General features: G+C 71.1%; 46 protein-coding genes (1 of these 46 running past the window's edge). 12 read left to right on the forward strand and 34 right to left on the reverse strand.

All coding sequences use genetic code 11. The features are described 5' to 3' along the window. Window positions 1-1450: purple acid phosphatase family protein (locus DY218_RS02515; protein ID WP_147336116.1), on the forward strand; the 1450-nt coding region annotated here is incomplete at its 5' end. A gap of 25 nt (window positions 1451-1475) precedes the next feature. Here DY218_RS02515 and DY218_RS35560 read toward each other — a convergent pair. After that, window positions 1476-1610: a hypothetical protein gene (locus tag DY218_RS35560; protein ID WP_267899356.1), complete on the reverse strand. Its 135-nt coding sequence runs from the start codon at window positions 1608-1610 to the stop codon at window positions 1476-1478. 331 nt (window positions 1611-1941) lie between these two features. Between DY218_RS35560 and DY218_RS02520 the strand changes: the two genes are divergently transcribed. Continuing rightward, window positions 1942-2511 carry a TetR/AcrR family transcriptional regulator gene (locus DY218_RS02520; RefSeq protein ID WP_128554300.1) on the forward strand — a complete coding sequence of 190 codons (570 nt, stop codon included), beginning with the start codon at window positions 1942-1944 and terminating at the stop codon, window positions 2509-2511. A gap of 72 nt (window positions 2512-2583) precedes the next feature. After that, window positions 2584-3753, forward strand: a complete 1170-nt coding sequence (locus tag DY218_RS02525) for an SGNH/GDSL hydrolase family protein (protein ID WP_128554218.1) — start codon at window positions 2584-2586, stop codon at window positions 3751-3753. An 87-nt stretch (window positions 3754-3840) separates the two neighbouring features. On the opposite strand, the gene pruA is transcribed toward DY218_RS02525, so the two are convergent. Together pruA and DY218_RS02535 are read right to left on the reverse strand one after the other, a co-directional pair. After that, window positions 3841-5472, reverse strand: coding sequence for an L-glutamate gamma-semialdehyde dehydrogenase (gene pruA / locus DY218_RS02530; RefSeq protein WP_128554219.1), 1632 nt, complete (start codon window positions 5470-5472; stop codon window positions 3841-3843). Window positions 5473-5540: 68 nt separating this feature from the next. Further along, on the reverse strand, window positions 5541-6467 hold the full coding sequence (locus DY218_RS02535; protein WP_128554220.1) for a proline dehydrogenase family protein: 927 nt from the start codon (window positions 6465-6467) through the stop codon (window positions 5541-5543). A gap of 138 nt (window positions 6468-6605) precedes the next feature. Between DY218_RS02535 and DY218_RS02540 the strand changes: the two genes are divergently transcribed. Next, window positions 6606-7793: a PucR family transcriptional regulator gene (locus tag DY218_RS02540; RefSeq protein ID WP_128554221.1), complete on the forward strand. Its 1188-nt coding sequence runs from the start codon at window positions 6606-6608 to the stop codon at window positions 7791-7793. A gap of 72 nt (window positions 7794-7865) precedes the next feature. Here the strand turns inward: DY218_RS02540 and DY218_RS02545 are convergent, their stop codons facing one another. Both DY218_RS02545 and DY218_RS02550 read right to left on the reverse strand, forming a co-directional pair. Continuing rightward, window positions 7866-8630, reverse strand: a complete 765-nt coding sequence (locus DY218_RS02545; protein ID WP_128554222.1) for a glucose 1-dehydrogenase — start codon at window positions 8628-8630, stop codon at window positions 7866-7868. Next, window positions 8627-9277: a TetR/AcrR family transcriptional regulator gene (locus DY218_RS02550; RefSeq protein WP_233521319.1), complete on the reverse strand. Its 651-nt coding sequence runs from the start codon at window positions 9275-9277 to the stop codon at window positions 8627-8629. The genes DY218_RS02545 and DY218_RS02550 overlap by 4 nt, the downstream gene beginning before the upstream one ends. Before the next feature lie 250 nt (window positions 9278-9527). On the opposite strand from DY218_RS02550, the gene DY218_RS02555 reads away from it, so the two are divergent. Continuing rightward, a complete protein-coding gene (locus tag DY218_RS02555) occupies window positions 9528-10682 on the forward strand; it encodes an extracellular solute-binding protein (RefSeq protein WP_233521320.1) in 1155 nt (384 codons plus the stop codon). A gap of 28 nt (window positions 10683-10710) precedes the next feature. On the opposite strand, the gene DY218_RS02560 is transcribed toward DY218_RS02555, so the two are convergent. Further along, window positions 10711-11304, reverse strand: a complete 594-nt coding sequence (locus DY218_RS02560) for a TetR/AcrR family transcriptional regulator (RefSeq protein ID WP_128554225.1) — start codon at window positions 11302-11304, stop codon at window positions 10711-10713. A gap of 96 nt (window positions 11305-11400) precedes the next feature. Here DY218_RS02560 and DY218_RS02565 point away from each other — a divergent pair, with 96 nt between their 5' ends. Next, window positions 11401-12990 (forward strand): MFS transporter, encoded by a 1590-nt coding sequence (locus tag DY218_RS02565; protein WP_128554226.1) that lies wholly within the window; start codon window positions 11401-11403, stop codon window positions 12988-12990. A gap of 119 nt (window positions 12991-13109) precedes the next feature. On the opposite strand, the gene serA is transcribed toward DY218_RS02565, so the two are convergent. From serA to DY218_RS02595, 6 genes are all read right to left on the reverse strand, one after another. Continuing rightward, window positions 13110-14732, reverse strand: coding sequence for a phosphoglycerate dehydrogenase (gene serA, locus DY218_RS02570; protein WP_128554227.1), 1623 nt, complete (start codon window positions 14730-14732; stop codon window positions 13110-13112). A 265-nt stretch (window positions 14733-14997) separates the two neighbouring features. Further along, window positions 14998-15996 (reverse strand): ketol-acid reductoisomerase, encoded by a 999-nt coding sequence (gene ilvC, locus DY218_RS02575; RefSeq protein ID WP_128554228.1) that lies wholly within the window; start codon window positions 15994-15996, stop codon window positions 14998-15000. Window positions 15997-16146: 150 nt separating this feature from the next. Beyond that, on the reverse strand, window positions 16147-16671 hold the full coding sequence (gene ilvN / locus DY218_RS02580) for an acetolactate synthase small subunit (protein ID WP_128554229.1): 525 nt from the start codon (window positions 16669-16671) through the stop codon (window positions 16147-16149). A 23-nt stretch (window positions 16672-16694) separates the two neighbouring features. Further along, entirely contained in the window at window positions 16695-18593 is a 1899-nt protein-coding gene (locus DY218_RS02585; protein WP_128554230.1) for an acetolactate synthase large subunit, read from the reverse strand. Window positions 18594-18797: 204 nt separating this feature from the next. After that, on the reverse strand, window positions 18798-21725 hold the full coding sequence (locus DY218_RS02590; RefSeq protein WP_128554231.1) for a putative bifunctional diguanylate cyclase/phosphodiesterase: 2928 nt from the start codon (window positions 21723-21725) through the stop codon (window positions 18798-18800). Window positions 21726-21953: 228 nt separating this feature from the next. Then, a complete protein-coding gene (locus DY218_RS02595; protein WP_128554232.1) occupies window positions 21954-22892 on the reverse strand; it encodes a 2-hydroxyacid dehydrogenase in 939 nt (312 codons plus the stop codon). Between the two features lie 129 nt (window positions 22893-23021). Here DY218_RS02595 and DY218_RS02600 point away from each other — a divergent pair, with 129 nt between their 5' ends. The 3 genes from DY218_RS02600 (at window position 23022) to DY218_RS02610 (ending at window position 25763) form a co-directional block, all read left to right on the forward strand. Then, a complete protein-coding gene (locus tag DY218_RS02600; protein WP_128554233.1) occupies window positions 23022-24020 on the forward strand; it encodes an aldo/keto reductase in 999 nt (332 codons plus the stop codon). Window positions 24021-24116: 96 nt separating this feature from the next. Next, window positions 24117-25322, forward strand: a complete 1206-nt coding sequence (locus DY218_RS02605) for a PQQ-dependent sugar dehydrogenase (protein ID WP_128554234.1) — start codon at window positions 24117-24119, stop codon at window positions 25320-25322. A gap of 171 nt (window positions 25323-25493) precedes the next feature. After that, window positions 25494-25763 (forward strand): DUF6191 domain-containing protein, encoded by a 270-nt coding sequence (locus DY218_RS02610; protein WP_128554235.1) that lies wholly within the window; start codon window positions 25494-25496, stop codon window positions 25761-25763. A 27-nt stretch (window positions 25764-25790) separates the two neighbouring features. Here the strand turns inward: DY218_RS02610 and DY218_RS02615 are convergent, their stop codons facing one another. The 14 genes from DY218_RS02615 to DY218_RS02675 all read right to left on the reverse strand — a co-directional run bounded on the left by DY218_RS02615 (window position 25791) and on the right by DY218_RS02675 (window position 45717). Then, a complete protein-coding gene (locus tag DY218_RS02615) occupies window positions 25791-28946 on the reverse strand; it encodes a helix-turn-helix transcriptional regulator (RefSeq protein ID WP_128554301.1) in 3156 nt (1051 codons plus the stop codon). A 155-nt stretch (window positions 28947-29101) separates the two neighbouring features. Then, a complete protein-coding gene (locus DY218_RS34420; protein WP_199566599.1) occupies window positions 29102-29272 on the reverse strand; it encodes a hypothetical protein in 171 nt (56 codons plus the stop codon). 250 nt (window positions 29273-29522) lie between these two features. Next, complete coding sequence (locus DY218_RS02620) at window positions 29523-30221, reverse strand: hypothetical protein (RefSeq protein WP_128554236.1); 699 nt, start codon at window positions 30219-30221, stop codon at window positions 29523-29525. 35 nt (window positions 30222-30256) lie between these two features. After that, window positions 30257-32485, reverse strand: a complete 2229-nt coding sequence (locus tag DY218_RS02625; RefSeq protein WP_128554237.1) for an MMPL family transporter — start codon at window positions 32483-32485, stop codon at window positions 30257-30259. A 234-nt stretch (window positions 32486-32719) separates the two neighbouring features. Further along, window positions 32720-34819, reverse strand: coding sequence for a phosphocholine-specific phospholipase C (locus DY218_RS02630; RefSeq protein WP_128554238.1), 2100 nt, complete (start codon window positions 34817-34819; stop codon window positions 32720-32722). 226 nt (window positions 34820-35045) lie between these two features. Then, window positions 35046-36554 (reverse strand): Asp-tRNA(Asn)/Glu-tRNA(Gln) amidotransferase subunit GatB, encoded by a 1509-nt coding sequence (gene gatB / locus DY218_RS02635; protein ID WP_128554239.1) that lies wholly within the window; start codon window positions 36552-36554, stop codon window positions 35046-35048. A gap of 16 nt (window positions 36555-36570) precedes the next feature. Continuing rightward, entirely contained in the window at window positions 36571-36804 is a 234-nt protein-coding gene (locus DY218_RS02640; RefSeq protein WP_128554302.1) for a hypothetical protein, read from the reverse strand. A gap of 5 nt (window positions 36805-36809) precedes the next feature. Continuing rightward, window positions 36810-38306: an Asp-tRNA(Asn)/Glu-tRNA(Gln) amidotransferase subunit GatA gene (gene gatA / locus DY218_RS02645; RefSeq protein ID WP_128554240.1), complete on the reverse strand. Its 1497-nt coding sequence runs from the start codon at window positions 38304-38306 to the stop codon at window positions 36810-36812. A 5-nt stretch (window positions 38307-38311) separates the two neighbouring features. Further along, window positions 38312-38608, reverse strand: a complete 297-nt coding sequence (gatC, locus tag DY218_RS02650; protein ID WP_128554241.1) for an Asp-tRNA(Asn)/Glu-tRNA(Gln) amidotransferase subunit GatC — start codon at window positions 38606-38608, stop codon at window positions 38312-38314. 111 nt (window positions 38609-38719) lie between these two features. Continuing rightward, a complete protein-coding gene (locus DY218_RS02655; protein ID WP_128554242.1) occupies window positions 38720-40981 on the reverse strand; it encodes a putative bifunctional diguanylate cyclase/phosphodiesterase in 2262 nt (753 codons plus the stop codon). A gap of 265 nt (window positions 40982-41246) precedes the next feature. Further along, complete coding sequence (gene ligA / locus DY218_RS02660; protein ID WP_128554243.1) at window positions 41247-43436, reverse strand: NAD-dependent DNA ligase LigA; 2190 nt, start codon at window positions 43434-43436, stop codon at window positions 41247-41249. Between the two features lie 17 nt (window positions 43437-43453). Beyond that, the gene (locus DY218_RS02665) at window positions 43454-44440 is read right to left on the reverse strand and encodes a methionine synthase (protein WP_267899357.1); all 987 of its coding nucleotides are present in this window, start codon (window positions 44438-44440) and stop codon (window positions 43454-43456) included. After that, complete coding sequence (locus tag DY218_RS02670) at window positions 44437-45144, reverse strand: SDR family oxidoreductase (RefSeq protein ID WP_128554244.1); 708 nt, start codon at window positions 45142-45144, stop codon at window positions 44437-44439. The genes DY218_RS02665 and DY218_RS02670 overlap by 4 nt, the downstream gene beginning before the upstream one ends. Before the next feature lie 33 nt (window positions 45145-45177). After that, a complete protein-coding gene (locus DY218_RS02675; RefSeq protein ID WP_199566600.1) occupies window positions 45178-45717 on the reverse strand; it encodes an LOG family protein in 540 nt (179 codons plus the stop codon). A gap of 159 nt (window positions 45718-45876) precedes the next feature. On the opposite strand from DY218_RS02675, the gene DY218_RS02680 reads away from it, so the two are divergent. Together DY218_RS02680 and DY218_RS02685 are read left to right on the forward strand one after the other, a co-directional pair. Beyond that, window positions 45877-46254 carry a DUF427 domain-containing protein gene (locus DY218_RS02680; RefSeq protein WP_128554246.1) on the forward strand — a complete coding sequence of 126 codons (378 nt, stop codon included), beginning with the start codon at window positions 45877-45879 and terminating at the stop codon, window positions 46252-46254. A gap of 57 nt (window positions 46255-46311) precedes the next feature. After that, complete coding sequence (locus DY218_RS02685) at window positions 46312-47100, forward strand: alpha/beta fold hydrolase (RefSeq protein ID WP_128554247.1); 789 nt, start codon at window positions 46312-46314, stop codon at window positions 47098-47100. Between the two features lie 35 nt (window positions 47101-47135). Here the strand turns inward: DY218_RS02685 and mnmA are convergent, their stop codons facing one another. Continuing rightward, window positions 47136-48263: a tRNA 2-thiouridine(34) synthase MnmA gene (mnmA, locus tag DY218_RS02690; RefSeq protein WP_128554248.1), complete on the reverse strand. Its 1128-nt coding sequence runs from the start codon at window positions 48261-48263 to the stop codon at window positions 47136-47138. A gap of 111 nt (window positions 48264-48374) precedes the next feature. On the opposite strand from mnmA, the gene DY218_RS02695 reads away from it, so the two are divergent. Then, window positions 48375-49025, forward strand: coding sequence for an N-acetylmuramoyl-L-alanine amidase (locus tag DY218_RS02695; protein WP_128554249.1), 651 nt, complete (start codon window positions 48375-48377; stop codon window positions 49023-49025). A gap of 15 nt (window positions 49026-49040) precedes the next feature. Here DY218_RS02695 and DY218_RS02700 read toward each other — a convergent pair whose 3' ends face one another. From DY218_RS02700 to DY218_RS02730, 7 genes are all read right to left on the reverse strand, one after another. Further along, window positions 49041-50228 carry a cysteine desulfurase family protein gene (locus DY218_RS02700; RefSeq protein ID WP_128554250.1) on the reverse strand — a complete coding sequence of 396 codons (1188 nt, stop codon included), beginning with the start codon at window positions 50226-50228 and terminating at the stop codon, window positions 49041-49043. A 123-nt stretch (window positions 50229-50351) separates the two neighbouring features. Then, window positions 50352-51212, reverse strand: coding sequence for a thioesterase family protein (locus DY218_RS02705; RefSeq protein WP_128554251.1), 861 nt, complete (start codon window positions 51210-51212; stop codon window positions 50352-50354). Between the two features lie 67 nt (window positions 51213-51279). Beyond that, complete coding sequence (locus DY218_RS02710) at window positions 51280-51939, reverse strand: trimeric intracellular cation channel family protein (protein ID WP_128554252.1); 660 nt, start codon at window positions 51937-51939, stop codon at window positions 51280-51282. A gap of 153 nt (window positions 51940-52092) precedes the next feature. Beyond that, entirely contained in the window at window positions 52093-55092 is a 3000-nt protein-coding gene (locus DY218_RS02715; RefSeq protein ID WP_128554253.1) for a family 16 glycoside hydrolase, read from the reverse strand. Between the two features lie 223 nt (window positions 55093-55315). Beyond that, window positions 55316-56521 carry an ABC transporter ATP-binding protein gene (locus DY218_RS02720; protein ID WP_233521322.1) on the reverse strand — a complete coding sequence of 402 codons (1206 nt, stop codon included), beginning with the start codon at window positions 56519-56521 and terminating at the stop codon, window positions 55316-55318. Window positions 56522-56535: 14 nt separating this feature from the next. Further along, a complete protein-coding gene (locus DY218_RS02725; protein ID WP_199566601.1) occupies window positions 56536-57633 on the reverse strand; it encodes an ABC transporter ATP-binding protein in 1098 nt (365 codons plus the stop codon). Then, window positions 57630-57671, reverse strand: partial view of an ABC transporter permease gene (locus DY218_RS02730; RefSeq protein WP_128554255.1) — the end only. The gene runs 969 nt beyond the window's last position; the window shows 42 of its 1011 coding nt (coding positions 970-1011); its start codon lies beyond the right edge, outside the window; the stop codon is at window positions 57630-57632. The genes DY218_RS02725 and DY218_RS02730 overlap by 4 nt, the downstream gene beginning before the upstream one ends.

Raw genomic sequence — 57671 nt, forward strand, 5'->3', positions numbered from 1 at the left:
CGCGGGCGGCGCAGGGCTGCTGATCGGCGGCGCGGACAGCGCGGGCGCGGCGGGTCCCGGCGCCGCACCGGCCGCAGCAGGGGTCGGGGTCGACGGCTCGCTCGTGGCGCCGTACGGCCGCCATCTCGCCTTCGGCGCCGACCCGAAGACCCAGATGCGGATCTCCTGGCAGGTGCCCTTCGCGGTGCGGCGTCCGTACGTACGGATCGGCCTGAAGCCCTGGGACCTGAGCCGCCGCATCGACGCCGAGGTCCGCGCCCTGCACACGCCCTCGCTCTCGAAGAAGCTGCCGGCGGTGGACCAGCTGTATCTGCACGTCGGTCTCGACGGCCTGAAGCCCGGCACCACGTACTACTACGGCGTCGGGCACGACGGCTTCGACCCGGCCTCGCCCGAGCGGCTCGGCACGCTCGGCACCTTCCGGACGGCGCCCGCCCGTCCGGAGAAGTTCGTCTTCACCGCCTTCGGCGACCAGGGCGTGAGCTACCACGCGCTGGCCAACGACCAGTTGATCCTGGGCCAGAACCCGTCGTTCCATCTGCACGCGGGAGACATCTGCTACGCGGACTCCAGCGGGGCGGGCAAGGAGTCGGACACCTACGACGCGCGGGTGTGGGACCAGTTCCTCGCGCAGACCGAGAGTGTCGCCTCCCGGGTCCCGTGGATGGTGACGACCGGCAATCACGACATGGAGGCCTGGTACTCGCCGAACGGGTACGGCGGCCAGTCGGCCCGCTGGTCCCTGCCGGACAACGGCTTCGACCCGAAGTCCTCCCCCGGCGTCTACTCCTTCACGTACGGCAATGTCGGCGTGGTCGCCCTCGACGCCAACGACGTCTCGTACGAGATCCCCGCCAACCAGGGCTACTCGGACGGGAAGCAGACCGCCTGGCTGGACGAGCGGCTCGGCGAGCTGCGGCGCGACCGGCACGTGGACTTCATCGTGGTCTTCTTCCACCACTGCATGTACTCCACCACGTCCGCGCACGCCTCCGACGGCGGTGTCCGGGACGCCTGGCTGCCGCTGTTCACGAAGCATCAGGTCGATCTGGTGATCAACGGACACAACCATGTGTACGAGCGCACCGACGCGATCCGGGACGGCGAGGTCGGCAGGCCCGTGCCCATCGGCGAGAGCACCGACCCGACCCGCGACGGCATCGTCCACGTCACCGCGGGCGGCGCCGGCAAGGGGCTCTACAGCTTCCCGGAGGGCGTGCAGGACAGCTTCGAGGGCTCGGTGCACGACCGCGATTCCGTCCCGACGTACCACTGGACGAAGGAGCAGGCCCAGGACCCGGAGCAGGTGGAGTGGTCACGGGTGCGGTACACCGGCTACTCGTTCCTCGCTGTGGAGGCCGAGGCGGGCACCCGGGCTCGCCTCGCGGTCTCCGCACTCGCCGAGAACGGCGAGCGCATCGACCACTTCGAGGTGCGGCGGCGCAAATAGCGGGCGGGGATGTGTGCGGCGGGCCTCAGTGGCCCGTCGCACCGCCGTTGTCCCGGCGGTCGAGGGCGCGCTGGAGGGCCGCTGCGGCGTTCTTGCGCTCGGCCTCGGCGGCGGCGGAGTGGCGGCGGGCACGGCGGGGAGTGGTCGTCGCGACAGACATCGGGGATCGACTCCTTGAGATCACGCGGGCCGGACGGAGCACGGCGGTCCGCAAGGGGGATTTCGAGGCGCCGGAAGGGGGCGGGGAGCGGGCCCGCAGGGGTTGCCTGCCTCAGGGCACCGGCTCACGACCGCCAGTCGCTGGATCGAGCGGCACGTTCGGCTTCTACAAAGCTAGGACAGCTCGGCCTGCCTGTCTCCACAGTTACTCGGACTTCCTACTATCTGAGACGGGGACTTAACCGTCATCGGATTTGCCTAAAGCTTTTAGGCAAATGCACACTGGGTTTCGGCAGAAGCGGTATCCAGGGATGACGGCGAGAGGGCCGGACATGGTGCGGGTGGGACTGAGCGCGGAGCGGCTGACGCGTGCGGGCGCCGATCTCGCCGACGAGCTCGGCTTCGAGCAGGTGACCGTCTCGGCCCTCGCCCGGCACTTCGACGTCCGGGTGGCCAGCCTCTACTCGCATCTGAAGAGCTCGGGCGACCTCAGGACGCGGATCGCCCTGCTCGCCCTCGAGGAGCTGGCCGACCGGGTCTCCGCGGCCGTGGCCGGGCGGGCCGGCAAGGACGCCCTGACCGCTTTCGCCAACGCCTACCGGGACTACGCCCTGGAGCATCCGGGGCGCTGGGCGGCCACCCTGCTGCCGCTGGATCCCGAGACCGCGGCCGCGAGCGCCGGCGTCCGGCACGCGCAGCTGACCCGCGCCGTCCTGCGGGGGTACGACCTGTCGGAGACCGATCGGACCCATGCGGTCCGGCTCCTCGGCGGCCTCTTCCGCGGCTATGTCGACCTGGAGCGCAACGGCGGCTTCGGCCACAGCGCCCCGGACTCGCAGGAGTCCTGGGACCGCTCCCTGGACGCCCTGGACGCGCTCCTGCGGAACTGGCCGGCGTCCTGACCCGACCCCGCACGCGCCGCCCCGACCACACCCGTACGCCCCCACCGAACTCTCTGATCAACAGGCGGACCCATGCCCACCGACACCCACTGGACCACCACCCCCGTCACCGAGGAGCTGCTGCGCGGCGCCCTCGACCTGGAGCGCACCGAGCACGGCGTACTCCCCCACCGGCTGCCCGCACGGGCCCGCGCGCAGAACACCGACCCGCAGCTGGCGATGGCGGAGTCCCAGCCCGCCGGCGTACGCCTGGCGTTCCGCACCCGGGCGACCGCGATCGAGCTGGACACGCTGCCGACCAAGCGGGAGTACGTCGGCGCACCGCCGCGCCCGGACGGTCTCTACGACCTGCTCGTGGACGGACGCCCGGCCGGCCAGGCGTCCGTGGCCGGGGGCAACGTACTGCGCATCGACATGACGAAGGGCACCGCCGAGACCCGGCCGGGCCCGCCCGGCACCGTGCGCTTCACCGCTCTGCCCGACGGCGACAAGGACGTCGAGATCTGGCTCCCGCACAACGAGACCACCGAGCTGATCGCGCTGCGCACCGACGCACCCGTGCATCCGGCGCCGGACCGTGGCGCCAAGGTCTGGCTGCATCACGGCAGTTCGATCTCGCACGGCTCGGACGCGGCGAGCCCCTCCACCACCTGGCCCGCCCTCGCCGCCTCGATCGGCGGCGTGGAGCTGGTCGGTCTCGGCTTCGGCGGCGGTGCGCTGCTCGACCCGTTCACGGCACGCGCGATGCGGGACACACCCGCCGACCTGATCAGCGTCAAGCTCGGCATCAATCTGGTGAACGCCGACCTGATGCGGCTGCGCGCCTTCGGCCCCGCCGTGCACGGATTCCTCGACACGATCCGGGACGGCCACCCGACCACTCCCTTGCTGGTCGTCGGGCCGGTCTTCTGTCCGATCCATGAGCACACCCCGGGCCCGGCGGCGCCGGACTTCAGCAACATGGCGGACGGACAGCTGAAGTTCGTGGCCATGGGCGACCCGGCGGACCCCTCCCGCCTCACTCTCGACACGATCCGCAGGGAGCTCGCCCGGATCACCGCCGAGCGGTCCGCCGACGACCCGTATCTGCACTACCTCGACGGCCGCGAGCTGTACGGCGAGGCGGACGCGGAGGAGCTGCCGCTGCCCGATGCGCTGCACCCGGACGCCGCCACGCACCGGCGCATCGGCGAGCGCTTCGCGAAGCTGTGCTTCACCGACGAGGGCCCGTTCCACGCCTGACTCCCCTGCAGACAGCACCGCCCTCGTCCGGCGTGGGGGCCGGACGAGGGCGGGGATCGAGGGCCGGGCGGTGCCGGCCGGGCGGGGTCAGCCCATGTGCGGGTAGCGGTAGTCCGTCGGCGGGACCAGCGCCTCCTTGACGGCGCGGGTCAGCGTCCAGCGCTGCAGGTTCTGCGGGGCGCCGGCCTTGTCGCAGGTGCCGGAGGCGCGGCCGCCGCCGAAGGGCTGCTGGCCGACGACGGCGCCGGTCGACTTGTCGTTGATGTAGAAGTTGCCCGCCGCGTAGCGGAGCTTGTCCATCGCGTCGGCCGCGGCCGCACGGTCACCGGCGATGATCGAGCCGGTCAGCGCGTACGCCGCCACCGACTCCATCTGCGCCAGCATCGTGTCGTACGCGTCGTCCTCGTAGACGTGCACCGCGAGGATCGGGCCGAAGTACTCGGTCGTGAAGACCTCGTTCTCCGGGTCGGAGCACTCGATGACGGTGGGGCGCACGAAGTAGCCGACGGAGTCGTCGTACGTACCGCCCGCGATGATCCGGCAGGTCGGGTCGGCGGCCGCACGGTCGATCGCGGCCTTGTTCTTGGCGAAGGCACGGTCGTCGATCACGGCGCCCATGAAGTTGTCCAGGTCGGTGACGTCGCCCATGGCGATGCCGTCGACCTCGGCCGCGAACTCGTCGCGCAGCCCGCCCTCCCAGAGCGAACGCGGTACGTACGCACGCGAGGACGCCGAACACTTCTGGCCCTGGAACTCGAAGGAACCACGGGTCATCGCGGTCTTGAGCACCGCCGGGTCGGCCGAGGGGTGCGCGACGACGAAGTCCTTGCCGCCGGTCTCGCCGACGATGCGCGGGTACGAGCGGTACTTCTCGATGTTGTTGCCGACCGTCTTCCACAGGTGCTGGAAGGTCTTGGTCGAGCCGGTGAAGTGGATGCCCGCGAGCTCCGGGTGCTCGAGCGCGACCTCGGAGACGGCCAGGCCGTCTCCGGTGACCAGGTTGATGACGCCCTTGGGGAGGCCGGCCTCCTCCAGGAGCTGCATGAGCAGGACCGCGGCGTGGGTCTGCGTCGGGGACGGCTTCCACACCACGACATTGCCCATCAGGGCGGGCGCGGTCGGCAGATTGCCCGCGATCGCGGTGAAGTTGAACGGCGTGATCGCGTAGACGAAGCCCTCGAGCGGACGGTGGTCGAGGCGGTTCCAGACGCCCGGCGAGTTGGCCGGGGGCTGCTCGGCGAGCAGGTCGCGGGCGTACTTCACATTGAAGCGCCAGAAGTCGATCAGCTCGCAGGGGGTGTCGATCTCCGCCTGCTGGGCGGTCTTGCCCTGACCGAGCATGGTGGAGGCGGCGAGGGTCTCGCGCCAGGGGCCGGAGAGCAGTTCGGCGGCGCGCAGGATGATCGCGGCGCGGTCGTCGAAGGACATCGCGCGCCAGGCGGGGGCCGCGGCGAGTGCGGCGTCGACGGCTTCCTGGGCATCGGCCTGGGTGGCGTTGCCGTAGGTGCCGATGACGGCCTTGTGGTTGTGCGGCTGGACGACGTCGAAGCGCTCGCCGCCGCCCATTCGCTTGACGCCGCCGATCGTCATCGGCAGGTCGATCGGGTTCTGCGCCAGCTCCTTGAGCTTGGCCTCCAGGCGGGCGCGCTCGGCGGAACCGGGGGCGTAGGAGTGGACCGGCTCGTTGACCGGCGTGGGGACCTGGGTCACAGCGTCCATGAGCTCTGTACTCCTTGTACGGGGCGGGGTTGGCGGGTACTCGGGGTCGGGTGGGATCGTCCGGGCGGTCAGCCCTTGGTGATCGTCGAGCGGAGGAAGAACAGCAGGTTGGCCGGCTTCTCCGCGAGGCGGCGCATGAAATATCCGTACCAGTCCGTGCCGTACGCGGTGTAGACACGCATCCGGTGGCCCTCGGCGGCCAGGCGGACGTGCTCCTCGCTGCGGATGCCGTACAGCATCTGGAACTCGTACTCGTCCAGTTTGCGCCCGGCGCGACGGGCCAGCTCCTGGCCGATCGAGATGAGCCGCGGGTCGTGGGACCCGACCATCGGGTACCCACTGCCCTCCATCAGGATGCGCAGGACGCGGACGTACGCCTTGTCGATCTCCGCCTTGTTCTGGAAGGCGACGGTGTCGGGCTCGTTGTAGGCGCCCTTGACCAGGCGGACCCGGCTGCCGTTCGCGGCCAGGCGGATCGCGTCCCGCTCGGTGCGGAAGAGGTACGACTGGATGACGCAGCCCGTCTGCGGGAAGTCCTTCCGCAGCTCGTCGTGGATGGCGAACATCGAGTCGAGGGTGGTGTGGTCCTCGGCGTCGAGGGTGACCGTGGTGCCGATCTCGGCGGCCGCCTCGACGACGGGACGGACGTTGGCCAGCGCGAGCTCGTGACCGCCGTCAAGGGCTTGACCGAACATCGACAGCTTCACGGACATCTCGGCCTTCGGGCCGAGGCCGAGTCCCTTGAGGTGCTCGATCAGTTCCAGGTACGCGTCGCGGGCCGCGGCGGCCTGCTCGGGGGTCGTGATGTCCTCGCCGACCACGTCCAGGGTGACTTCGAGCCCCTTGGCCGCGGCGTCCTCGACGACCGCGACGACCTGGTCGACGGTCTCACCGGCGATGAAGCGGTTGACGACCTGCTTGGTGCCGGGCGCGGCGGAGACGAAGCGCCGCATGCGGTCGCTGCGGGACGCGGCAAGAATCACGGGTCCCAACACGGGCACCTCCACGGAACGGGGTTCTGACGGCACCGTGAAATCTAAGGATCGCTCCGATCCTCAGCCATCGACAGCTGTCACGCATCCGTGGCCCGGATCTCAGACATATGTATGAGAGCCGCCGCCCGATGCCGGAGAATGGCCGGTGTGAAGGGCGACTACCAGGAACTCGTCGACGAGATCTCCGCGCTGCTCGGCGCTCCGGCCACACTGGAGAACCGTGACTTCGGACTGATCGCGTTCGGCGCGCACGACAGCGACGACGACTCCGAGATGGACCCCGTGCGCACCCGCTCGATCCTGACCCGCAAGTCGTCCGCGGCGGTCCGCTCCTGGTTCGAGGGCTTCGGCATCGCCCGCGCCACGGCTCCGGTGCGCATCCCGCCCACCCCGGAGGCCGGCGTCTACCGCGGCCGGATCTGTCTGCCCGTACGCAATCGGGGCATCGTGCTCGGGTACGTCTGGCTGCTCGACGACGATCCGGGCCCGACGGACGCCCAGCTGCACGCGGCGATGGCGGTGGCCTCCCGGATCGGCGCGCAGCTCGCCGACGAGGCACAGGCCGGTGCCGATCTGACCCGCGAGTTCCATGCGGTGCTCACCGCCGAGCGGGGCTGGCAGCGCGACATGGCGGTGGCCGCGCTGCGCACCGCACTCGGCCCGCGCGCCGACGGCCTGCACGTGGTGGCCTGCGTCGCCCCGTGGCCCTCCGCTGACCCGGACGAGGCCCCGGGCGCCCGGGCATTTCCGGCGGTCACCGCACTGTGCACCGTGCCGTGGGGGCCGACCGGACAATGTCTGGCCCTGCTGGTCCGGCTGCGCTCGTCGGACGTGCTGACGCCGGCGGAAGGTGCGGTCGGCAAGCTGCGCGACCGCGTGCTCGCCGGCGGCAGTACATCCGGCGGAGCCGCGCCCCGGATCGCGGCGGGCTTCGGGGAACCGCGCAGCGACCTGGCTGAACTGGGCGCGGCCTGGCACGAGGCGACCTCGGCGGCCCGGGCGGCCCTGGCGGACGCCCGCTTCGGCCCGGACGCCCGGTGGTCGGCCATCGGCCCGTACCGGCTGCTCACCGCGCTGCCCGTGACGGCGACGCACGATCCGGCGCTCGCCACCCTGCTCGCGCCGGCCCACCGCCAACTGGCCCGCAGCGCCGAGGTGTTCCTCGACCACGCGGGCCAGGCGGGCCGCACCGCGGCGGCCCTCGGCGTGCACCGGCAGACCCTGTACTACCGCCTGTCCCGCGTCGAGCAGCTCACCGGCCTCGACCTCGACGACGGCGAGGACCGCCTCCTGCTGCACATGGCCCTGAAGGCGGCACGGCTCTGAAGTACGGAGCGGACGCTGAAGTACGGAGCGGAGGCTGAAGTACGGAGCGGAGGCTGAAGTACGGAGCGGACGCTACTGGCCCATCACGTACTTCACGGTCGGACCCGTGGTCCAGCCGCCGTCCACGGCCAGCTCGGCGCCCGTGACGTACGAGGCGGCGTCGGAGAGCAGATACGCCACGGCGTCGGCGATCTCCGAGGCCTCGCCGACCCGGCCCATCGGGGTGTTGGGGTAGTTGCCCTCGCCCTGCTCGATGCCCACCTGCGCGGTCATCGGGGTGTATGTCATGCCGGGGTGGACCGAGTTGACCCGGATCCGCGCGGTGCCGAGCTCCACCGCACCGATCTTGGTGAGCCCGCGCACGCCCCACTTCGATGCGCCGTACGACGAGGTCAGCGCGAGGCCCATCAGGCCGGCGGCCGATGAGATGTTGACGATCGAGCCGCCGCCGTTCTCCTTCATGCCGGGGATCACCGTGCGCATGCCGATGAAGACGCCGGTGAGGTTGATGTCGAGGACCTGGCGGAAGTGCTCGACGGTCTCGGTCTCCAGGGGCATGCCGGTGGAGATGCCCGCGTTGTTGACAAGGCCGTCGATCCGCCCGAACTCGGCGACGGTGAAGTCCGCGGCCCGCTGCCAGGCCTCCTCGTCGGTCACGTCCAGGCGTACGAAGCGGGCCCGGTCGCCGAGCTCCGCGACCAGTGCCTTGCCCTCGTCCTCGAGGAGGTCGGCGACGACCACCCGGGCGCCGGCTGCGACGGCCTTGCGGGCCACTTCCGCGCCGATGCCGCGGGCGCCGCCGGTGATGAGCACCGTCTTGGTCGAGAGGTCGTTCATGAGGTGCTCCAAGGAAAGTCACGGAGGGATTCGATACAGCGGACCGCGAGGGCTCCCGGGCCCTGCGGCCCGTCGGCCGGTTCGTCGGTGGCGGCCCAGCTCTCGACCGCGACCCGGAGGGCCGTACTGGCCAGGGCCGCGCCGAGGCGGGGGCCGCCGGCTGCCGGGAGGCTCGCCGGGTGGGCTCCGACGCGCTCGGCGAGCACCTCGACGAGCGCCGTCTCAGCGGCGAAGCACGCGTCGTTCCACACCGAGCGCAGGGCCGGCGCGTCCTCGGCCATCCGCAGCAGGGACCGCACCCACTCCAGGGACTCGGCGTTCGCCGGGCCGTCGGTGCCGCTGTCCGCAGCCGGGTCGAGCGCGCCCGAGGCCGCGCCGATCAGGGCGTCGGGCACGGGGAGTTCGGCCGGCGCCGCGCGCACGGCGTCCACCCAGCGCCGGGTGCCCTCCTCGAAGACCGGGGCGACCGACTCCTCCTTGGTCGCGAAGTACCGGTAGAAGGTGCGCGGCGCGACGCCGGCCGCGCGGGCGATGTCCTCGGCGCGTGTGGCCCGCAGTCCGCGCTCGACGAAGAGCGCGGCCGCGGTGTGGGCGATGTCCCTGCGCGTGGCGGCCTTGCGCCGCTCGTTCAGTGAGCTCCCGGGCATGATCTGCATGATATGCCTATGTGGCAGAATCTGCCACCGACGGATGCGGGGCGCCCGGCGCACCCGTGATCCGGGCACCTGGCTCGAGGCTCCGGCGTACGACCGCCGCGGGCGAATCGGACGATCGATGGGACGGCACCAGCAAGTGCAGCGACGGCGTTTCCTCCTCCGGACGGCTTCTCTCGCGTCGGGAGCGGCCCTCGGCCTGACCGGCTGCGGCGGGAGCTCGTCCAGAACACCGCTGCAGGTGATGGTGGCCAGCTACGACGAGAGCGTCGGCGCCTCCATCGGCGAGCAGTGGGACGACGTCGCCGAGGCCTTCGAGAAGAAGCACCCGGACGTGCAGGTCGCCGTCGAGCGGGTGCCGTTCGAGAAACTGGACGCCACCCTCGCCCGCCGGGTCGCCGCGGGCAGGGCGCCCGACATCGCCCAGTCCAACGTCTTCTCCCGCTTCGCCGAGCAAGGGCTCCTGTACGCCGCATCGGACCTCTTCGACGTCGCCACCGAGGCCGACTTCACGCCCTCCCTCGTCAAGGCGGGCGAGGTCGATCTGATCCAGTACGGCATTCCGCTGATGGCGAGCACCCCGCGCCTCTTCTACAACAAGGCCCTGTTCAAGAAGGCGGGCATCGCTGCGCCGCCCCGATCGTGGGCCGAACTGCGCACAGCCGCACAGGCGTTGCGGACCGCAGGGGTGCCCACGCCGTACGGGCTGCAGTTCGGCCCCGAGGCCGCCGAGGACGAGCTCTTCGCCTGGCTGCTCGCGGGCGACGGCAACTACACCACCTCCGGCGGCTACTCCTTCGACACCAGGGAGAACGCGGCGGTCCTCGGCTGGCTGCGGGACAACCTGGTCGCCGACGGCCTCGCCGGGGACCCGGCCAGACTCACCCGCACCTCGGCCTACGAGCAGTTCCTCGGCGGACGGATCGGCATGATGCTCGCCCACCCGGTCCTGATGGACGCGGCGGACGGGGCCGAACTCCCGTACGGGCACGCGGCGTTCCCCGGCCGGCGGCCGGGCGCGGCACCTCCGATGGGGATCAACGACTGGCTCCTCGCGTTCCGCCGGAACGACCGCCGCAAGGCCTGCGGCGACTTCCTCGGCTTCGTCTACGGCAAGGAGTCGACGGCCGGTTACGGCGCCGGACAGGCGGCCGCCCTGCCGGTGACCGTCTCCGGAGCGCAGGCGGCGACCGCCGGCGGCGGCAACCGGCTCGGTGCGTTCATCGAGCAGCTGCCGCGGGCCCGCTTCCAGCCGAGCGCCCTGCACTCCTGGCCCGCGGTCCGCAGTGCGGTGCGCGAGAACATCGGCGCCGCAGTGCGCCGCGACGGCGATCCGGCCGCCGTCCTGAGCCGGCTCCAGTCCACCGCGAGCCAGGCGGAGTCGGGCGCGAGGCCGTAGCAGCCCGCGAAGATCCGCCGGACGGGCCTTACGCCGGGGACCCGGTCGCGCCCTCGATCACGCGGCGCAGCCCGGCGGTGAGCTGCTCGGCGTCGGTGGCCTCGTCCGGGTCGAGGAGCCACTGGAGCATCAGGCCGTTGAGCAGCGTGGCGTAGAGCCTGCCCTCCGATTCGACGATGGCGTCGTCCGTCTCGTCCTCGATGTCTCCCGTGAACATCGGGACGAGTCCGGCCCGCCCCTGCCGCTGCGCGGCCACCAGGATCTTCCGGACCTCGGGGATCCGGTCGCCGTACAGCACGGACTCGAAGCTCAGCATCCAGATCGGCCGTGCCTCGGGGAACGAGTCGACGATCCGCGCCCACACCTCGTGGAAGCGCTCCACGCTGCGTACGGGCGCCTCGCCGCGTCCGGCGAACAGATCCGCGCCCCACTGATCGCCGACCGCCTCCACCAGCGCGATATAGGCCTCGGCCAGGAGCTTGTCCTTCGAGCCGTAGTGATAGCCGATCGAGGCGAGGTTGGTCCCGGACTCCTTGACGATGTCGCGGGCCGTCGTACGCACGAACCCCTTGTCCAGCAGACAGCGCTTCGCGCCTTCGAGCAGATCCTCACGGTGTCCCATCCGGACAGCATAGGCGCGCTCCATACAACCGTCCTATACCAACGTTTTACACAGCCGCCCTATACGCACGTATAAGACGGTCGTACATTGAATGGCATGACGAACTCGAAGCACGCCCCCGCCCCGGCCGCCGACGCCCAGCGCGCCGGCCGCAAGGAGTGGACCGCCCTGGTCGTCCTGATGCTGCCGCTGCTCCTGGTCTCGATGGACGTGTCGGTCCTCTACTTCGCGATCCCCTCGATCAGCGCCGACCTCGACCCCAGCGGCACCCAGCAACTCTGGATCTTCGACATCTACGGATTCGTGCTCGCCGGTCTCCTGATGACCATGGGCGCGATCGGCGACCGCATCGGCAGGCGCCGGCTGCTGCTCGTCGGCGCGACCGCCTTCGGCACCGCCTCGCTCGCGGCGGCGTACGCACCGAGTGCCGAACTCCTCATCGCCGCACGCGCGTTGCTCGGCATCGGCGGCGCGACGCTGATGCCCTCGACAATGGCCCTGGTGCGCACCATGTTCCGCGACGCCGGCCAGCGCGCGAAGGCCATCGGTATCTGGTCGGCCGTGATGGCGGGCGGCGTGGCCCTCGGCTCGGTGCTCAGCGGGGTCCTGGTGGAGCACTTCTGGTGGGGCTCGGTCTTTCTGGTCAACCTGCCCGCGATGGTGCTGCTCCTGGTCCTCGCGCTGGCCCTGATCCCGGAGTCCAGGTCCGCCGAGCGGAGCCGCTTCGACCTGCTGAGCGTGCCGCTCTCGATGGCCGCCGTGCTGCCGCTCGTCTATGGCCTCAAGGAGACGGCGTCCGCGGGGATGCACCTCGAGTACGGGGTCTGGCTCGCCGTCGGCGGCCTGTTCACCGTCCTGTTCGTGCACCGTCAGCGCACGGTCGCCGCTCCGCTGGTCGACCCCGCGCTGTTCCGCGGGCGGGGCTTCGGACCGGCGGTGGCGCTCAATCTGATGGCGGCCTTCGGCATGATGGGCTCGGCCCTGTTCACCACGCAGTATCTGCAATCGGTGCTCGGCAAGGGCCCGTTGGAGGCCGCCCTGTGGTCGCTGCTGCCGTCCGTACTGGTCGGATTCGCGGCACCGACCGCGACGGTGCTCGTCGCCCGTGGCGCAAACCGACGACACGTGGTGGCCGGCGGCTTCGTCGTCGCGGCCGGCGGCTTCGGACTGCTCGCGGCCACCGGCACCGACTCCCTGTGGACCGCCCTGGCCGGCGCGGGCGTACTGGCCGCGGGCATCGTGACCGTGATGTCGCAGCTCACCGATCTGGCACTCGGCGCGGCTCCGGTGGACCGGGCCGGCTCGGCCTCCTCGCTGCTCGAGACGGGCCAGGAGTTCGGCGGGGCACTCGGGATGGCGGTGCTCGGCGCCGTGGGATCCGCCGTCTACCGCCATGGCATGCCGGACGGTGCGCCGGACGCCGCCCGCGAGACCCTCGGCGGGGCGATCGCCACCGCGCATGCGCTGCCCGAGCGGGCGGGCGACGCCCTGGCCACCGCGGCCCGTACCGCCTTCACCGACGGGATGCACATGGCGGCGCTTGTGGGCACGGTGCTGCTGCTCGCCGCGGCGGCCGTGGCGCTGACCGCGCTGCGCGACACCTCGTCTCCCGACGGCCCGGTGCCCGACTCCCCTGCAGACAGCGGCACTTCGGAGCCCGCGCTCACCGCCGCCGCCGAACGCTGATCCCCGCCTGCGCCTTCTGCAGCCGTTCTGCCGCACGCGTACGACGAGGGTCCGGCCACCACCCCGTGGTGACCGGACCCTCGTCCCTGTCGTGCGGCGCCCGCGCAACGGGCCCCGGTTCAGTCCGCCAGATTCACCGAACGGGCCGACGTCGCGCCGATCTCCTCCGCCAGCTCGTTCAGGACGGCCTGCGGGACGGTGCCGTCGACGGTGAGCACCGCGAGTGCCTCGCCGCCCTCCTCGGCGCGGGCGACCTGCATGCCGGCGATGTTCAGACCGGCCTCCCCGAGGACCCGGCCGACGGTGCCGACGACACCGGGACGGTCCGAGTAGCGCAGTACGGCCATGTGGTCGGCGAGCGACAGATCGATGTCGTACTCGCCGATCGAGACGATCTTCTGCAGGTGCTTGGGGCCGGCGAGCGTGCCGGACACCGAGACGTTCTCCCCGCCGGAGAGCGTGCCGCGGACCGTCACCACGTTCCGGTGGTCGGGCGACTCGGAGCTGGTGGTGAGGCGGACCTCGACGCCGCGCTCCTGGGCGAACAGCGGAGCATTCACGTAGCTGACGGTCTCGTCCACCACGTCCTCGAACACGCCCTTGAGCGCGCTCAGTTCGAGCACCTTCACATCGTGCTGGGTGATCTCGCCGCAGACCTCCACGTCCAGGCGGACCGCGACCTCGCCCGCGAGCGAGGTGAAGATCCGGCCGAGCTTCTCGGCGAGCGGCAGACCCGGGCGCACGTCCTCGGCGATGACTCCGCCCTGGACGTTCACCGCGTCCGGGACGAGCTCGCCGGCGAGCGCCAGACGCACGGACTTGGCGACCGAGATGCCCGCCTTCTCCTGCGCCTCACCGGTCGAGGCACCGAGATGCGGGGTGGCGACGACCTGGTCGAACTGGAAGAGCGGGGAGTCCGTGCAGGGCTCCGACGCGTACACATCGAGGCCGGCGCCGGCGACGCGGCCCTCCTTGAGTGCGGAGGCGAGCGCCTCCTCGTCGACGATGCCGCCGCGCGCGGCGTTGACGATACGGACCGACGGCTTGACCTTGTGCAGCGCCTCGTCACCGATGAGACCGAGGGTCTCGGGGGTCTTGGGCAGGTGCACGGTGATGAAGTCGGAGACCTCGAGCAGCTCGTCGAGGGTGAGGAGCTTCACGCCCATCTGCGCGGCCCGCGCGGGCTGTACGTACGGGTCGTAGGCGACGACCTTCATGCCGAAGCCGGACATCCGCTGGGCGACCAGTACGCCGATGCGGCCGAGGCCGACGACACCGAGCGTCTTCTCGGCGAGCTCGACACCGGTGTACTTCGAGCGCTTCCACTCGCCGTTCTTCAGGGCGGTGTTGGCCTGCGGGATGTTGCGCGCGGTGGCGACGAGGAGGCCGCAGGCCAGCTCGGCGGCGGTGACGATGTTGGACGTCGGGGCGTTCACCACCATGACGCCGGCCTTGGTGGCGGCGGAGACGTCGACGTTGTCCAGACCGACGCCCGCGCGGGCCACGACCTTCAGCTTCTTCGCGGCGCCGATCGCCTCGGCGTCCACCTTGGTGGCGGAGCGCACGAGGATCGCGTCCACGTCCTCGATGGCGGGCAGCAGCTCGGCGCGGTCCGCGCCGTTGCACTGCCGGATCTCGAAGTCCGGTCCGAGTGCATCGACAGTCGCGGGCGACAGCTCTTCAGCGATGAGTACGACAGGTTTGTCGTTGGCAGTGCTCACGTGAGTCCTCACAAGTCCCATGCAGACGGCCGTCCCGTGGGCCGCAGGCGGTGGAGGTGGCTAGCCGCGTGGAAGACGCACGACGCTGTGGGCCTGACGCGTTTGTGTTCAGCAGTGTAGTGGTGCGGGGCGGCACGTCGATGCCGCACTGAAGGGATCACCCTTCCGAGGCTTCCTTGCTCAAATCCAGCCCCTCCGGCGTTTGAGGAGCGGGGTCCGGGGCGGAGCCCCGAAACGGGTCCAGGGGCGGAGCCCCGAAGGACCCCGCCCCGGACCGGCGTACCGACTACGCCTCGTCGTCGACCCAGGACATCAGCTTGCGCAGCTCCTTGCCCGTGGTCTCGAGCAGGCTGCTCTCGTCCTGCGACTTGTACTCGTTGTACTTCTTCAGACCACCGTGGTACTCGTCCATCCAGTTCTTGGCGAACGTACCGTCCTGGATCTCGGCGAGGACCTTCTTCATCTCGGCCTTGGTCTGGTCCGTGATGATCCGCGGACCCGTGACGTAGTCGCCCCACTCGGCGGTCTCGGAGATCGACCAGCGCATCTTCTCCAGGCCGCCCTCGTACATGAGGTCCACGATCAGCTTCAGCTCGTGGAGGCACTCGAAGTACGCGATCTCCGGCTGGTAACCCGCCTCGGTCAGCGTCTCGAAGCCCGCCTTGACCAGTGCGGCGGTACCGCCGCAGAGCACGGCCTGCTCGCCGAACAGGTCGGTCTCGGTCTCCTCGGTGAAGGTCGTCTTGATGACGCCCGCCCGCGTGCCGCCGATGCCCTTGGCGTACGACAGGGCGAGCGCGAAGCCGTTCCCACTGGCGTCCTGCTCGACGGCCGCGATGCACGGCACGCCGCGACCCTCCTCGTACTGACGGCGGACCAGGTGGCCCGGGCCCTTCGGGGCGACCATGGCGACGTCCACGTTGGACGGCGGCTTGATGAAGCCGTACCGGATGTTGAGGCCGTGGCCGAAGAACAGCGCGTCGCCGTCCTTCAGGTTGTCCTTGATGGACTCCTCGTAGACCTTCGCCTGGATCGGGTCCGGCACGAGCAGCATGATGACGTCGGCCTCGGCAGCGGCCTCGGACGGGGTGACGACGCGCAGGCCCTGCTCCTCGGCCTTGGCCTTGGACTTGGAGCCCTCGGGCAGGCCGACGCGGACGTCGACGCCCGAGTCGCGCAGCGACAGCGCGTGGGCGTGGCCCTGGCTGCCGTAGCCGATGACCGCGACCTTGCGGCCCTGGATGATGGACAGGTCGGCGTCGTCGTCGTAGAACAGCTCGGCCACTGGGCTTCTCCTTGGTGTAGCGATGCGTGGGTCCCACCGTACGGCGGGCCCGGCATGGGGGGTTGTTCGGTCTCGGGATGCGGGCGGTCGCCCGCGGCCGGCCGCGGTCTGACGGTCCTGTTCAGGCCTTGTCAGGCGCTGTCAGCGCTGTCAGGCACTACGGTCGAGGGCGCGCAGCGAGCGGTCCGTGATGGACCGGGCACCACGGCCTATGGCGATCGTGCCGGACTGGACGAGCTCCTTGATGCCGAAGGGTTCCAGCATCTTGAGCATCGCCTCGAGCTTGTCGCTCGATCCGGTGGCCTCGATGGTGACGGCCTCGGGTGAGACGTCGACCGTCTTGGCGCGGAAGAGCTGGACGATCTCGACGATCTGGGAGCGCGTCTCGTTGTCGGCGCGCACCTTCACCAGAACGAGTTCCCGGTGGACGGCGCCGCTGTCCTCCAGTTCCACGATCTTCAGGACGTTGACCAGCTTGTTGAGCTGCTTGGTGACCTGTTCGAGCGGGAGGTCCTCGACATTCACGACGATGGTGATGCGGGAGATGTCGGGGTGCTCGGTGACGCCGACGGCGAGCGAGTCGATGTTGAAGCCGCGGCGGGAGAAGAGGGCGGCGATCCTTGCGAGGATGCCGGGGGTGTTCTCGACGAGAACGGAGAGCGTGTGCTTGGACATGTCGATCGGTCTCTCTTTCGCTCTCAGTCGTCTGCGTTGTCGCCGAAGTCGGGGCGGACGCCCCTGGCTGCCATGACCTCGTCGTTGGAGGTGCCGGCGGCGACCATCGGCCAGACCTGGGCGTCCTCGTGGACGATGAAGTCGATGACCACGGGCCGGTCGTTGATCTCGTTGGCCTTGGCGATGACCGCGTCCAGCTCGGCGGGGTCCTCGCAGCGCATCGCGACACAGCCCATGGCCTCGGACAGCTTCACGAAGTCCGGGACCCGGGTGCCCTTGCTGGCGACCTGGCTGGCGCCGACCTGCGAGCCGGGGACCGCTCCGGTGTCCTCGCCGTGCAGCACGGTGTTGGAGTAGCGGCCGTCGAAGAACAGGTTCTGCCACTGGCGGACCATGCCGAGCACGCCGTTGTTGATGACGGCGACCTTGATCGGGATGTTGTTGAGCGCGCAGGTGGTCAGTTCCTGGTTGGTCATCTGGAAGCAGCCGTCGCCGTCGATCGCCCAGACCGGGGCGTCGGGGCGGCCCGCCTTGGCGCCCATCGCGGCGGGGACCGCGTAGCCCATCGTCCCGGCGCCGCCCGAGTTCAGCCAGGTGGCGGGCTTGTCGTACTCGATGAAGTGCGCGGCCCACATCTGGTGCTGGCCGACACCGGCGGCGAAGATCGTGCCCTCGGGGGCGAGTCGGCCGATCCGCTCGATGACCTGCTGCGGGGAGAGGCTGCCGTCCGCGGGCAGGTCGTAGCTGAGCGGGTAGGTGTCGCGCCAGCGGGTCAGATCGTCCCACCAGGCGGCGTATCCGCCTGCGGCGGCCTCACCGGCGTTCCCCTCGCTGTGCTCGGCCTGGATGACCTGCACCAGGTCGGCGATGACCTCGCGGGCGTCCCCGACGATCGGCACGTCCGCGGCGCGGTTCTTGCCGATCTCGGCGGGGTCGATGTCGGCGTGCACGACCTTGGCGTACGGGGCGAAGCTGTCCAGCTTGCCGGTGACGCGGTCGTCGAAACGGGCTCCGAGGGCGACGATCAGGTCGGCCTTCTGCAGCGCGGTGACGGCGGTGACCGCACCGTGCATGCCCGGCATTCCCACGTGCAGCGGGTGGCTGTCGGGGAATGCGCCCAGTGCCATCAGGGTGGTGGTGACGGGCGCCCGGGTGAGTTCGGCGAGGACCTTCAGCTCGGCGGTGGCGCCGGCCTTGAGGACTCCGCCGCCGACGTAGAGGACCGGCCGCTTGGCCTGGGTGATCAGCTTGGCGGCCTCGCGGATCTGCTTGGCGTGCGGCTTGGTCACCGGGCGGTAGCCGGGCAGGTCGTGGACGGGCGGCCACTGGAACGGCGCGCGGTTCTGCAGCGCGTCCTTGGCGATGTCGACGAGGACCGGGCCCGGGCGGCCGGTGGAGGCGATGTGGAAGGCCTCCGAGATCGTCCGCGGGATGTCCTCGGCCTTGGTGACCAGGAAGTTGTGCTTGGTGATCGGCATGGTGATGCCGACGATGTCCGCCTCCTGGAAGGCGTCCGTGCCGATGGCCTTGCTGGCGACCTGACCGGTGATCGCGACGAGCGGCACGGAGTCCATGTGCGCGTCGGCGATCGGGGTGACGAGGTTGGTGGCGCCGGGGCCCGAGGTGGCCATGCAGACGCCGACCTTGCCGGTGGCCTGCGCGTACCCGGTGGCCGCGTGGCCGGCGCCCTGCTCGTGCCGGACCAGGACGTGGCGGACCTTGGAGGAGTCCATCAGCGGGTCGTAGGCCGGCATGATCGCGCCGCCGGGGATGCCGAATACCGTCTCGGCGCCGACTTCCTCGAGAGAACGGATGAGGGCCTGCGCGCCCGTCAACTCCTTGACGGGGGCGGACTGCGGTCCTTGGTTACGGGGCCGCGGCTGCGGATGGTGGGCCCCGGTGGCCTGCTCGGTCATCGGCATTCTCTTCTCGAAGCTAAGGGGGTTTTGCGAGGGTATGTGAGGTGCCAGTGCAACAAAAAACCCCTCGTGCCCTGAGGCAAGCGAGGGGAGCGCGCCGGTGCGGTCGCTGAGCGTTCAGTGGGCTCAGCTTCAGCCGACGCGCTTTCCAAGTACGAGAATTCGGGTGCGCATGGCACAGACCTTCCCTCCGGCCAGTGAGAACTGTCAAGTGGGTGGGACAGCCGTCTCATTATGTGAGCGACTGGCTTGCCGGCCGATGAACACCTGGCCGGTGGGGTCGAGAGGCATCGGGCAGGAGCCGACGGCGAGCGCCCGGCGCAGCCGGTACTCGTCCAGCGGGCCGGAGAACGCCATGCCCTGGCCGTGGGTGCATCCCATCGCCCGGAGGGCGAGCACCTGCTCGGGTCGGTCGATGCCGTCCGCGACCGAGCGCACGCCGAGGTCCTTGGCGATCCTGAGCAGCCCATGGGTGATCTTGTGCAGCCGGGCCGATTCCACCAGGCCCTCCACCAGGGGCCGGTCCAGCTTGAGCACGTCGACGGGCAGCCGGTGCAGTGCGGTGATCGCCGCATGGCCGTTCCCCACGCCGCCCAGGGCGATCTGGACGCCGAGGCGGCGCAGTGCGGCCAGGCGGCGCTCCAGGTCGTCGAGCGGCACGCCCGGGTCGTGGTCGGCCAGCTCGACGAGGAGCGCGCCGGACGGCAGGCCGTGCCGGGTCAGGAGCGCCTCTATGGAGCCGGGTGGTGCGGAGCGGTCCAGTAGTTGACGGGCCGTCATACGCACCGACACCGGTACGGCATGACCGGTGGCCGCCCGCTCGGCGGCCTGCGCCACCGCCTCTTCGAGCATCCAGCGGCCGAGCTCCTGGGTGCGGTCGCTGTCGTCGGAGACCCGCAGGAACTCGGCCGGGGTGAAGAGCAGGCCCTGGGCGGAGCGCCAGCGCGCCTGCGCGGCGACGGCCGTGATCCGTCCGGTGGACAGGGACACCACGGGCTGGTGGAGCAGCGCGAACTCGCCGTCGTCCAGCGCCGAGCGCAGCCGGGTGGCCAGCTTGGCCCTGCGGACCACCTCGGCCTGCATCTGCGGTGCGTAGAGCACGACGCGGCCCTTGCCCGCGGCCTTCGCCCGGTACATCGCCAGGTCCGCGTTCCTCAGGAGCTCGCCGGCGGTGAGGCCGGGGTCGGCGAAGGCGACGCCGATCGAGGCGGCCACCCGTACGTCCTCGCCCTCGATGCGGTACGGCAGCGAGAGGGTCTGGCGCAGCCGGTCGGCCAGCTCCAGTATGTGGCGCTCGCGGGCGGCCCGGTCGCGGCCGCCGTCGCCGACGATGAGGGCGGCGAACTCGTCCCCGCCGAGGCGGGCCGCGGTGTCCCCGGAGCGTACGGAATCGGCGAGGCGGCGGGCGGCGTGGGTGAGGAGTTCGTCGCCCGCGAGGTGGCCGATCGTGTCGTTGACCGCCTTGAATCCGTCCAGGTCGATGAAGAGCACGGCGGTGCCCCGGTCGGTGCTGCGGCGGCCGCCGAGTGCCTGGGTGACCCGGCGGGTGAACAGGGCGCGGTTGGGCAGGTCGGTCAGTGGGTCGTGCTCCGCGTTGTGCTGCAACTGGGCCTGCAGGCGGACCCGTTCGGTGACGTCCCGGCTGTTGAGGATGAGGCCGCCGTGGTGGCGGTTGACCGTCGATTCCACGTTCAGCCAGTCGCCGTCGCCCGATCTGAAGCGGCACTCGATCCTGGTCGTCGGCTCGATCACCGGGCTGGCCGTGAGGAAGCGGCGGATCTCGTGCGCGAAGCGCCCCAGGTCCTCGGGGTGGATCAGGGTGGCCAGTTCGGAGCCGACCAGGTCTTCCGCATCCCGACCCCACACGCCCGCGGCGGCCGGACTGACGTACCGCAGAATGCCGTTGGGTGCGGCGATCATGATGACGTCGCTCGAGCCCTGGACCAGGGAGCGGAAGTGGTTCTCCTTATGGGCCAGTTCCTGGGTGAGCGTGATGTTGTCCAGGAGCATGATGGCCTGCCGGACCACCAGGGCGAGGACCACCGTGCAGGCCGTGAAGAGGACGACGCGGTCCACTCGGCGGTCGTTGACAGCGTTGTACAGCATGCCCAACGTGCAGACCGCGGCGGCCAGATACGGGGTGAGGGCGGCGAGCGAACCGCCGATCTGGCGGCTCGGCCGTGCGCTCGGCCGGTCGGTGCGCACCCGGTCGCCGTCCTGCCGGCCCGCTCGGGACGCGACCCAGGGGGCGTACGCCAGGAGCAGGGAGCCGGCGAACCAGCCGGCGTCCAGGATCTGGCCCGAGTGGTACGTCTGGCGCAGCAGCGGCGAGGTGAACAGGGCGTCGCAGAGGACGGTCAACGCCAGTGCGGCGATGGCCGTGTTGATCGCGGAGCGGTGCGCCGATGAGCGCCGGAAGTGCAGTGCGAGCACCATGCTGACGAGAACGATGTCGAGCATCGGATAGGCGAGCGAGAGGGCGGCGTGCGGGACGCTGCGGTCGTCGAACTCGGCGGTGTGCGCGAGCGCGAGGCTCCAGGAGATCGTCAGGAGTGAGCCGCCGATCAGCCAGCTGTCGAGCCCGAGACAGACCCAACCCGCCCTGGTCACGGGGCGTTTGGCGAGGACGAGCAGGCCGATGATGGCGGGCGGCGCGAAGCAGAGGAAGAACAGGTCGGCGAGGCTCGGACTGGGTACGGGGCGGCCGAGGACCACCTCGTACCATCCCCAGACCGCGTTCCCCAGAGAGGCCATGGCCGAGGAGAGGGCGAACAGGAGCCAGGCGGGTCGAAAGCGGCAGCGGCGGGTGCGGCTGTAGAGATAGCAGGAGACCGCGGCCAGGCCGGCGGCCGCGCTGAGTCCGAAGTCGCCCATGAACAGGGCCAGTCGGGCGGATCCCCAGCCGAGCGCCGCACCGGTCGCGTACCCGGCGCAGATCAGCGCCAGAAGCAGTTGGGGAACGTAGCCGGTCCACCCGCGGCCGACCGCGCGGCCACCGGCAAGCAGAATCCCCGGGGAGGTCACCGCTCCGCCCGTTTCCGTACTGAGCAGGCCTCCCTGGGCCCGCGTCCGTCGGCGGGAGTGCGGCGGGAGGAGCGCCTTCGTCGGCTCTTCCGCGTCGGATCGTCTGTCCATCGGCCGTGCATCGCCCGTCGCCCCCCTCGCCATTCTGTGTGTCCACGGCGCCGAACTGCGCGCGGCGCAACCCCTGTCGGGACGATACACCAGTTTGGTCACTCAGGGACATAGTCTCTCTACTCTCCGTGACGACCAGGGACGATGCGGATACCGGGAGCATCCGGACGGCCGCGGAGCGTGCCCGAACGCCGGATTCCGCTCGTCCGGGTGGGCGGCAGGCGGCCGCTACTCGGTCGTCAGGACGACGTTCTCCACCGGTTCCCCGGCCGCGTACCGCGTCAGTTGACGGGCGAGCAGCCGCTTGGCGCGGGGCAGGAATGCCGAGGTGCTGCCGCCGACGTGCGGGCTGATGAGGAGGTTCGGAGCATGCCACAACGGGTGCCCGGCGGGCAGCGGTTCGGGGTCGGTGACGTCCAGGGCGGCATTCAGGCGTCCGCTCTTCAGTTCGGCGAGCAGGGCATCGGTGTCGACGACGCCGCCGCGTGCGACGTTCACCAGCAGGGCGCCGTCCTTCATGCCGGCCAGGAACTCCGCGTCCACCAGGCCTCTGGTCGCGGGGGTGAGCGGCGTCGAGAGGATCACGACGTCGGCTTCCGGCAGCAGGGCCGGCAGCTCGGAGAGCGGGTGCACATCACCGCGCTCCGTGGTGCGGGCAGAGCGTGCGACGCGCGCCACCCGCGCGCATTCGAAGGGCGCGAGCCGGTCCTCGATGGCCGCGCCGATCGAGCCGTAGCCCACGATCAGTACGGACTTGTCGGCGAGTGCGGGATAGAAGCCGGAGCGCCAGTCCTCGGCGTCCTGTCCGCGCACGAAACCGGGGATGCCCCGCAGTGCGGCGAGGACCAGGGCGAGCGTCAGCTCCGCGGTGGAGGCCTCGTGCACCCCGCGCGCGTTGCAGAGCTTCGCCCCCGTCGGCAACGAGCCGATGCCCGGCTGCACATGGTCGATTCCGGCGGACAGCGTCTGCACCACCCGTACCGATGTCATCGCGGACAGCGGCCGCACCGAGACCTCGGCGCCCTTCATGTAGGGGACCACATAGAAGGCACACTCCGCCGGGTCTGCGGGGTAGTCGGGACCGCCGTCCCAGAAGTGGTAGTCGAGTCCCTGAGGGAGTCCGTCGATGTCCTTGGCGGCGATGGGGAGCCATACGTCTGCGGTCATGGTCAGGAGGCTAAGGGGTGGCCGCGAAGCAGGTCACGGCGCCCGGCTCGGAGCCTCGCGGGCGGGCACACGGCTGTCGGTGCCAGGGGTTAGTTTGGGGGCGCATCACTACAGGGAGGGCACGGGCCGGTGGAGCGCAGGACGATCGGGGCGGCGGCGCTCGAGGTGGGTGCGGTCGGCCTCGGGTGCATGCCGATGAGCTGGGCGTACACCGGATCTCAGCAGCGCGGCGAGGAGTCCCTGCGGGCGGTGCACGCAGCACTCGACGCGGGAGCGAGTCTGCTCGACACCGCCGACATGTACGGCCCGTTCACCAATGAGCTGCTGGTCGGCCGGATCCTCAAGGAGCGGCGGGGCGATGCCTTCGTGTCCACCAAGTGCGGCCTGCTCGTCGGCGAGCAGCACATCGTGGCCAACGGCCGCCCGGGGTACGTGAAGCGCGCCTGCGACGCCTCGCTGCGCCGCCTCGGTACGGACGTCATCGATCTCTACCAGCTGCACCGGGCCGATCCGGAGGTGCCCGTCGAGGAGACCTGGGGCGCGATGGCCGAGCTCGTCGCTGCGGGCAAGGTGCGTGCGCTCGGTCTCTGCGCGGTCGGCGCCCGCTCCGGGCGGCGCACCGGAGCGCGCCTGCACGACGGGACGATCCGCCAACTGCGGCGGGTGCAGCAGGTGTTCCCGGTGAGCGCGGTGCAGGCGGAGCTGTCCGTGTGGTCGCCCGAGGCGCTGGACGCCCTGCTGCCGTGGTGCGAGGCGCGCGGGGTGGGCTTCCTGGCGGCCATGCCGCTGGGGAATGGTTTCCTCACCGGCACGCTCAAGCCGGGTCAGGGCTTCGAACCGGACGACGTACGGGCCCGCCATCCCCGGTTCACCGCGGAGATGATGGCCGCCAACCAGCCGATCGTGGTGGGCCTGCGCCGGATCGCGCAGCGCCATGGGCCCGGGGTGTCCGAGGCCCAGGTGGCACTCGCCTGGGCGCTGTCCCGCGGCCCGCATGTGGTGCCGGTGCCGGGCACGAAGCGGGAGCGGTGGGCGCGGGAGAACGCGGCGGCGGCCGAACTCCGCCTGACTCCCGAGGACTTGGCGGAGATCGCGGGGCTGCCGGGGGCGCAGGGGTCGTGGGACTGAAGGGAGGAAGGAACCGGAGCGAGGCGGTGGACGCCTCGCTCGGGGGATCCGGGTTTGGTCGTCGGTGATCGGGAACCTGTCGGGCGGCAGCGGTGTATGAACAATGGAAGATGCAGCCGCCGAAGGGATTGTGCCGTGCGACGTCCAGCTCTGCCGGCCGTGTTGATCACTGCCGCACTCCTGCTCACCGCCTGCTCGGGCGACGGCGACGACGAGCCGTCCGGCACCCCGTCCGGCGCCACAGGCGCGGCGTCGAGCCCGAGCGGCTCCGGCGGCCGTGCCTCGCCCGATCCCGAAGCGCCTCCGGCGAAGGGTTCGGCGAAGGTCGTCCGCACCGTGACCACGGGCCTGAAGTCGCCCTGGGGCCTGGCCCCGCTGCCGGGCGGCGACCTTCTCGTCTCCTCTCGCGACGAGGCGACGATCACCCGTATCGACGAGGACACGGGCAAGAAGACCCTGCTCGGCAGCGTGCCCGGAGTCGCGTCCGACGGCGAGGGCGGTCTGATGGGCCTCGCCCTCTCCCCCACCTTCGGCTCCGACCATCTGGTGTACGCGTACTTCACCACGGAATCGGACAACCGCATCGTCCGCATGCTCTACGACGAGAAGAAGCCCAACGGCGGGCAACTGGGCGCCCCTGACACGGTCTTCAAGGGCATCCCGAAGGGCTATGTGCACAACGGCGGCCGCATCGCCTTCGGCCCCGACAAGATGCTGTACGCGGGCACGGGAGAGACCGGCGACACCGGCCAGGCCCAGGACAAGAAGTCGCTCGGCGGGAAGATTCTGCGGATGACTCCGGAGGGCGAGCCGGCCGAGGGCAATCCGGAGGCGGACTCGGTGGTCCATTCGTACGGCCACCGCAATGTGCAGGGGCTGGCCTGGGACAAGAAGCAGCGGCTCTGGGCCGCCGAGTTCGGCCAGGACACCTGGGACGAGCTCAATGCGATCGGGCCGGGCAAGAACTACGGCTGGCCCGAGGTCGAGGGCAAGGGTGACGACAAGAGCTATGTCGACCCGGTCGCCCAGTGGAAGACGTCCGATGCCTCGCCCAGCGGGATCGCCTGGGCGAAGGGCTCGGTGTGGATGGCGGGTCTGCGGGGCGAGCGGCTCTGGCGGATCCCGCTGGACGGCACCAAGCCCGTCGCCGACCCCGAGGCCTTCCTCGAGGGCAAGTACGGCCGGCTGCGCACCGTCGAGTCCGCGGGTACGGACAGACTCTGGGTGGTGACCAATGAGACCGATTCGCGCGGTACGCCGGAGAAGGGGGACGACCGGATTCTGGAGGTGCAGGTGGAGTAGCAGAGGTCGGTGCAGCTGAAGCGGTAGACGAAGCAGCAGGTCGGACGCCTGTCGGGAGCTACGGGCACCGCTGTCCGGTACGCCGGGGTTACGCTGAATTCGACGGAACCCCTCGGGTGCGGTGGCACGGGGCCTGAGGTGCAGTGGCACGAGAGACCGAGGGGGACGGAGATGTTCAACCTGATCGAGGAGCTCTTCGCGCCGGGGCGCAAGCACACCGATGAGGAACGCAAGCGTCTGGAACTGACGCGGGTCGATCTGAACGACGGCGATCCGGGCAAGGGCCCCATAGACCTGACGTCGGGGCAGGTGGTCGTGCGCGTACCGGCCCAGTCACCGGCCGAGGACGACGGCGCCTCCGGGGGCGGCAGCGTTTCCAGGGACGACGGCACCTCTGGGGGCGACGACCCGCAGGCGAAATCCCGGGACCACCGTCCCTGACGGTCCGCGGAGCCGGCCGCGTCCCGGTCAGGACGCGGGCGTCGCCGTGTCGGGCAGGGTGACCAGGCGCAGGCGGTGTGCGAGGGCAGCGGCCTCCGTGCGGCCGGAGACGTTGAGCTTGGCCAGGATGTTGGAGACGTGGACGCTCGCGGTCTTCGGGGAGATGAAGAGTTCCTCGGCGATGCCTCGATTGCTGCGCCCGGCGGCCACCAGGGCCAGCACGTCCCGCTCGCGGCTGGTGAGCCCGAAGGATTCCGCGGCGTCGAGGTGCGTCCCCGGCTGCGGGGCGGCCGGCGCCGGCCCCTTCGCCGGCCCCGGGGTCAGAGCGAGCCGCGCGCGCTGGGCCAGCAGCGCGATCTCGGCCAGCAGCGGGCCGGCACCCAGTGAGGCCGCGATCTCCCGTGCCTCTGCCAGCAGTTCGGCGGCGCGCTCCCGGGCGTCCTGCGCCGCATTGCCCGGCAACGGATTCGCGGTGGAGGTGCCGGCGACGGGCGACATGGTCGGCGCCTCGCTGCCGGCGGGGCGGGCCAGCAGGGACTCCGCGAGCCGGACGGACACCCGGGCCAGGTCGTAGGGCCGGTCGGTGGGGTGGACAGCGGTACGGACCTCGGCCCAGTCGGCGGGGGTGTCCCGGCCCTCGGCGCGCAGGAGTTCGGCCCGCACCCAGCGCTCGTGGGCCACCCAGACGGGCACCGGGGTGGCGACCGTCTTCGCGACGGCGCGGATCCGCTCGACGGCGGCGGCGCGTCCGGGCTCGGCGGACGGCAGGCCACGGGTGTCCGCCTCGGCCTGGGCCGCGGCGAGGATCAGCAGCCAGCCGTACCGGTGTGTACCGGGCGGCAGACCTGGGTCCGTGGCCTCCGCGAACGCCTCGCGGGCGTCGAGGATGCGGCCCTCGGCCGATGCGATACCGACGGAGAGTGCCTGCAAGGGGAGGCGGAACTGTGGTTGAGGGTCGCGCTGTCCGTAGTGCTCGAAGCTCTCCGCGAGGGCCTCGGCCGCTTCGCCGGTGTCTCCGCGGAAGAGGGCCAGTCGTGCCCGGCGCTCGGCGGCGGTGCCTCGGGGCTTGCCGTTCATGGTGATGCGTCGCGCCCGGTCCGCCACTTCGGCAGCCTCGTCCCAGCGGCCCAGGGCGATCAGGGACTCCGAGAGATTCCCCAGGACCCAGGCCTCGGAGTCGACGCGGCCCAGCTTGCGGCAGGCGGCCAGTCCGGCCTCGCCGACCTCGACGGCCTCGGCGGAACGGCCGACTCCTTCCAGTGCGGAGGGGAGGTTGATGTGGACGCGGTCGAAACCGGTCAGGCCACGTCCGACGACCTGGGCGCGGACCAGATGGATCTCGGCGAGACCGTCCTCGACCGCCCCGGACTCGACGAGCAGACCGCCCCGGGTGAGCCGGGCGTTCAGCTCGACGTCCTCGACGCCGACCATGCGGGCGTACTCCACCGCTCGCTCCGCGGCGGCGAGGGATTCGGGCCCCGGGTCGTGCAGGCTGCCCCAGGTGGCCCGGTGGGTGAGCACCTCGGCATGTACGGCCGACGGCGGCAGGCCACGGGTGAGTTCGAGGGCGGTGGCGGTCTCCGCCCAGCCGTCGCCTCGGCCCAGTGACGACATCAGCCAGGAGCGCTGCACCCAGAACCAGGCGGCGCGCAGCGGGTCCGGGTCGTCGTCCAGGAGGCGGATCGCCCGCTTGGTGATCTTCAGCGCCCGCCCGCGCTCACCGCAGAGGCGGCCGGCGATCGCCGCCTCTGCGAGCAGGTCGAGATAGCGCAGGGGCGCGTCGTCGTCGCAGCCGCAGGGCGGATAGCCGCCGGTGTGGTCGGCCGGTCGGAGGGCCGCTCGGACGTCCTCGGGCGCGTCGTCCCAGACGTCCATCGCCCGCTCCAGGAGCCGGAGTTGCTCGGTGTAGGCATGGCGGCGGCGCGCCTCGACGGAGGCGAGCAGTACGGCGGGCAGTGCCTTCGCCGCGTCGTGCGCGTGGAACCAGTAGCTGGCGAGGCGGGCGGCGCGCTCGTCGGCCCGTACCAGGGTCGGGTCGGCTTCGAGGGCCTGGGCGTAGCGCCGGTTGAGCCGGGAGCGTTCGCCCGGCAGCAGGTCGTCGCTGACGGCCTCACGGACGAGCGAGTGCCGGAAGCGGTAGCCGTTGCCCTCCGGGGTGGCGTGCAGGAGGTTGGCGCCGACCGCGGAGCGCAGGGCGTCCAGCAGATCGTCCTCGTCGAGGCCGGCGACCGCGGCGAGCAGTGCGTACTCGACGGTGGAGCCGCCCTCGGCGACCACCCGGGCCACCCGCTGCGCGTCCTCGGGAAGCGCCTCGACCCGTACGAGCAGCAGGTCGCGCAGGGTGTCGGGCAGGGCGGCCGGGCAGGCGCTGCGGATGTCGTCCTGGGCGCAGGCGAGCTCCTCGACGAAGAAGGCGTTGCCGTCGGAGCGCTCGAAGACGTCGTCCACCAGGCTCTGTTCCGGTTCGGCGGCGAAGATGCCGGCGAGCTGGCGGTGGACCTCGGCGCGGCTGAGCCGGGGCAGTTCCATCCGGCGGACGGTGCGGAGCCGGTCCAGCTCGGCGAGCAGCGGGCGCAGGGGGTGGCGGCGGTGGATGTCGTCGGCCCGATAGCTGGCGATGACGACGAGGCGGCCGCCGCGCAGGGTGCGGAAGAGGTAGGCCAGCAGATTCCGCGTGGAGGCGTCCGCCCAGTGCAGGTCCTCGAGGGCGATGACGACGGTGCGGTCGGCGGCGAGGCGCTCCAGGAGGCGGACGGCCAGCTCGAAGAGGCGGGCCATGCCCTCCTCGTCGTACCGCCCGTCGGCCGAGGTGCGCGGGGCGGTCTCGCCGAGCTCGGGCAGCAGCCGGGCGAGCTCATCCTCCTGGCCTTCGGCCGCGGCGGCGAAGGCCTCGGGCAGGCTCCGGCGCAGCGCGCGCAGAGCGGTGGAGAAGGGGGCGAAGGGCAGGCCCTCGGCGCCGATCTCGACGCAGCCGCCGGTGGCGGTGACGGCCCCGCTCGTCGCGGCCGCGGCGGCGAACTCCTCGAGGAGCCGGGTCTTGCCGACCCCGGCCTCGCCGCCGAGCAGCAGCGCCTGCGGCTCGCCCGCGGCAGCCCGGTCGAGCGCATCGCGCAGGCGGGCGAGCTCGGCGGTGCGCCCGACGAACACGGGGCTCAATGACCTGGTCTCCACGCCGCTGAGCATCGCACAGGGGTCCGACAATGCGACACTGCGATTTCCCGCGAGGGCCACGCCGCCGGTTGCTGCGGCGATCACGCCGCCCCGTCCTGCGCCGGCCGCCGTCGGCACGGCAGCCGGCCCCGCACTGTGGAGTACGGGGCCGGTGCCGCGGTGCGCGCTCATGCCGCGCGGGTGTGGCGCAGACGCCAGGGGCGCAGGCTCACCCGCCTCTCGGATTCCTGGTCGGGAGATCCGCGCCGGGCCTTGCGGATCTCCGCGGCGAGGCGCTGTTCGGCGGCCTCGCGGACGAGCTCGGCGTGCCGGATCTCGTGCAGCGTGTACTCATGCATCTGGTGACTCCCTGGGTGGTGTGTGTCATCGCTCTGTGCGATGACTCCACACTGCTCGCCCAGGTGCCCCCGCCACATCGGGAGTTCGCCGCATCTGTGTCGGGCCGGGGTCCTTAGGCACCCCCTCAGGGGGCCTTAGGGCCCTCGGCGGACCGCTCAGGGCCTGGGAAGGACGCCCCTAGGTGTGCCTCAGATCAGCACGGTGCGTAGGTGTGCCTCAGATCAGCACGGCCCGTAGGTGTGCCTCAGGTCAGGACGGCACGGACGGAAGCCCCAGGATCAGATCCGTGTACTTGGCGATCGCCAGGAACAGGCCGAGCACGCCGAGCGCCACTCCGGCCCAGGCCACCGACTTGATCCACGGCGCCTGTACGCGGCCGGGCGTGCCGAACGCCGGGCGGGCGAGCACAGTCACGCCCACGACCAGGGCGACCAGTGCGAAGGCTCCGCCGAAGAGCGCGGTGAGCTGCCAGGAGTCGCCGTAGACCGCCTGCATCTTCGCGGCCACGTCCGCGCTCTGCGACACGGAGCTCTCCATCTGACCGACCAGGGCGGAACGGTCGGAGGCCACGGTGCCGATCCAGCTGCCGCTCAGCGAGATGAAGCCCAGGGCGGCCGAGACGACGGCCGCCGCGCCCTGGCCTACGCCGCCGGAGGTCCCTGTGCCGGGTTCGTCCGCGTCCTTGCCCGCCTCGGCTTCGAGGTCGCCGTCGGGGTCGTCATCGAGGTCGTCGGAATCCGTCCCGTCGTCCCGGTCCGTCGCGTCCCCGGAGCCGGTCCCGCCTTCGGCGGAGTCGGCGGTTGTTGCGGAGGTCTCGCCCGCGGAGCCTTCCGTTCCGGCCTCGTCGGCCGGGTCCGCGGCGGTTTCCTCGGCCGCCGCATCGCTGTCTTCGGCGGCCTTACCGGCCACCTTGCCGTTCTCGGTGTCGGTCTTGGTCTCGGTGCTCATGCGCCGCACGCTAGGGGTCGCGTATGAGAGGTTCCTTAACGCACCGAATCCGGCTCGGCGGCCATGTCCCGTACCGCCTCCGCCGGCGTCCGCGCTCCCGGCAGACCGGCGCCGGCGCGGCACTCCGGCGGCTCGATGCTGATGCGCGGAAGCACTCGGTCCACGGTGCGCGGCAGCCACCAGTTGGCACCGCCCAGCATGTGCATCAGAGCCGGTACGAGCAGGGTCCGCAGCACGAAGGCGTCGAGCGCGACCGCGGCCGCGAGTGCGATGCCGAACATGGCGATGACCCGGTCCCCGCTCAGTACGAAGGCGAGGAACACCGCGATCATGATGACGGCGGCCGAGTTGATCACTCGGCTGGTCTCGGCCAGGCCGACCCGTACGGCACGGCGGTTGTCACCGGTCTCCAGCCACTCCTCGTACATCCGGCTGACCAGGAACACCTGGTAGTCCATGGACAGGCCGAAGAGCACCGACACCATGATCACCGGCAGGAACGGTTCGATGGGGCCCGCTCCCCCGAGCCCGAGCAGTCCACTGCCCCAGCCCCACTGGAAGACGGCCACCACCACACCGAACGAGGCGGCGACCGCGGCGACGTTCATCGCGGCGGCCTTGAGCGGGATCCCCACCGAGCGGAATGCGAGCAGGAGCAGCAGACAGCCGAATCCGATGACGATGCCCACGAACAGCGGCAGTTTGCCGACGATCACCGACGCGAAGTCGTCGTTGCCGGCGGTGATGCCGCCGACGTGCACCTCGAGCGCGGTTCCGCGTTCGGCCGCCGGCAGGACTTCGGTGCGCAGCCGGTCCACGAGGTCGCTGGTGCGCTCCGACTGCGGCGAGGTCTCGGGCACCACGGTGACGCGGCCGATCCGCCCGGACTCGTCGTACGTCACGGGCGTGACCTCGGCGACGCCGGCCGTGCCCTCGAGTACGGCCGGCAGCCGGTCGAATGCCGCCCGGTCCTCGGCGCGATTGACCCCTCCGACCAGGGTGAGCGGGCCGTTGCTGCCGGGGCCGAAGCCCTCGGCGAGCAGGTCGTAGGCCTGCCGGCTGGTCGACGACTGCGGGTTGTTGCCCTGGTCGGAGGTGCCGAGGCGGAGCGAGAGCGTGGGCAGGGCGAGGGTGGCCATCACGATCAGGGCGACGGCGGCGAGCAGCTTGGGGCGGCGCTCCACGAAGGCCGACCAGCGGGCGGCGAAGCCGGTGGGCGGTTCGGGCTGCGGCCCGTGCTCGGCCAGGCGGCGGCGCTCGCGGCGGGACAGCGCGCGGGTGCCGATGTACGAGAGGAGCGCGGGCAGCAGGCTGACGGAGGCGGCGACGGTGAGCACGACGGTCAGACAGGCCGCGATCGCCACACCGTTGAGGAAGTCCAGGCGCAGGATCAGCATGCCGAGCAGTGCGATGCAGACGGTCGCTCCGGCGAAGACGACCGCACGCCCGGTGGTGGCGACGGCGTTCCGCGCGGCTTCCGGGACCGTCAGGCCACGTTTCAGGCCTCTGCGGTGCCGGGTCACGATGAACAGCGCGTAGTCGATGCCGACTCCGAGCCCGATCAGCATGCCCAGCATCGGCGCGAAGTCCGCGACGGTCATCACATGGCCGAGCAGCACGATCCCGGCGTAGGCGGTGCCGACGCCGACCAGTGCGGTGGCGATCGGCAGCAGGCTGGCGGCGAGCGAGCCGAAGGCGAGGAAGAGCACGACGGCCGCGACGACCACGCCGACGACCTCGGCGACATGGCCGCCTTCGGTGCCGGTGGTGCCGACGGCGGTGCCGCCGACTGCCACTTCGAGCCCGTCGGAGGCGGCGGCGCGTGCCGTGTCGACCACGGCGTCCACCTGTGCCGAGTCCAGGTCGCCCGCCGGCTCGTCGAAGCCGACGGTGGCGTACGCGGTGTGGCCGTCGGCGCTGATCTGCCCGTCGCCGGAGCGGTGGTAGGGGCTGGCGACGGAGGCGACGCCGGGCAGCCGGGAGACCTCGTCGAGGGTGCCGGTCATGGTCTGCTGGACGGCTGCCGCGTCCACCGTGCCCTGGCCGGTGTGCCAGACGACCGTCACGCTGTCGCCGCGTGCGTCCTCGAAGCCCTCCGCGAGCAGCGCCCCGGCGCGGCCGGTTTCGGTGCCGGGTACGTCGTAGTTGTTCGAGTAGGCGGAGCCGGCGACGGCGGCCGCCGCGCTCACGCCGCCGAGGGCGAGCAGCCACAGCAGGACGGTGACCAGGCGGTGCCTGACGCACCAACGTGCGAGTGCTGCCACTGAGCTGCTCCCGGGGGTCTGGTTCGTGGATCTTTACCGGGATACGGCCCGCAAAGAAACTCTCGCCCTGCTGTTGTGCCGTGCGGAATGCACTCTTCCATCAGGAAGAGATCCTTTGCCCGTTTCGTGTCGGGACTCACAGCGATGGCATTCAGGTGCGGGCCCGCTTCCCGCGTCCCGGCGGAGGACGCCCGGCCCCCTGCGGCGGATCGGGGGCCGGGCGGTGGCGACGGGTCAGCCCGAGACGCTCGGGCGCCCGTCCTCGATGTGCCCCATCAGACGCCGCCGGAAGGCGTCGTCCCCGGTCACCGTGGCCTCCAGGTCGTACCAGCCGTGCTCGTCCGCCGCCCGGTGCACATGGCTCCGGGAGCCGCCCGGCGGGACGGTGACCTGCACGCTGCCGGGCTTCCCGTACGCGAGCACCGCGATCCGGAAAGTGAGCTCCTCGGTGCCGTGGTTGTGGAGCGTGAGGCGTACTTCACGCGCGCGTGAAGCGATCGCCGAGGTGACCTCGGCCGCGCCCGCGTCCTTCCGCCCGGCGAACTCCCGGCGGAATCCGTTCGGGCCCGTGACCGTGCAGCGGTACACGTCGGAGTCCCCTGCGGTAAGGGGCACGTCCCATTGCGCCTCGCCCCTTACATCGAGGTGCTGCGGCACCTCGAACTCACCCTCGTACGGATAGAGCGCGAAGTGCGCGCTGGACGCGCCGTCGTTGGTCACCGTCAGACGGAGCACGCGCGCGTCGCCCTCACCGGTGAGCCGACCGCTGACGTCCGGCCGGTACGGCAGCGGCCGTGCCGGCCGCCGGCCCTCCTCCTGCTCGGGCATCCGCTGGTCGGCCGGCGGCTCGGGCTGCCAGCGCTCGGAGAGCGGCGGTACGGCGCCGGGCCGCTCGACCTCGGGCTGCGGCTGCCCGCGTTCGAAGTCGAAGGCGCCGGTGAGATCGCCGGTGACCTCGCGGCGCCAGGCGCCGATGTTGGGCTCCTCGATGCCGGTCCAGCGCTCCAGGAAACGGATCACCGAGGTGTGGTCGAAGACCTCGGAGGTGACGTGACCGCCCACGGTCCACGGCGAGATGACGAGCATCGGCACCCGGATGCCGAGCCCGGTGGGGGTGTCCTGCCACCATTCGTCGGTCTGTCCGGCGGGCGGTACGGGCGGCGGCACGTGGTCGAAGAAGCCGTCGTTCTCGTCGTAGTTGAGGAAGACCGCGGTGTGCCGCCAGACCTCGGGATGCGAGGCGAGTGCGTCGAGGACCCGGTAGACCAGGGTGGCGCTGTGGATCGGCGAGGATGATCCGGGGTGCTCGGAGTCGACCGCGGCCGGCACCAGATAGGACACCTCGGGCAGCTCGCCGGACGCGACGTCCGCCCGGAACTCGTCGGCGAGGGTGCCGGTCGGCACCCGCCGCAGCGCCCGCTCGAAGAGCGAACGCTCCGCCTCCGTCAGCGACTTGACGCCCTCCTCGAGCGTCGCGAGCAGCTTCTCCCGCTCGGCCTCGTCGGCCGCGTCGCGCACGGTCGCGTAGAAGGACTCCATGTACGTGTGCCCGGTGCCGTCGAGGACCTTGCGGGCGATGGCCTTGAAGGTGGTGTAGAACTCGATCTGGTTGTCGGTGAAGTTGTCCCACTCGGTGTAGGTGCGCCAGCTGCGGCCGGCCTTCTCCAGGCGTTCCGCGTAGGTGCCCCACGGATACCCGGGGTGCGTGCCCTCCTCGTAGGCGTCGTTGCCCACGGCCCGGTCGCCGTTCGCCTCGTGGCCGGTCTGCCCGCTCCACAGGTGGTTGCGGTTCGGGCTCGTCGAGGTGTGGATCGACGAGTGGTACGCGTCGCAGACCGTGAAGGTGTCGGCGAGCTCGTAGTGCAGAGGTATGTCCTCGCGGGTGTAGTACGCCATCGTGGCCGCCGTCTTGGCGGTGATCCAGCCGTCCATCCAGCCGCCGTTCCAGGCCTTCGCGCCTCCGGTCCAGGAGTGGTCGAGCGCGCCGATGTACTGCAGGTCCTTCTGCTGCGACTCGGCGGCGCCGCGGACCGGGAAGGGCAGTACGGTGCGCAGCGGGCCCGGCTGCTCGAAGACCGGTTTCCCGCCAGGGAGTTCGACGGCATTGCGGTCGGAGAAGCCGCGTACGCCTCTGAGCGTCCCGAAGTAGTGGTCGAACGAACGGTTCTCCTGCATCAGGATCACCACATGCTTGATGGCGCCGAGTCCGCCGGCCGGGGGCTCGGCCGCGAGCGCCGCCTGCAGCGAGGGCGGCAGCAGCGAACCGGCTGCGGCCGCGCCGAGCGCTCCGCCACCGAGCGCGAGGAGCCTCCGCCTTGAGATGTCCGTGGCCACGTGTGTCCCTCCCGAGTCCGTCGTGCCTGCCGGGCGGGGGGCCCGGTGACGGACGGGACGGTAACGATCAGCGGTACATGGCGGAAGACCACGGGACACCATCCAGGTGAACAGCCCCGGCGCTGCGGCGCCTTGTCCTCAAGCGCCGGACGCGTTGGATGTGGTCCACAAAAAGCCCGTCCGGCGCTTGAGGACAAGCACCGGACGGGCTGGAAAGGCCGGAGAGTTACCCCTCAACCCCGAGCTTCGCGAGGATGAGTTCCTTGACGCGGGCCGCGTCCGCCTGCCCCCGCGTCGCCTTCATCACGGCGCCGACCAGCGCCCCCGCCGCCGCGACCTTGCCGCCACGGATCTTGTCCGCGATGGCCTGGTTGCCGGCGATGGCCTCGTCGACCGCCGCGGTCAGCGCGCCCTCGTCGGAGACGACCTTGAGGCCGCGCTTCTCGACGACCGCGTCCGGGTCGCCCTCGCCGTTCAGGACGCCCTCGATCACCTGGCGGGCCAGCTTGTCGTTCAGCTCGCCGGCCGTGACGAGCTCGGCGACCCGGGCGACCTGGGCCGGAGTGATCGGCAGTGCCGCCAGATCCGTACCGTCCTCGTTGGCCCGGCGGGACAGCTCGCCCATCCACCACTTGCGCGCGGATGCGGCGTCCGCGCCCGCCTCGATGGTCGCGGCGATCGGGTCGACCGCGCCGGCGTTGAGGATCGACTGCATGTCGTGCTCGGAGACGCCCCACTCCTCGCGGAGCCGGTTGCGCCGCACCCGCGGCAACTCCGGGAGCCCGGCGCGCAGTTCCTCGACCCACTCGCGCGAGGGCGCGACGGGGACCAGGTCGGGCTCCGGGAAGTACCGGTAGTCCTCGGCCTCCTCCTTGACGCGGCCCGAGGTCGTCGAGCCGTCGTCCTCGTGGAAGTGCCGGGTCTCCTGCACGATCGTGCCGCCGGAGGAGAGCACCGCGGCGTGCCGCTGGATCTCGAAGCGGGCGGCGCGCTCCACGGAGCGCAGCGAGTTGACGTTCTTCGTCTCGGAGCGGGTGCCGAACTTCGCCGTGCCGTTCGGCCGCAGCGAGAGGTTCACGTCGCAGCGCATCTGGCCCTGCTCCATGCGCGCCTCGGACACGCCCAACGCCTTGATGAGCTCGCGCAGTTCGGCGACGTACGCCTTGGCGACCTCGGGGGCACGCTCGCCCGCGCCCTCGATCGGCTTGGTGACGATCTCGATGAGCGGGATGCCCGCGCGGTTGTAGTCGAGCAGCGAGTGCGAGGCGCCGTGGATGCGGCCGGTGGCTCCGCCGACGTGCGTCGACTTGCCGGTGTCCTCCTCCATGTGGGCGCGCTCGATCTCCACACGGAAGATTTCGCCGTCCTCCAGCTGGACGTCGAGATAGCCGTCGAAGGCGATCGGCTCGTCGTACTGGGAGGTCTGGAAGTTCTTCGGCATGTCCGGATAGAAGTAGTTCTTCCGGGCGAAGCGGCACCATTCGGCGATCTCGCAGTGCAGCGCGAGGCCGATCTTGACGGCCGACTCGACGCCGGTCGCATTGACCACCGGAAGCGCGCCGGGCAGGCCGAGGCAGGTGGGGCAGGTCTGCGAGTTCGACTCGGCGCCGAGCTCGGTCGAACAGCCGCAGAACATCTTGGTCTTGGTGCCGAGCTCGACATGGACCTCCAGGCCCATGACGGGGTCGTACGTCGCGAGGGCGTCCTCGTACGAGACCAGGTCGGTGACAGTCACGGTGAAACTTTCCCTCTCAGCCCAGCAGTACGTCGTCGTCGCCGAGCCGCTTGAGCTCGCGATAGAGGATGGCCAGGCCGGTCACGATGGCGGCGGCGGAGACCGCGGCATCCACGAGGCGCAGCATGTCGTCGTCCTTGCGCGCCATCTTGGCCTGCTTGGCGACGCTGATGGCGCCGGCCGCGGTGCTGGCGATCGAGATGTACGCGCCGGTCTTGGACTTCTTGAAGTTCTTGGCCTTCTTTGCCATGGCACTCACAGCGACGGAGCCTCCTCGATCAGCGGGTGGCCCCACTTTTCCACGAAGGCGGCCTCGACGGCAGCGCCCACCTTGTACAGGCGCTCGTCCTTGGTGGCGGGGGCGATGATCTGCAGACCGACCGGCAGGCCGTCCTCCGGCGCGAGGCCGCAGGGCAGCGACATGGCGGCGTTGCCCGCCAGGTTGGTCGGGATGGTGCACAGGTCGGCCAGGTACATGGCCATCGGGTCGTCGGCGCGCTCGCCGATCGGGAAGGCCGTGGTCGGCGTGGTGGGCGAGACGAGCACGTCCACCTGCTCGAAGGCCTTCTCGAAGTCCTGGGTGATCAGGGTGCGCACCTTCTGCGCGCTGCCGTAGTACGCGTCGTAGTACCCGGAGCTCAGGGCGTACGTGCCGAGCATGATCCGGCGCTTGACCTCGTCGCCGAAGCCGGCCTCGCGGGTGAGCGCGGTGACGTCCTCGGCGGAGCGCGTGCCGTCGTCGCCGACCCGGAGGCCGTAGCGCATGGCGTCGAAGCGGGCCAGGTTGGACGAGCACTCGGAGGGCGCGATCAGGTAGTACGCGGCGAGCGCCTTGTCGAAGGACGGACAGGAGATCTCCACGACCTCCGCGCCCAGTTCCTTCAGCAGCTCGACGGCCTCGTTGAAGCGCTGGACGACGCCGGCCTGGTAGCCCTCGCCGGCGAACTCCTTGACGACGCCGACCCGCATGCCCGCGACCGAGCCGCTGCGTGCCGCCTCGACGACCGGCGGGACCGGGGCGTCGATGGAGGTCGAGTCGAGCGGGTCGTGCCCGGCGATGGCCTCGTGCAGGAGGGCCGCGTCGAGCACGGTCCTGGCGCAGGGGCCGCCCTGGTCGAGCGAGCTGGAGAAGGCGACCATGCCGTACCGGGAGACCGCGCCGTAGGTGGGCTTGACGCCGACCGTGCCGGTGACGGCGGCGGGCTGCCGGATGGAGCCGCCGGTGTCGGTGCCGATCGCGAGCGGCGCCTGGTACGAGGCGAGCGAGGCGCTGGAGCCGCCGCCGGAGCCGCCGGGGATCCGGGTGAGGTCCCAGGGGTTTCCGGTCGGTCCGTACGCGCTGTTCTCGGTGGAAGAGCCCATGGCGAACTCGTCCATGTTGGTCTTGCCGAGGATCACCACGTCGGCGGCCTTGAGGCGCTGCGTCACGGTGGCGTCGTACGGCGGGATCCAGCCCTCGAGGATCTTGGAGCCGACGGTGGTAGGGATGCCTTCGGTGGTGAAGATGTCCTTCAGGGCGAGCGGGACGCCGGCCAGCGGGCCGAGCTTCTCGCCGCGCTCGCGCTTGGCGTCGACGGCGCGCGCCTGGGCGAGTGCGCCCTCGCGGTCGACGTGCAGGAAGGCGTGCACCTTCTCGTCGACGGCCTCGATACGGGCGAGGTGCGCCTCGGTGACCTCGACGGCGGTGAGCTCACCGGCGGCGATCTTCGCCGCGATCTCGGCGGCGGTGAGCTTGATGATGCTGTCCGTCATGGTGATCAGTCCTCCCCCAGGATCTGCGGGACCTTGAACTTCTGCTGCTCCTGGGCGGGTGCGCCGGACAGCGCCTGCTCCGGGCTGAGCGACGGCCGTACCTCGTCCGCACGCATGACGTTCGTCAGCGGCAGCGGGTGCGAGGTGGGCGGTACGTCTTGGTCGGCGACCTCGGATACGCGGGCGACGGCGCCGATGATGTCGTCGAGCTGTCCGGCGAAGTGGTCGAGCTCCTCGTCCTTCAGCTCCAGACGTGCGAGGCGGGCGAGATGAGCGACCTCCTCACGCGTGATGCCAGGCATGAAGATCCTCACGGGGTGAGTGTGGGTGTACGTGGTTCTGTGTTTCCGTGGCTCAATCCTATGGGGCGTGGACCGATGCCTGGTCCCTGCGTAATTCAAGCCCCTCCGGATTCAAGCCCCTCCGGCGTTCGAGGTGGGGGTGCCCCCTGCTCGAGCGGAGCCGAGAGCTTGCGGGAGGGGTCCGGGGCGGAGCCCCGAGTCGGTCGCGGGCGGCGAGGACGGCTCCTCGGGCTCGTCCTCGCTCTCGGCCGACGGCGAAGGCGGCAATTGCGGAGCGGTGTTCGAGGAGGCCGACTCCACCTCCGCCGCCGCGCCCGCCGCCAGGCGATTCGGTCGCTGCCACCCCCGGGCCCCCCGGGCCCGCAGCCACGCCGTCGTCTCGTCCGGCGGCATCGCGGCCGCGACCAGCCAGCCCTGCACCGCGTCGCAGCCCAGATCCCGCAGCCGCTCCCAGGTCTCGTCGTCCTCGACGCCCTCGGCCACCACCAGGAGTCCGAGGGAATGCGCGAGGTCGACCGTGCAGCGCACGATCTCCGCGTCCTCGGTGTCGACGGCGAGCCGGGCGACGAACGACCGGTCGATCTTCAGCTCGCTGACCGGCAGCCGGCGCAGGTGGACCAGCGAGGAGTACCCCGTGCCGAAGTCGTCGAGGGACATCTTGACGCCGTGTCCGGTGAGCGCGGCGAGTGTGTCGGCCGCCCGCTGCGGGTCCTCGAGGAGCACATGCTCGGTGATCTCCAGCTGGAGCGCGCCCGCCGGGACGCCGTGCCGGGCGAGCCGCGCGGCGACCGCGCCGGCGAAGCCGGGGCTGTGCACGTCGCGCGGTGAGACGTTCACCGCGACCGGGACGTTCAGCCCCTTGGCCTGCCAGACCGCGACCTGGGCGAGGGCCGTCTCCAGGACGTACTCGGTGAGATGCGGCATCAGGCCGGACGACTCGGCGATCGCGATGAACTCGTCCGGCGGGACCTTGCCGCGCTCCGGATGCACCCAGCGCACCAGCGCCTCGAGGCCGGCCACCTGGCCGTCGAAGCGGACCTTTGGCTGGTAATGCAGCTCGACCTCGCCCGCATCCAGGGCACGCCGCAGGTCGCCGAGGAGTCCGAGCCGGTCGGGGGTGTTGGAGTCGCGCTTCGACTCGTAGACCTCGACGCCCGTACGGTCCCGCTTGGCCTGGTACATCGCGACGTCGGCCCGGCGCAGCAGCCCTTCCACGTCCGGCGCGTGGTCCGGGAAGACGGCGAGCCCGGCGCTGGCCTCCAGGACCAGGGTGAGGCCGTCCAGGTCGAGCGGGGAGCTGAGCTCGGCGGCCAGTGTGCGGGCGATGCGCTTGGCGCTGGTGGCCGAGTCGCAGGCGGGCAGCAGCACCGCGAACTCGTCGCCGCCGAGCCGGGCCGCCTCCGCGCCCTTCGGCAGAGCGTGGCGGAGCCGGTCGGCGATCTGCAACAGGAGCCTGTCACCGGCGAGATGACCGAGTGTGTCGTTCACCGAACGGAATCGGTCGAGGTCGATCAGGACGAGCGCGGAGCGCGATCCGACCTGCTCCGCATCGTCGAGGGCCGTCCAGGCGCGCTCCAGGAGCCACTGCCGGTTGGGCAGTCCGGTGAGCGGGTCGCGCAGCTGCTCCTCGGCCCGCACCCGGGCCATCCACAATGTGGAGTCGAGCGCGATCAGCGGTACGGCGAAGAGCGGCAGGACCACCGGAAGGGCCACGGCGACCACGCAGATCAGCGGGGCGATGCCGAGCAGCGCGCCGCAGACGAGGGCCTGCCGGACCAGCGCGGTACGCGCCGCGGTGGGCAGTCCCACGGGATGCGGCGCGTGCACGCACCAGAGCAGCAGCCGGGTGGTCACCAGATAGGCGGCGGCGACCAGCGCTATCTCGGGGGCCGACCAGAAGGTCCAGTCGATCGGTGACCACGGGGACTCCACCGAGGGCGCCTGGCCGAAGGCGCCGAGGACCAGTGCGCCCACGCCGATGCCCACGATGTCGACGGCGCCGTGCAGGACGCCCTGCCACCAGCGGTTGCGCCGGGCGGCGGCGACCAGGACGACCACGGTCAGACTGACCATGGCCGCGGGCACCCAGCCGTAGAGCAGCAGGACCGCGAGCGTGAGGGCGGCGCCCGAGCCGGTGCCGCCCCACCATCGTCCGCGTCCGAGGGCGACCAGGTGACCGACGATGACGCCGGTCAGCGCGGCCAGCGCCCAGCCCACCGTGGAGCCCGGGAACAGTGCGTGCTCCCCTATGAACGCCCGGGCGAAGCCCACGGCGAGCAGGGCGAGGGCCGCGGTCACGACGGTGCCGGGCAGGGCGCGCAGCGCGATGCGGCGCAGCCGAACTCCGGTGTCGGCGCTCTCGGTCGGTCCCATTCCCGTCCCTCTCACGGCCGGCCGCCCCTGCCTGGTGGGCCGTGCCGGAAGTCAGCCGTGCACCGTGTCCGGGCCTTCCGCCTCCGCGCTCCGGTGGAGCGGGAGCCGGCCCCCGTCGCTCGAGGGGCCTGCGGGGCACGGCTTGCGCACCCCTCAACAGTAGGCTGCAGAAGGCCTCCACGGGCAGCGGTCGACCACGGTTGCCCGAATGCGACCCAGCCACCCGTATGCATCTGGTATGCGCCGAACGGGTGGCCTTCAACCGCTATTCCTCGGCCGGGAGGGCCATTTCGCGGGCCGCGTCCGGGCCTTGGTCGAGCAGAACGGCGAAGCCCGACTCGTCCAGAACCGGCACCTTGAGCTGCATCGCCTTGTCGTACTTCGATCCCGGGTTGTCCCCGACCACCACGAATCCGGTCTTCTTCGAAACGGATCCGGTGACCTTGGCGCCGCGGCTCTGCAGCGCCTCCTTTGCGCCGTCCCGGGTATGGCCGACAAGCGTCCCTGTCACGACGACGGTGAGGCCGGCGAGCGGCCGGGGGCCCTCCTCGCCCGCGCCCTCCTCCTCCATCCGCACGCCCGCGGCCCGCCACTTGCGCAGGATCTCGCGGTGCCAGTCCACCTCGAACCACTGCTTGAGGGAGGCCGCGATCGTCGGTCCGACGCCCTCGACGGCCGCGAGCTCCGCCTCGTCCGCCTGCTCGATGCGCTCCAGGGAGCGGAATTCGCGGGCGAGCGCCTCGGCGGCGACCGGGCCGACATGGCGGATCGACAGACCGGTGAGCACGCGCGCGAGGGGGCGCTCCTTGGCCGCCGCGATGTTCTCCAGCATGGCCAGGGTGTTGGTCTTGGCCTCGCCCTTCTGATTGGCGAAGAAGGTGACGACCTTGTCCTCGCCGGTCTTCGGGTCCCGCTTCGGCAGGCCGGTGTCCTGGTCGAGGACGTACGACTTGATGGGGAGCAGCTGCTCGACGGTCAGGTCGAAGAGGTCGCCCTCATCCCGCAGCGGCGGCTCGGCGGGCTCGAGGGGCTGGGTCAGGGCGGTGGCGGCGACATAGCCGAAGTTCTCGATGTCGAGGCATTTGCGGCCGGCCAGGTAGAAGAGGCGCTCGCGCAACTGGGCCGGGCAGGAGCGGGAGTTGGGACAGCGCAGGTCGATGTCCCCCTCCTTCATGGGCCGCAGCGCCGTGCCGCATTCGGGGCACTCGGCAGGCATCACGAACTCCCGCTCGCTGCCGTCCCGCAGATCGGCGACCGGGCCGAGGATCTCCGGGATGACGTCCCCCGCCTTGCGCAGCACCACCGTGTCGCCGATGAACACGCCCTTGGCCTTGACCACGTCCTGGTTGTGCAGGGTGGCGAACTCGACCTCGGAGCCGGCCACGGTCACCGGCTCGACCTGGGCGTACGGAGTGACGCGGCCGGTGCGGCCGACGCCCACCTTGATGTCGACCAGCTTGGTGTTGACCTCCTCCGGCGGGTACTTCCAGGCGATCGCCCAGCGCGGGGCGCGCGAGGTGCTGCCGAGCCGGCCCTGCAGCGGGATCTCGTCGAGCTTGACGACGACGCCGTCGATCTCGTGCTCCACCGAGTGGCGGTTCTCGCCGTAGTACGTGATGAAGTCCCGTACGCCCGCGAGGTCGTCCACCACGCGCGCGTGGGTGGTGGTGGGCAGGCCCCACTCCCGCAGCAGCTCGTACGCGTGCGAGAGGCAGTCGATGTCGAAGCCCTCGCGGGCGCCGATGCCGTGCACCACCATGTGCAGCGGCCGGGTGGCGGTGACCCGCGGATCCTTCTGGCGCAGGGAACCGGCCGCCGCGTTGCGCGGGTTGGCGAAGGGCTTGTCGCCGGCCTCCACCAGGCGGGCGTTCAGCTCCTCGAAGCCGTCCATCGGGAAGAAGACCTCGCCCCTGATCTCCACCAGGTCGGGGATGCGGTCACCCTGGAGGCGCTCCGGGATGTCCATGATCGTACGGACATTGGGCGTGATGTCCTCGCCGGTGCGGCCGTCGCCGCGGGTGGCTCCGCGGGTCAGCCTGCCGTGCTCGTACGTCAGATTGACCGCGAGGCCGTCGATCTTGAGCTCGCAGAGGAAGTGGTGGTCGCCGGTGCCGACCTCCTTGGCCACGCGGTCGGCCCAGGAGGCGAGCTCCTCGTCGTCGAAGGCATTGTCCAGGGAGAGCATGCGCTCGCGGTGCTCGACGGAGGCGAAGTCCGTCTCGTAGGCGCCCGCGACCTTCTGGGTGGGCGAATCGGGGGTACGGAGCTCGCCGTACTGCTCCTCGAGCGCCTCGAGGGAACGAAGGAGCCGGTCGAACTCGCCGTCGCTGACGACCGGTTGATCCTTCACGTAGTACCGGAAGCGGTGCTCCTCGATCTGCTCGGCGAGCTCCGCGTGCTGCTCCCGTACCTGGGCGGGCACCGATGATTGCTGTGCGTCCTTGTCGCCGGCCACTTCTTTACGTCCTCCCGTTACTCAGGGTTGTCCGCGAGCGATCTCGCCGCCCGGACGCACTGGGCAAGTGCCGCGCGGGCGTACCCGGGAGAGGCTCCCGCGAGACCGCACGACGGCGTGACGACGACCGAGTCCGCGAGGGAGCCCGGAGGCAGTCCAAGGCTGCGCCACAGCGTCCTGACACCACTGACGTTACTGGCCGGGTCTGACAATGGGGCGTCCACGGACGGCACGACGCCGGCGAAGAGCACCGCGCCGGCCTCCACCGCCTCGCCGATCGTCTCCTCGTCACGCTCGGTGAGCAGTCCGGCGTCGAAGGAGACTCCGGACACTCCGGCCCTGCGGAGCAGCGCGAACGGCACGTCGGGCGCGCAGGAGTGCACGATCGACCGCCCCTCGTGCGCGGCGAGGACGTCGCGCAGGGCGTCCTCGGCGAGCTGCCGGTCCACCGCCCGATGCGTCCGGTACCCGCTGGCCGTTCCGACCTGCCCGCGCAGCACCGCGGTCAGGGACGGCTCGTCGAGCTGAAGGACCACATCGGCGCCGGGCACCCTGCGGGCCACCTCGGCGAGGTGCTCGCGCAGGCCTTCGGCCAGCGACGCCGTGAGGTCGCGGCAGGCTCCGGGATCGCCCAGTGCCGCCTCTCCGCCGCGGAGTTCGAGCGCGGCGGCGAGGGTCCAGGGGCCGACGGCCTGCACCTTGAGGGGGCCGCGGTAGCCCTGGGTGAACTCCTCCAGGGCGTCCAGGTCCTCGCCGAGGTACGAGCGGGCGCGCCGCGTGTCGCGGCCGGGCCGGTCGCTGATCCGCCAGCCGCTGGGCTCCACGTGCGCGTACATCTCGACGAGCAGTCCGATGGTGCGGCCGATCATGTCGGCGCCCGGCCCGCGCGCGGGGAGTTCGGGCAGGAAGGGGAAGTCCTCGAAGGTGCCGGTGACGGTCTTGGCCGCTTCCCGGGAGTCGGTGCCGGGCATCGAGCCGATGCCGGTCGCGGGGCCGAAGTTCACCGCGACCGCCGTCCCGGACGCACCGTCAGGTCGTGGACGGCGGCGTCGCGCGGCAGGTCGAGGGCGGTGAGGACGGTGGTGGCCACCGATTCCGGGTCGATCCAGTCGGCGGCGTCGTACTCCTTGCCCTCCTGCTGGTGCACCTTGAGCTGCATGGGGCTCGCGGTGCGGCCGGGGTAGACGGAGGTGACCCGGACTCCGTTCGCCTGCTCCTCCTGGCGCAGCGAGTCCGCGAGGGCCTTCAGACCGTGCTTGGAGGCGGCGTACGCGGACCAGCCGGCGCTCGCGCGGAGACCGGCGCCGGAGTTCACGAAGAGCACCTGCCCCTGGGAGAGGCGCAGTTGGGGCAGGAAGTGCCGGGTGAGTTCGGCCGGGGCGACCAGATTGACGTCCAGCTGGGCGCGCCAGACCTTCGGGGTCAGCTCGCCCACTTCGCCGAGGTCGACGATGCCGGCGATGTGCAGCAGGCTGTCGACCCGCTCGGGCACGGACTGGTGGGAGAACGCCCAGGAGAGCCGCTCCGGTTCGGCCAGGTCGCCGACGAGGGTGCGGGCGCCGGGCAGCTCCGCGGCCAGTTCCTTGGCCCGGCCGGCGTCCCGGGCGAGCAGGACCAGCTCGTCCCCGCGCGCGTGCAGCCGGCGGGCCACGGCCGCGCCGATGCCGGAACCCGCCCCGGTGATCACATGTGTAGCCATGCGCACCATCGTCGCATCAGGCGGCGGCCCGTTATGCCGGCGTCACTGCAGGCCGGCGGACTCCTCCAGGTAGGCGAGGGCGGCCACGGGCTCCTCGGCGAAGAAGACGAGGTCGGTCAGCGGGAGCGGCAGGAAGCCCTCGGCGTCCATGCGCTGGAACTGCTCCTTGAGGCCGTCGTAGAAGCCCGCCGCGTTGAGCAGGACCACCGGCTTGGTGTGGTGGCCGTGCTTCTTGAGCTCGAGGATCTCGGTGGCCTCGTCCAGGGTGCCGGTACCGCCGACCATGACGACCACGGCGTCGGCCTTCTCCAGGAGCACCGCCTTGCGCTCCGCCAGGTCCCGTGCGACGACCATCTCGTCGGCGCCCGTACGGGCCTTGGCGCTGAGGAAGTCGACCGAGACACCGACGAGCCGGCCGCCCGACTCCTGCACTCCGTCCGCGACGACCTTCATCAGGCCCACGTCGGACCCGCCCCACACCAGGGTGTGACCGCCCCTGCCGAGCAGTTCGGCGAACTCCCGCGCGGGAGTGGTGTAACGGTCGTCGAGGTCGGCGGCGGATAGGAAGACACAGATGTTCATGAGGGTCACGCTACGACGGGCCCTCACGCGCGCGTGAAGGGGTCGGAAGAACCCGCGCAGGGGTCGGAAGAACCGGCGCCGTCAGGGCGCTGTACGAGGTGGCGTCCCAGGACCTGGAGACGTGATTCCCGCAGCCGTGGCCCGATGGAGGACGGATTCGTGACCGAGGAACACCGCATCACGGTCGAACGCAGCACCAGGCGCATCACGGTGACCCGCGACGCGCGCGTGCTCGCCGACAGCTCACGCGCGCTGCTGCTGCACGAGACCGGCTACCCGGTGCGCTACTACCTGCCGCCGGAGGACGTCAGGACCGATCTGCTGTCACCGTCGACCACGCACACGTACTGCCCGTACAAGGGCACCGCCGCCTACTGGTCGCTGCCGGACGCCCCCGATCTGGCCTGGTACTACCCGGACCCGAAGCCGTCGGTGGCGGAGATCCGGCACCATGTGTGCTTCTACGAGGTCGATCCCGACGACGCGCAGGACAACCCGCTGGACGCACAGGAGAACCCGCAGCACGACCCGCAGTAGGCAGCGATTTTCCGCGCACACCGATGAGTTCGCCGGGGCACCGGAGTCTGCACCGGCATGGAAGACATCTCTTTCGTGCACTCACCCGACGGCACACCCATCGCCCACCGGCGCACCGGGGACGGCCCGCCCGTGGTGATCGTCAGCGGCGCCCTGTGCACGGCCTCCGACGAGTCACCACTCGCCGACGAGCTGGCCGCGCAGGGGTTCACCGCGGTCGCGTACGACCGGCGCGGCCGCGGCGCGAGCGGCGACACCGGCCCGTACGCGGTGGCCAGGGAGGTCGAGGATCTGGCGGCGGTGATCGAGGCCGCGGGCGGCTCCGCGTTCGTGTACGGCACTTCCTCGGGTGCCGCGCTCGCCTTCGAGGCGGCCGCTGCCGGACTGCCGGTCACCGGGGTCGCCGGGTACGAGCCTCCGATGACGACCGACGATGACGGCACCCCGGGCCGCCTCGCGCACTCCGCCCGGCTGCAGGAGCTGATCGCGTCCGGCCGGCACGACGTCGCGGTGGCGCATTTCGTCTCGGGCACGGGAGCGCCCGCGGAGGTCATCGAGGAGCTGCGCGGCACCGAGGCCTGGGCGGGCTGGGTGGCCCTGGCCCCCAGCATCGGCTACGACTACGCGGTGCTCGGCGACAGCCTCGTCCCGGTGGACCGGATGGCCCGGATCACGGTGCCGCTGCTGGTGATGAACGGCACGAAGAGCTTCGACTTCATGGTCCCCGCCGCCGAGTTGATCGCACGGACCGCGCCCCGTGGCCGTCACCGGCTCCTCGAGGGCCAGACCCACGAGGTGGATCCTGCGGTCCTGGCGCCGGTCCTGTGTGAGTTCGCCCTGGGGTGACCGTCGGGCCTGGTCCCGCCGTGTCCGCCGGTCGGTCAGACCGTCGCCGTCGCGCGCGTGGTCGACGCGATGGTGGCCGAGCCGACCACCCGGGTGCCGTCGTACAGGACGACCGCCTGCCCGGGCGCCACGCCCCGTACGGCCTCGGTGAAGGTCACGGACAGCTCGTCGCCGGCCGGCTCCACGCGGACCGGGGTCTCCTCGCCGTGCGCCCGCAGCTGCGCCGTGTACTCCCCTGCGGTGGCCGGCGCGGTCCCGCACCAACGGGGCTTGATCGCGGTCAGCGCGGTGACGTCCAGAGCCTCGAGGGGGCCGACCGTCACCGTGTTGTTCACCGGTGAGATGTCCAGGACGTAGCGGGGCTTGCCGTCCGGCGCCGGGGTGCCGATGCGCAGGCCCTTGCGCTGGCCGATGGTGAAGCCGTACGCGCCCTCGTGGGAGCCGAGACGGGTGCCCGACTCGTCGACGATGTCGCCCTCCGCGCGCCCGAGGCGGGAGGCGAGGAAGCCCTGGGTGTCGCCGTCGGCGATGAAGCAGATGTCGTGGCTGTCGGGCTTCTTGGCGACCGCGAGGCCACGCCGCTCGGCCTCCGCGCGGATCTCGTCCTTGGTGGTGACGGTGTCGCCGAGCGGGAAGAGGGCGTGCGCGAGCTGCCGCTCGTCCAGGACGCCGAGGACGTAGCTCTGGTCCTTGGCCATGTCGGAGGCGCGGTGCAGCTCCCTGTTGCCCTCGGAATCCACGGCCACGCGCGCGTAGTGCCCGGTGCACACGGCGTCGAATCCGAGCGCAAGGGCCTTGTCCAGGAGGGCGGCGAACTTGATCTTCTCGTTGCACCGCAGGCACGGATTGGGGGTGCGGCCGGCCTCGTACTCGGCGACGAAGTCCTCGACCACGTCCTCACGGAAGCGCTCGGCGAGGTCCCAGACGTAGAACGGGATGCCGATCACATCGGCCGCGCGGCGGGCGTCGCGGGAGTCCTCGATCGTGCAACAGCCGCGGGCGCCGGTCCTGAAGGACTGCGGGTTCGCGGAGAGTGCGAGGTGGACTCCGGTGACGTCGTGTCCCGCCTCGGCGGCACGGGCGGCGGCGACGGCGGAGTCGACCCCTCCGGACATGGCGGCGAGGACACGGAGGCGGCGCGGGGGCGTGGCATCAGCAGTCATAACTCCTCCAGAGTAGTCGGAACCATCCACTGCCCTTCGAGCGTTTTCGGTGTCCGTGGGCCCTGCAGGCACCACGCGGTGCGGGGAGGTACGGGGAGAGGTGTTGGTTTCATGGCCGAGGAGGGCATCAGCCGGCGCAAGCTGCTGATCGGCGGCGGCGTGACCGTCGCCGCGGGCACGGCGGCGCTGGCGTACCGGGAGGAGCTGTCCCGGCTCTGGTGGCAGGTCCCGGGCATCGACAAGCAGCGCACGGAGGGCGAGGTCGACCAGCCGGGCGCCCAGTGGATCGCGGCGTCGCGGGCCAATCTGAGGTACGCGGACCGGCCCGCCGACTTTCCGATCGACCGCATCGTCGTGCATGTCACGGAGGGCAGCTTCGACACGGCGGTACGGGTGTTCCGCGATCCGATGCACGCGGCCGCCGCGCATTATGTGATCCGGGCGAAGGACGGTCATGTGACCCAGATGGCCCGCGAGTTGGACGTCGCCTTCCACGCGGGGAACAGGGAGTACAACGAGCGCAGTATCGGCATCGAGCACGAGGGCTTCGTGGACAGGGAGTCGTCGTTCACGAAGGTCATGTACGAGGCGTCGGCCCGCCTGGCGGCGGACATCTGCGCGCGGTACGGGATACCCGTGGACCGCAAGCACATCATCGGCCACGACGAGGTGCCGCGGGCCACCCACACGGACCCCGGGAAGCACTGGGACTGGGACCGCTACATGAAGCTGGTCCGGGCGGCCGCGAAGCAGCAGGCCTGAGGCCGGAGCCGCGGCTCAGCTCAGACCGGCGGCCCGCGCCCGCTCCACCGCGGGCCCGATCGCCTTGGCGACGGCCTTCACGTCCTCGTGGGTGGTGGTGTGGCCGAGCGAGAAGCGCAGCGTGCCGCGCGCGAGTTCGGGGTCGGTGCCGGTGGCGAGCAGCACATGGCTCGGCTGGGCCACACCGGCCGTGCACGCCGAGCCGGTGGAGCAGGCGATGCCCTGGGCGTCGAGCAGCAGCAGGAGCGAGTCGCCCTCGCAGCCGGGGAAGATGAAGTGCGCGTTCGCGGGCAGCCGGCCCGGGATGCCGTCGGGACCCGCCGGTGCCGGGTCGCCGCCGAGGATCGCGTCGGGCACGGCGGCCAGCACGGCGGTGACCAGTTCGTCGCGCAGCGCGCCGATCTCGCGGGCGAAGCGCTCCTGGTCCTGTGCGGCGAGCCGGGCCGCCACGGCGAACGAGGCGGCGGCGGGCACGTCCAGCGTCCCGGAGCGCACTTGTCGCTCCTGCCCGCCGCCGTGCAGCACGGGCACGGGCGCGTACTCGCGGCCGAGCAGCAGCGCGCCGATTCCGTACGGCCCACCGATCTTGTGCCCGCTGACCGCCATCGACGCGAGGCCCGAGGCGTCGAAGTCGACGGGGAGCTGGCCGAAGGCCTGCACGGCGTCGGAATGCAGCGGAATCTGGAACTCCGCGGCCACGTCCGCGAGTTCACGCACGGGCTGCACGGTGCCGATCTCGTTGTTGGCCCACATGACGGTGGCCAGCGCGACGTCGGCGGGGTTGCGGGCGATGGCCTCGCGCAGCGCCTCGGGGTGCACCCGCCCGTGGCCGTCGACGGGCAGGTACTCGACGGTGGCGCCCTCGTGCTCACCGAGCCAGTGCACGGCGTCGAGCACGGCATGGTGCTCGACGGGGCTGCACAGCACCCGCGTCCTGGCCGGATCCGCGTCCCGGCGCGACCAGAAGAGCCCCTTCACCGCGAGGTTGTCCGCCTCGGTGCCGCCCGAGGTGAGCACCACCTCGCTGGGCCGGGCACCGAGCGCCTCGGCGAGCGTCTCGCGGGCCTCCTCGACGGTGCGCCGTGCCTGCCGCCCCGCCGCGTGCAGCGAAGAGGCGTTGCCGACGACGGAGAGGTGCGCGGTCATCGCCTCGATGGCTTCGGGAAGCATCGGCGTGGTCGCGGCGTGGTCGAGATAGGCCATGATGCCGTCGATTCTACGAGCCGCCGGAGGCCCCAACGCCCGGCGGTGGCACAGATACGGTGTCCGGCGAGCAGTGGAGAGCCACGGCCGGCCTGCACCGCACCCCTGGCCCCGCCCTCCGGTTCACCCCCGTGGCGCCCGGGCCAGCTGCCGGGACTGGGCGACGAGGCGGCCCGCGGTGTCCCAGACCTCGGCGTCCTCCTCCAGGAAGCCGCCCGCGAGATTGCGGGTGGTGATGGCGACGCGGAGCGGTCCGGGCGCGGGGCGGCAGCGGATGTGCACGGTCAGCTCGACCGTCGGCACCCAGCCCTTGATGCCGAGTTCGAAGGCGGTCGGCGGCAGGGCGTCCACCGCGAGCAGCAGCGACAGCGGGTCGGCGTCACGGCCGTCGGCCAGGCCGAACCAGGACCGCATCTCGCCCTTGCCGGAGGGCGCTCCGAGCGCCCAGCCGAGCGTCGCAGGGTCGAGTTTCAGCCAGAGCCGCTCGGTGATCGCGGAGCTGCCGGGCACCGGGGCCGGCCCGTCCTCGGGGCCGAAGCAGTGCTCGACGGGCGGGATGTCCGGCGGCGCGGCGCTGGTGCGCACCTCGTCCGGCAGTGCGTCGAGATCCCCGTACGAGGCGAGTACGCGGATCCGCTCGATCTCGCGGCCCTCCGCGTCGTACTGGAAGAGCGAGGCCTGGCCGGTGGACAGGGTGCGGCCGCCGCGGACGAGTTCGGTGCGCACCACCGCGGGCCCCGGCTGCGACGCGGTGAGGTAGTGCGCGGACACGGTGAACGGGTCGGAGTGCGGCAGCGCGTCGGAGAGGGCACGGCCGAGGACCGCGAGCAGATAGCCGCCGTTGACCGCGTTGATGATCGTCCAGCCCGCGGAGAGTTCGGCGTCGTAGACGCCGGGCTCGCGCCGCGTCACCGCGGTGTCGCGGTCGAACTCGCTGTCGCCGACGGCCGCGCGCGTGCCGCCCTGTGTCGTGCCCTGAGTCATGTGCTGCACGGTACAACAAGTAATTACTGAGCGGTAGCTTTATCCGGGAGGGTGCCGGGACGGCCGCTCACGCCTCGTCCGGCGTCGCCGACCTGCGGTTCCAGGCCCGCGGGGCCCGCCAGTGGAAGTGCATCGCGAGCATCCGCAGCGAGAAGGCGGTGATCACCGCGAGGCCGCTGGTCAGCGGATTCAGGGCGTCGTAGCGCAGACACAGGGCGACCATGCCCGCGCCGACCATGGCCGGTACCGCGTACAGATCGCGGTCCCAGCGCAGCAGCGACGGCACCTCGTTGGCCAGCACATCGCGCAGCACGCCGCCACCGACGGCGGTGGCCAGGCCGAGGGTCGCGGACGCGGTGAGCCCGAGCCCGTACTCGTACGCCTTCACGGTGCCCGTGACGCAGAAGAGGCCGAGCCCGGCGGCGTCGAAGGTGCTGACCGCCCGGTTGATCCGCGTCACCTCGGGATGCAGGAAGTACACGAGCGTGGCGGCCACGAGCGGGGTCACGAAGTAGGCCAGGTCCGTGAAGGCGGCCGGCGGCACCGCACCGATCACCAGGTCACGGAAGAGGCCGCCGCCCACCGAGGTCACGGTCGCGAGCACCGCGATGCCGAACACGTCGAAGTTCTTGCGTACGGCGAGCAGCGCTCCGGAGATCGCGAAGACGAAGATCCCCGCCACATCGAGCCCGTGCTGGACGGAGGGTGTGAAGAAGTCCTGGAACACCCGGCCATTCTGCCGGGACCGGGCACGCGCCCAGAACCGCCCGCGCCCGGCGCACGGCCACGGGGGGGGGAGCCGCCCCCGAGGGGGAAGTCGGCCGTGCGGCGGGCGCGGGGCGGGGCGTGCCGGTCGGGAGGGGCACACCCCGCGCAGGGGTCAGTCCAGTGGCTCGATCCGGACGTTCCGGAAGCGGACCTTGTTGTCGTGGTCCTGCAGCTTGATCGCTCCGGCTGCCGGGCCCTCCGGTGCCCCGTTCCCGGTCGGGCCGTCGATGGCGACGTCGTCGTGGATCTGTTCGCCGTTCCACACGACGCTGACCCGGGCGTCCTCGGTCTTGTTGCCCTCCTCGTCGAAGCGGGCGCCCTTGAAGACGATGTCGTACGACTGCCAGGTCTCCGGCGCCGTGGCCGCGTTCACGTCCGGTGGCTTCTGCTGATAGATGGCTCCCGCGTCGTCGTCGGCCGGGTTCTCCTTGCCGTAGGAGTCCAGGATCTGGATCTCGTAGCGCTCCTGGATGTAGATGCCGCTGTTGGCGCGGTCCTGACCGGTGACGTCGTCCGGGAGATTCGGCAGCCAGAACTCCACGTGCAGCTTGAAGTCGCGGAAGCTCTGCTTGGTCCGCAGATCGCCCTCGTCGACCTCGATCACGTCGTCCGTCACCGGCCAGGACGGCGCATCCCCGTTCGGATGCTGCCAGTTGGCGAGGCTCGCCGCCCCGTCGAAGAGCTGGATCGGGGCGCCCTGCGGATTGACGGAGATCATGTCGAGGTTGACGTGGCCGGTGTCCCCGGCGTCGTAGCGGTACGTCACCGTGTTGGCGCCCTTGCGCAGCTCGAGCGCCTCGGTCTCGGAGGACCAGCCGGACCACTCGCCGGTGTCCGGCAGTTTCGACTGGGTCGCCTTCTCGCCGTTGACGTACACGGACAGGGACTTGGTGCCCTTCTCCGGATACCCGCCGTTGGCGTAGCGCAGCGCCACGTCGTACGTACCGGCCTCGTCGGCCTGTACGTCGAAGGTCGCGGAGGCGCCCTCCTCGCCGAATCCGTCCACGAACCCGCTTCCCGAGTAGCCCGCGTGCTCGGTGTCGACGCCCGCGGACCCGGTCAGCCGGGCCTCCTCGGCCTCGTACTGGTTGCTCTTCGGCTGCTCGCCGAGCATCGAATTGAGCGTGTACCAGGCCTCGGTGGACCAGAGCTTCTCGCCTTCCGCAGAGCTGAACGGCTGCGGCGAGCGGACATGCACGACCCGCTTCGGCTTCAGGCCGTCCACGGCGAGCGTGACCTTCTTGCGGTCGTCGGAGAGCTTCGCCGAGCTGACCTTCAGGGTCTCCTCGTCGATCTTCGGGCCGCCGTAGTCCGAGGTCGGGGTGTAGCCCCACTGCTCGACGGTGTACTTCTCCGCCAGCTTCTCCACCGTCTCGTCGGAGAGCGGCTGGGTGTACTCGAGCTCGAAGCCGCCCTCCTTGTGGCGCATGGCGACGATGTCGAAGGCGTTCTCGCCGTTCGGGGAGAGCTTCTGCAGACCGTGCTTGAGCTTGCCCTCCTGGCCCCAGTTGCCGTCGGCGCCGAGTCCGCCGGCGTAGATCGCGCCGTCCGGTCCCTTGCTGATCCGGTTGACGCCGGCCTCCAGGCCCTGGGTGAAGCGGAAGACCGCGCCCTGGTACTCGCCGTCGACCTTCTCCAGATAGCCGCGCTGGATCCCGCCGTACGTGACGTCGCCGAACAGCATCTGCCCGGCGAACGGGCCCTCGTCCAACTGGATCGGATTGCTGGGCGAGTTGGCGATCTCGTTCTGCGGCAGCCAGAGCACCGGCTCGGTCACGGGCTGGTCGTCGAACGGCCCGGCGGGGTTGGTGTAGTGGTTGAAGAAGCGGTCCTGCTTGACGTGCACCAGCTTCGACGAGGGCAGCCAGCCGCCCTGGTTGTCGGTGGCGAAGAGCTCGCCGTCCGGGCCCTTGCCGATGCCGTTGGGGGTGCGCAGCCCGCCGGCGACCCAACTGACCTTGCCCGTCTCCTTGTTGACCTTGATCGTGGCGCCGCGGTCCGGCGCGGGCTGCGGGTCGGTGGTGGCGCCGCCGAGGTCGATGGCCACGGACAGATTGAGGTAGAAGTCGCCGTCCTCGTAGAGCAGTCCGAAGGCGAACTCATGGAAGTTCTCGCCGTACGGCCAGGTGGCGATGGTCTTGTAGTCCTCCATCACACCGTCGCCGTCGCTGTCCCCGAGCTCGGTCAGCTCGTGCTTCTGCGAGACGTAGATCTTGCCGTCCACGACCTTGAGGCCCATCGGCTCGCGCAGACCCTCGGCGACCTTGGTCGCCTTCACCTTGTCGGGTCCGGTGTCGCCGGTGACGTTGTCGAGGAGGTAGACCTCGCCCTCGATGTTGTCGGTGCCGCCCCAGGTACTGATGGCCATCCGGCCGTCGGGCATCCAGTCCATGCCGGTGACCTGCGGCTCGAAGCCCTCCGGCCGCAGATCGGTCAGCTTGTGGTCCGGGCGGACCTCGGTCAGCGGCAGTCCGTCGCCGGGGGTGTCCGTGCTGTCCTCGCACTCCTTCCGGCCGGGCGCGGTGACCCGTACGACGTCGGCGTCGGTGGTCAGGGCCTCGTCCGGTACGACGGCGAAGTCGTCGGCGCCCGGCGGCTTCCAGCCCAGGGTGAGCTGCTGGTCGCCGTCCTTGTCGAAGTACTCGATGCGCAGCGAGTGCGGGCCCTCGGTCAGCTCGACCGTGCCGTCCTTGGGATCGTCGGCCCCGTGCACTCCGTCGTGGTCGACGACCAGCTCGTCGTCGATGTAGAGCCGGGAGCCGTCGTCGCTGGTCAACCGGAAGTCGTACGAACCGTCCGCCGGGGCGTTGATGTTGCCGAGTGCGTGCGCGACGAACTTGTCACTGATGCCGCCGAAGTCCTCGGGTGTCGACCAGTCGATGTTCGGCTTGAGCTCGTCGACGTTCGGCGTCTGGCCCTGCTTGAGGGTGCAGATCTTCTCCAGGGGCGTCTGGACGTCGAAGACGCGCAGCGTGACGCCGGGTTCCTGCGGCGGCAGGTCCTCCGCCTGGGCCGGCGTGGGCGTGGTGAACGCGAGGCCGCCGGCGGCGACCGCGGCGGCGAGCAGCGTGACGAGCCGTCTCCGGCCGCGTGGGAACAGTCGTGAGCTCAAGTCTCCTCCAGCGGAAGGGCCCCGGGGGCGTCCCCGACTCGGGTCGAACCGGGGTCCGTGCGCGCGAAACTCCGAACTGTTGCGGCGCACACGCTAGGAGACTTCGACCGCGCCCGTCCAGACTTTGTCATCAATGAGTTCAAAGTCCTGGCGGTACGTCAAAACGACGGGCGGGCCCCGGAGTTGGGGCCCGCCCGGCGTTCGACGTTCCGGAAGTCGGTCGCTACTCGGCGCCGTCCTCGTCACTCTTCGAGGTCTTGGCGCCCTCGGATGCGGCCGGAGCCGCAGCGGCGGCCGATGAGTCCGCCGCGGCGGCCGGCTCCTTGTCCGCAGGCACCTCGACGCCCGCGACCTCCGCCGCCGCCACCGCCGCGGTCAGCAGCACGGTGTCCTGCGGCGCCTGGTCGTCGGCGTTCTCCGGGTGGTGGCAGGCGACCTGGTGACCGGTGCCGAGCTGCAGCAGCGGCGGCTCCTTGGTCGTGCAGATCTCGGTCGCCTTCCAGCACCGGGTGTGGAAGCGGCAGCCGCTCGGCGGCGAGATCGGCGAGGGCACGTCGCCGCGGAGCAGGATGCGGTCGTTCTTGGCCCCGCGCCGCGCCGGGTCCGGCACCGGCACCGCGGAGAGCAGCGCCTTGGTGTACGGGTGCATCGGCTTGGTGTAGAGGTCCTTGCGGTCCGCCAACTCCACGATCTTGCCGAGGTACATGACCGCGATCCGGTCCGACACGTGCCGGATCACCGACAGGTCGTGCGCGATGATCACATACGTCAGGCCGAGCTCGTCCTGCAGGTCGTCGAGGAGGTTGACCACCTGCGCCTGGATGGACACGTCGAGCGCCGAGACCGGCTCGTCCGCGACGACCAGCTTCGGCTTGAGCGCGAGCGCACGGGCGATGCCGATGCGCTGGCGCTGGCCGCCGGAGAATTCGTGCGGATAGCGGTTGTAGTGCTCGGGATTGAGGCCCACCAGGGCGAGCAGCTCCTGGACGGTCTTCTTGACGCCGCCCTCGGGCTGGACCCCCTGCAGCCGGAACGGCGCACTCACGATGGTGCCGATGGTGTGCCGCGGGTTCAGCGAGGAGTACGGGTCCTGGAAGATCATCTGGACGTCGCGGCGCAGCGGCCGCATCTTGCCGACGTTCAGATGGGTGATGTCGTGGCCCTCGAACTCGACCTTGCCGCCGGTCGGTTCGAGCAGCCGGGTGATCAGCCGGCCCATGGTCGACTTGCCGCAGCCGGACTCACCGACGACGCCGAGGGTTTCCCCCGGGCGTACCTCGAAGCTCAGTCCGTCGACCGCCTTCACCGCCCCGACCTGCCGCTGGAGCAGGCCCTTCTTGATGGGGAAGTGCTTGACCAGGTTGTCGACCCTGAGCAGCGGCTCGGCCGAGCTGCCCGGCTTGTTTGCGGTCTGGTCCGGTGTGGTCACGTCCGTAGTCTCACTCACAGTTTCGGCGCAATCTCTTCGGTCCAGATCCGCGTCCGCTCCTCCTGCGACATGTGGCAGGCGGAGAAGTGTCCGCTGCCGACCTCGCGGAGTTCCGGGCGGACCGTACGCGTCAGGTTGTCCTTGGGGACGTCGGCGTAGGGGCATCGCGGGTTGAAGGCACAGCCGTCGGGGACGTTGATGAGGCTGGGCGGGGAGCCCTTGACCGGGATGAGCCGGTCCGTCTCCTCGCGGTCGATCCGCGGCATCGAGCCGAGCAGGCCCCAGGTGTAGGGGTGCTGCGGCTCGTAGAAGACCTTCTCGGCGCTGCCTCGTTCGACGCAGCGCCCGCCGTACATGACAAGCAGGTCGTCGGCCATCTCGGCGACCACGCCCAGGTCGTGGGTGATCATGATGACCGCGGAGCCGAACTCCTTCTGCAGATCCCGGATCAGGTCCAGGATCTGCGCCTGCACGGTCACGTCGAGCGCGGTGGTCGGCTCGTCCGCGATCAGCAGTTCCGGGTTGTTGACCAGGGACATCGCGATCATCGCGCGCTGGCGCATACCGCCGGAGAATTCGTGCGGATAGCTGCTGAAGCGCTTGGCCGGCTCGGGGATGCCGACCCGGTCGAGCATCTCGACGGCCCGGGCCTTGGCCTCCTTCTTGCCGACCGGATGGTGCACCCGGTACGCCTCGGTGATCTGCGCGCCCACCGTGTAGTACGGGTGCAGGGCCGACAGCGGATCCTGGAAGATCATCGCCATCTTGCGGCCGCGCAGCCGGCGTACGTGGTCGGGGTCGGCGGTGACGAGGTTCTCGCCGTCCAGCCAGACCTCGCCGGACACCTTGGCCTTCTGGTGCAGGCCCATGATGCCGAGCGAGGTGACCGACTTGCCGGAGCCGGACTCACCGACGATGCCGAGGGTCTTGCCGCGGCGTACGTCGAAGGAGACGCCGTCGACGGACTTGACCAGACCGTCGTCGGTGTCGAAGTGGATCTTGAGGTCCCGTACCGAGAGGAAGGTCTCCTCGGCGGTACCGGGCACGAGCGCCGTGGGCTCCGAGACAGCCGCAGATTCCGGCGCGCTCTGCTTCTTGTCCAGGTCGCTCACGAGTACCTCACCCTGGGGTCGATGGCCGCGTACACCAG

Origin of the sequence: Streptomyces triticagri, from assembly GCF_003429565.1 — a bacterium.
GTDB classification, from domain to species: domain Bacteria; phylum Actinomycetota; class Actinomycetes; order Streptomycetales; family Streptomycetaceae; genus Streptomyces; species Streptomyces triticagri.

Coding starts and splice junctions, on each gene's coding strand:
- DY218_RS35560 (WP_267899356.1), bottom strand. CDS start 1,610: ATGTCTGTCGCGACGACCACTCCCCGCCGTGCCCGCCGCCACTCCGCC.
- DY218_RS02520 (WP_128554300.1), top strand. CDS start 1,942: ATGGTGCGGGTGGGACTGAGCGCGGAGCGGCTGACGCGTGCGGGCGCC.
- DY218_RS02525 (WP_128554218.1), top strand. CDS start 2,584: ATGCCCACCGACACCCACTGGACCACCACCCCCGTCACCGAGGAGCTG.
- pruA (WP_128554219.1), bottom strand. CDS start 5,472: ATGGACGCTGTGACCCAGGTCCCCACGCCGGTCAACGAGCCGGTCCAC.
- DY218_RS02540 (WP_128554221.1), top strand. CDS start 6,606: ATGGCCGGTGTGAAGGGCGACTACCAGGAACTCGTCGACGAGATCTCC.
- DY218_RS02545 (WP_128554222.1), bottom strand. CDS start 8,630: ATGAACGACCTCTCGACCAAGACGGTGCTCATCACCGGCGGCGCCCGC.
- DY218_RS02550 (WP_233521319.1), bottom strand. CDS start 9,277: ATGCCCGGGAGCTCACTGAACGAGCGGCGCAAGGCCGCCACGCGCAGG.
- DY218_RS02555 (WP_233521320.1), top strand. CDS start 9,528: ATGGTGGCCAGCTACGACGAGAGCGTCGGCGCCTCCATCGGCGAGCAG.
- DY218_RS02560 (WP_128554225.1), bottom strand. CDS start 11,304: ATGGGACACCGTGAGGATCTGCTCGAAGGCGCGAAGCGCTGTCTGCTG.
- DY218_RS02565 (WP_128554226.1), top strand. CDS start 11,401: ATGACGAACTCGAAGCACGCCCCCGCCCCGGCCGCCGACGCCCAGCGC.
- serA (WP_128554227.1), bottom strand. CDS start 14,732: ATGGGACTTGTGAGGACTCACGTGAGCACTGCCAACGACAAACCTGTC.
- ilvN (WP_128554229.1), bottom strand. CDS start 16,671: ATGTCCAAGCACACGCTCTCCGTTCTCGTCGAGAACACCCCCGGCATC.
- DY218_RS02585 (WP_128554230.1), bottom strand. CDS start 18,593: ATGCCGATGACCGAGCAGGCCACCGGGGCCCACCATCCGCAGCCGCGG.
- DY218_RS02590 (WP_128554231.1), bottom strand. CDS start 21,725: ATGGACAGACGATCCGACGCGGAAGAGCCGACGAAGGCGCTCCTCCCG.
- DY218_RS02595 (WP_128554232.1), bottom strand. CDS start 22,892: ATGACCGCAGACGTATGGCTCCCCATCGCCGCCAAGGACATCGACGGA.
- DY218_RS02605 (WP_128554234.1), top strand. CDS start 24,117: ATGAACAATGGAAGATGCAGCCGCCGAAGGGATTGTGCCGTGCGACGT.
- DY218_RS02610 (WP_128554235.1), top strand. CDS start 25,494: ATGTTCAACCTGATCGAGGAGCTCTTCGCGCCGGGGCGCAAGCACACC.
- DY218_RS02615 (WP_128554301.1), bottom strand. CDS start 28,946: ATGCTCAGCGGCGTGGAGACCAGGTCATTGAGCCCCGTGTTCGTCGGG.
- DY218_RS34420 (WP_199566599.1), bottom strand. CDS start 29,272: ATGCATGAGTACACGCTGCACGAGATCCGGCACGCCGAGCTCGTCCGC.
- DY218_RS02620 (WP_128554236.1), bottom strand. CDS start 30,221: ATGAGCACCGAGACCAAGACCGACACCGAGAACGGCAAGGTGGCCGGT.
- DY218_RS02640 (WP_128554302.1), bottom strand. CDS start 36,804: ATGGCAAAGAAGGCCAAGAACTTCAAGAAGTCCAAGACCGGCGCGTAC.
- gatA (WP_128554240.1), bottom strand. CDS start 38,306: ATGACGGACAGCATCATCAAGCTCACCGCCGCCGAGATCGCGGCGAAG.
- gatC (WP_128554241.1), bottom strand. CDS start 38,608: ATGCCTGGCATCACGCGTGAGGAGGTCGCTCATCTCGCCCGCCTCGCA.
- DY218_RS02655 (WP_128554242.1), bottom strand. CDS start 40,981: ATGGGACCGACCGAGAGCGCCGACACCGGAGTTCGGCTGCGCCGCATC.
- DY218_RS02670 (WP_128554244.1), bottom strand. CDS start 45,144: ATGGTGCGCATGGCTACACATGTGATCACCGGGGCGGGTTCCGGCATC.
- DY218_RS02675 (WP_199566600.1), bottom strand. CDS start 45,717: ATGAACATCTGTGTCTTCCTATCCGCCGCCGACCTCGACGACCGTTAC.
- DY218_RS02685 (WP_128554247.1), top strand. CDS start 46,312: ATGGAAGACATCTCTTTCGTGCACTCACCCGACGGCACACCCATCGCC.
- mnmA (WP_128554248.1), bottom strand. CDS start 48,263: ATGACTGCTGATGCCACGCCCCCGCGCCGCCTCCGTGTCCTCGCCGCC.
- DY218_RS02695 (WP_128554249.1), top strand. CDS start 48,375: ATGGCCGAGGAGGGCATCAGCCGGCGCAAGCTGCTGATCGGCGGCGGC.
- DY218_RS02700 (WP_128554250.1), bottom strand. CDS start 50,228: ATGGCCTATCTCGACCACGCCGCGACCACGCCGATGCTTCCCGAAGCC.
- DY218_RS02705 (WP_128554251.1), bottom strand. CDS start 51,212: ATGACTCAGGGCACGACACAGGGCGGCACGCGCGCGGCCGTCGGCGAC.